41 protein-coding genes, 2 pseudogenes and 2 riboswitches are annotated in these 57,424 nt (G+C 39.8%); of the genes and pseudogenes, 18 read left to right on the top strand and 25 right to left on the bottom strand.

Translation table 11 applies throughout. The annotated features are described in order from the left end of the window. Positions 1-165: 165 nt before the first annotated feature. The 6 genes and pseudogenes from QL998_RS09560 to QL998_RS09535 form a co-directional block, all read right to left on the bottom strand. Entirely contained in the window at positions 166-1,479 is a 1,314-nt protein-coding gene (locus QL998_RS09560; RefSeq protein ID WP_182197875.1) for an ATP-binding protein, read from the bottom strand. Beyond that, a pseudogene (locus QL998_RS09555) lies at positions 1,479-2,811 on the bottom strand (sigma-54 dependent transcriptional regulator). The gene QL998_RS09560 and the pseudogene QL998_RS09555 overlap by 1 nt, the downstream one beginning before the upstream one ends. Before the next feature lie 71 nt (positions 2,812-2,882). Further along, the gene (locus tag QL998_RS09550) at positions 2,883-4,091 is read right to left on the bottom strand and encodes an FtsX-like permease family protein (protein WP_182197871.1); all 1,209 of its coding nucleotides are present in this window, start codon (positions 4,089-4,091) and stop codon (positions 2,883-2,885) included. A gap of 11 nt (positions 4,092-4,102) precedes the next feature. Then, on the bottom strand, positions 4,103-5,416 hold the full coding sequence (locus tag QL998_RS09545) for an ABC transporter permease (RefSeq protein WP_182197869.1): 1,314 nt from the start codon (positions 5,414-5,416) through the stop codon (positions 4,103-4,105). Positions 5,417-5,419: 3 nt separating this feature from the next. Then, positions 5,420-6,130, bottom strand: a complete 711-nt coding sequence (locus QL998_RS09540; RefSeq protein ID WP_182197867.1) for an ABC transporter ATP-binding protein — start codon at positions 6,128-6,130, stop codon at positions 5,420-5,422. Between the two features lie 42 nt (positions 6,131-6,172). Further along, entirely contained in the window at positions 6,173-7,426 is a 1,254-nt protein-coding gene (locus QL998_RS09535) for an efflux RND transporter periplasmic adaptor subunit (RefSeq protein ID WP_182197865.1), read from the bottom strand. A 679-nt stretch (positions 7,427-8,105) separates the two neighbouring features. Between QL998_RS09535 and gltB the strand changes: the two genes are divergently transcribed. The 3 genes from gltB (at position 8,106) to QL998_RS09520 (ending at position 15,933) form a co-directional block, all read left to right on the top strand. Continuing rightward, positions 8,106-12,563, top strand: a complete 4,458-nt coding sequence (gene gltB / locus QL998_RS09530) for a glutamate synthase large subunit (RefSeq protein ID WP_182197863.1) — start codon at positions 8,106-8,108, stop codon at positions 12,561-12,563. A 9-nt stretch (positions 12,564-12,572) separates the two neighbouring features. Further along, complete coding sequence (locus tag QL998_RS09525) at positions 12,573-13,988, top strand: FAD-dependent oxidoreductase (protein ID WP_024605343.1); 1,416 nt, start codon at positions 12,573-12,575, stop codon at positions 13,986-13,988. A 922-nt stretch (positions 13,989-14,910) separates the two neighbouring features. Continuing rightward, positions 14,911-15,933, top strand: coding sequence for a GGDEF domain-containing protein (locus QL998_RS09520; RefSeq protein ID WP_259365701.1), 1,023 nt, complete (start codon positions 14,911-14,913; stop codon positions 15,931-15,933). Between the two features lie 13 nt (positions 15,934-15,946). Here the strand turns inward: QL998_RS09520 and QL998_RS09515 are convergent, their stop codons facing one another. The 4 genes from QL998_RS09515 to nadK all read right to left on the bottom strand — a co-directional run bounded on the left by QL998_RS09515 (position 15,947) and on the right by nadK (position 19,571). After that, positions 15,947-16,270 (bottom strand): hypothetical protein, encoded by a 324-nt coding sequence (locus QL998_RS09515; protein ID WP_004335381.1) that lies wholly within the window; start codon positions 16,268-16,270, stop codon positions 15,947-15,949. A 32-nt stretch (positions 16,271-16,302) separates the two neighbouring features. Further along, positions 16,303-17,976: a DNA repair protein RecN gene (gene recN / locus QL998_RS09510; RefSeq protein ID WP_024604213.1), complete on the bottom strand. Its 1,674-nt coding sequence runs from the start codon at positions 17,974-17,976 to the stop codon at positions 16,303-16,305. A gap of 75 nt (positions 17,977-18,051) precedes the next feature. Then, complete coding sequence (locus QL998_RS09505) at positions 18,052-18,609, bottom strand: hypothetical protein (RefSeq protein WP_024604214.1); 558 nt, start codon at positions 18,607-18,609, stop codon at positions 18,052-18,054. Between the two features lie 77 nt (positions 18,610-18,686). Then, positions 18,687-19,571, bottom strand: coding sequence for an NAD(+) kinase (gene nadK, locus QL998_RS09500; RefSeq protein ID WP_004335384.1), 885 nt, complete (start codon positions 19,569-19,571; stop codon positions 18,687-18,689). Between the two features lie 154 nt (positions 19,572-19,725). Between nadK and QL998_RS09495 the strand changes: the two genes are divergently transcribed. Both QL998_RS09495 and grpE read left to right on the top strand, forming a co-directional pair. Continuing rightward, a complete protein-coding gene (locus QL998_RS09495) occupies positions 19,726-20,691 on the top strand; it encodes an HrcA family transcriptional regulator (RefSeq protein WP_024604215.1) in 966 nt (321 codons plus the stop codon). Between the two features lie 58 nt (positions 20,692-20,749). Then, on the top strand, positions 20,750-21,361 hold the full coding sequence (gene grpE, locus QL998_RS09490) for a nucleotide exchange factor GrpE (protein ID WP_024597391.1): 612 nt from the start codon (positions 20,750-20,752) through the stop codon (positions 21,359-21,361). 26 nt (positions 21,362-21,387) lie between these two features. On the opposite strand, the gene QL998_RS09485 is transcribed toward grpE, so the two are convergent. After that, positions 21,388-22,590, bottom strand: a complete 1,203-nt coding sequence (locus tag QL998_RS09485; protein WP_182197406.1) for a Bcr/CflA family efflux MFS transporter — start codon at positions 22,588-22,590, stop codon at positions 21,388-21,390. A 197-nt stretch (positions 22,591-22,787) separates the two neighbouring features. Between QL998_RS09485 and QL998_RS09480 the strand changes: the two genes are divergently transcribed. Then, complete coding sequence (locus tag QL998_RS09480; protein WP_165742784.1) at positions 22,788-23,585, top strand: M48 family metallopeptidase; 798 nt, start codon at positions 22,788-22,790, stop codon at positions 23,583-23,585. 111 nt (positions 23,586-23,696) lie between these two features. On the opposite strand, the gene QL998_RS09475 is transcribed toward QL998_RS09480, so the two are convergent. The 3 genes from QL998_RS09475 to QL998_RS09465 form a co-directional block, all read right to left on the bottom strand. Continuing rightward, positions 23,697-24,713 (bottom strand): alpha/beta hydrolase, encoded by a 1,017-nt coding sequence (locus tag QL998_RS09475; RefSeq protein WP_182681085.1) that lies wholly within the window; start codon positions 24,711-24,713, stop codon positions 23,697-23,699. Positions 24,714-24,911: 198 nt separating this feature from the next. After that, on the bottom strand, positions 24,912-25,700 hold the full coding sequence (locus QL998_RS09470) for a nucleoside-binding outer membrane protein (RefSeq protein WP_024604219.1): 789 nt from the start codon (positions 25,698-25,700) through the stop codon (positions 24,912-24,914). A 132-nt stretch (positions 25,701-25,832) separates the two neighbouring features. Next, positions 25,833-27,146: a Na+/H+ antiporter NhaC family protein gene (locus tag QL998_RS09465; protein ID WP_024604220.1), complete on the bottom strand. Its 1,314-nt coding sequence runs from the start codon at positions 27,144-27,146 to the stop codon at positions 25,833-25,835. 354 nt (positions 27,147-27,500) lie between these two features. Here QL998_RS09465 and dapB point away from each other — a divergent pair, with 354 nt between their 5' ends. The 6 genes from dapB to ribB all read left to right on the top strand — a co-directional run bounded on the left by dapB (position 27,501) and on the right by ribB (position 35,938). Beyond that, positions 27,501-28,304 (top strand): 4-hydroxy-tetrahydrodipicolinate reductase, encoded by an 804-nt coding sequence (dapB, locus tag QL998_RS09460; protein ID WP_290192573.1) that lies wholly within the window; start codon positions 27,501-27,503, stop codon positions 28,302-28,304. A gap of 361 nt (positions 28,305-28,665) precedes the next feature. Next, a complete protein-coding gene (gene carA, locus QL998_RS09455) occupies positions 28,666-29,802 on the top strand; it encodes a glutamine-hydrolyzing carbamoyl-phosphate synthase small subunit (RefSeq protein ID WP_004335400.1) in 1,137 nt (378 codons plus the stop codon). Positions 29,803-29,818: 16 nt separating this feature from the next. After that, positions 29,819-33,037, top strand: coding sequence for a carbamoyl-phosphate synthase large subunit (carB, locus tag QL998_RS09450; protein WP_039487473.1), 3,219 nt, complete (start codon positions 29,819-29,821; stop codon positions 33,035-33,037). Between the two features lie 48 nt (positions 33,038-33,085). Then, the gene (greA, locus tag QL998_RS09445) at positions 33,086-33,562 is read left to right on the top strand and encodes a transcription elongation factor GreA (protein WP_149592013.1); all 477 of its coding nucleotides are present in this window, start codon (positions 33,086-33,088) and stop codon (positions 33,560-33,562) included. 158 nt (positions 33,563-33,720) lie between these two features. Beyond that, positions 33,721-34,779 carry a S66 peptidase family protein gene (locus QL998_RS09440; protein WP_290192572.1) on the top strand — a complete coding sequence of 353 codons (1,059 nt, stop codon included), beginning with the start codon at positions 33,721-33,723 and terminating at the stop codon, positions 34,777-34,779. A gap of 76 nt (positions 34,780-34,855) precedes the next feature. Then, positions 34,856-35,037: riboswitch (FMN riboswitch) on the top strand. A 247-nt stretch (positions 35,038-35,284) separates the two neighbouring features. Continuing rightward, positions 35,285-35,938, top strand: a complete 654-nt coding sequence (ribB, locus tag QL998_RS09435) for a 3,4-dihydroxy-2-butanone-4-phosphate synthase (protein ID WP_290192574.1) — start codon at positions 35,285-35,287, stop codon at positions 35,936-35,938. An 80-nt stretch (positions 35,939-36,018) separates the two neighbouring features. Here ribB and QL998_RS09430 read toward each other — a convergent pair whose 3' ends face one another. Beyond that, positions 36,019-36,675, bottom strand: a complete 657-nt coding sequence (locus QL998_RS09430) for a nitroreductase family protein (RefSeq protein ID WP_290192571.1) — start codon at positions 36,673-36,675, stop codon at positions 36,019-36,021. A 362-nt stretch (positions 36,676-37,037) separates the two neighbouring features. Continuing rightward, positions 37,038-38,063 carry a zinc-binding alcohol dehydrogenase family protein gene (locus tag QL998_RS09425; protein ID WP_290192570.1) on the bottom strand — a complete coding sequence of 342 codons (1,026 nt, stop codon included), beginning with the start codon at positions 38,061-38,063 and terminating at the stop codon, positions 37,038-37,040. A gap of 131 nt (positions 38,064-38,194) precedes the next feature. Between QL998_RS09425 and QL998_RS09420 the strand changes: the two genes are divergently transcribed. Next, on the top strand, positions 38,195-39,130 hold the full coding sequence (locus QL998_RS09420; protein ID WP_290192569.1) for a LysR family transcriptional regulator: 936 nt from the start codon (positions 38,195-38,197) through the stop codon (positions 39,128-39,130). A 54-nt stretch (positions 39,131-39,184) separates the two neighbouring features. Here QL998_RS09420 and QL998_RS09415 read toward each other — a convergent pair whose 3' ends face one another. From QL998_RS09415 to QL998_RS09405, 3 genes are all read right to left on the bottom strand, one after another. Then, positions 39,185-40,075 carry a dienelactone hydrolase family protein gene (locus QL998_RS09415; RefSeq protein WP_165742793.1) on the bottom strand — a complete coding sequence of 297 codons (891 nt, stop codon included), beginning with the start codon at positions 40,073-40,075 and terminating at the stop codon, positions 39,185-39,187. Between the two features lie 230 nt (positions 40,076-40,305). Continuing rightward, on the bottom strand, positions 40,306-43,455 hold the full coding sequence (locus QL998_RS09410) for an efflux RND transporter permease subunit (protein ID WP_290192568.1): 3,150 nt from the start codon (positions 43,453-43,455) through the stop codon (positions 40,306-40,308). Between the two features lie 2 nt (positions 43,456-43,457). After that, positions 43,458-44,636, bottom strand: a complete 1,179-nt coding sequence (locus tag QL998_RS09405; RefSeq protein ID WP_290192567.1) for an efflux RND transporter periplasmic adaptor subunit — start codon at positions 44,634-44,636, stop codon at positions 43,458-43,460. Positions 44,637-44,805: 169 nt separating this feature from the next. Between QL998_RS09405 and QL998_RS09400 the strand changes: the two genes are divergently transcribed. Beyond that, positions 44,806-45,069, top strand: a complete 264-nt coding sequence (locus QL998_RS09400) for a YkgJ family cysteine cluster protein (RefSeq protein ID WP_182738329.1) — start codon at positions 44,806-44,808, stop codon at positions 45,067-45,069. A 204-nt stretch (positions 45,070-45,273) separates the two neighbouring features. Then, positions 45,274-45,744 carry a hypothetical protein gene (locus QL998_RS09395; protein WP_290192566.1) on the top strand — a complete coding sequence of 157 codons (471 nt, stop codon included), beginning with the start codon at positions 45,274-45,276 and terminating at the stop codon, positions 45,742-45,744. Between the two features lie 77 nt (positions 45,745-45,821). Here the strand turns inward: QL998_RS09395 and QL998_RS09390 are convergent, their stop codons facing one another. After that, positions 45,822-47,675, bottom strand: coding sequence for a TonB-dependent receptor (locus QL998_RS09390; protein WP_290192565.1), 1,854 nt, complete (start codon positions 47,673-47,675; stop codon positions 45,822-45,824). Between the two features lie 340 nt (positions 47,676-48,015). Here QL998_RS09390 and QL998_RS09385 point away from each other — a divergent pair, with 340 nt between their 5' ends. Continuing rightward, complete coding sequence (locus QL998_RS09385; protein ID WP_290192564.1) at positions 48,016-48,504, top strand: peptide-methionine (S)-S-oxide reductase; 489 nt, start codon at positions 48,016-48,018, stop codon at positions 48,502-48,504. A 299-nt stretch (positions 48,505-48,803) separates the two neighbouring features. On the opposite strand, the gene QL998_RS09380 is transcribed toward QL998_RS09385, so the two are convergent. From QL998_RS09380 to QL998_RS09365, 4 genes are all read right to left on the bottom strand, one after another. Continuing rightward, entirely contained in the window at positions 48,804-49,355 is a 552-nt protein-coding gene (locus QL998_RS09380; protein ID WP_290192563.1) for a DUF4136 domain-containing protein, read from the bottom strand. A 108-nt stretch (positions 49,356-49,463) separates the two neighbouring features. Continuing rightward, complete coding sequence (locus QL998_RS09375) at positions 49,464-52,241, bottom strand: ATPase (protein ID WP_290192562.1); 2,778 nt, start codon at positions 52,239-52,241, stop codon at positions 49,464-49,466. Further along, the gene (locus QL998_RS09370; protein WP_024605891.1) at positions 52,238-52,786 is read right to left on the bottom strand and encodes a hypothetical protein; all 549 of its coding nucleotides are present in this window, start codon (positions 52,784-52,786) and stop codon (positions 52,238-52,240) included. Before QL998_RS09370 ends, QL998_RS09375 begins: the two co-directional genes overlap by 4 nt. A 3-nt stretch (positions 52,787-52,789) precedes the next feature. After that, positions 52,790-54,061 carry a hypothetical protein gene (locus QL998_RS09365; protein WP_290192561.1) on the bottom strand — a complete coding sequence of 424 codons (1,272 nt, stop codon included), beginning with the start codon at positions 54,059-54,061 and terminating at the stop codon, positions 52,790-52,792. 222 nt (positions 54,062-54,283) lie between these two features. Here QL998_RS09365 and nhaD point away from each other — a divergent pair, with 222 nt between their 5' ends. Beyond that, a complete protein-coding gene (nhaD, locus tag QL998_RS09360) occupies positions 54,284-55,531 on the top strand; it encodes a sodium:proton antiporter NhaD (RefSeq protein WP_024595197.1) in 1,248 nt (415 codons plus the stop codon). A 101-nt stretch (positions 55,532-55,632) separates the two neighbouring features. After that, positions 55,633-55,805, top strand: a riboswitch (Lysine riboswitch). 75 nt (positions 55,806-55,880) lie between these two features. Next, positions 55,881-57,272, top strand: a complete 1,392-nt coding sequence (lysC, locus tag QL998_RS09355; protein WP_290192560.1) for a lysine-sensitive aspartokinase 3 — start codon at positions 55,881-55,883, stop codon at positions 57,270-57,272. A 55-nt stretch (positions 57,273-57,327) separates the two neighbouring features. Here the strand turns inward: lysC and QL998_RS09350 are convergent. Beyond that, positions 57,328-57,424, bottom strand: a pseudogene (locus QL998_RS09350) (IS5/IS1182 family transposase); the annotation flags it as partial.

Below are 57,424 nucleotides of genomic sequence, written 5' to 3'. Positions count from 1 at the left end.
CCAATGAGTATGTTCGTTAATCATAATGTGCCCTCAAACAAGATTTGAAGATCTGATCATGACATTGAGATTTAGTTCAAAAAAATCCCCGCTAATTTCTTAGCAGGGATTTGTGTATAAGAGACAGCTTCTTAAGTGGCTTTGTTGTTTTTAATTTGTGTTAATTTACGAATAGGGAAGGCTCACTTGTACGTTTAAGCCGCCCTCTATTTTGTTATGTAAACTTATATGCCCTTGATGCGCCTCTGCTATTTCTCTGCATAAAGCTAGCCCTAAACCACTCCCCGTACTTTTTGTTGAATAAAAGGGCACTAAAGCATTTGCCATTACTTGCTCGCTCATTACTTTGCCGCAGTCGCTTACATTTATAACACATGCTTGGGGTACAAACTCGACCTGAATATGTATTTCATTGGCATTGGAGCCTGACTCGTGTGAATTTTTTAATAGGTTTATCAGCAGCTGCTCGAGTTGGGCTTGATCAGCTTGTAATTCATTGTGTGAATTTTTTATTTCGTAGCTAAATTGCCAGTGATTTTTTAAATTATTGAGTGTGTTTTGCCAGTTAATCCGTGTTTTTTGTGGCTGAGGTAATTTAGCAAACTTGCCATAGCCTTGTACAAATTCAGTTAAATGACTAATTCGCTCATCAATAGTTGCAAATACACGGGCAAGGCGGGGCTCATCGACTTTATTTGCGAGCAATTGTGCGCTGTGTAACATGGACGACATTGGGCCGAGTGAATTATTTAATTCGTGGCTGATAATGCGTATTACCTTTTTCCACACGGCAACTTCTTGGCGACTAAGCTCACGGGTCAATTGTTTAAATATATATAAATGATGCTTTTGGTTATTGAGTAAAAACTCCCCGGTGGCTAAATGCCAAGTTTGCGAGTCTTGATTCTCTATTTCTATATTAAAGAGGCCATCAACACCGTGCTCTATAGCTGCTATTAATTGCAGAGGGGAATTTTCGAGTAACTTACTTAGTTTCATACCTTCAAGGCGAGTTGCGCTATTAAATAAACTACGGCTAATTAAATTACTAAATACCACCGTATTATTATCATTGACCAGCAGTAGCGCTTGCGGCGAGCTTTGCAATACTTTATCAAGCATTAACTCGCGCTGGTAAATCCATTGTTTTTCTTGGCGAAGCTGTTTAGCGGTTTGATTATAAAGTCGGCATAGTTTTCCAAGTTCATCATTACTTTTATACGCTAGTAAGCTGGATAGCTCACCATCTTTAAAATTAAGCAACCCGGTTTCGAGCGATTGCATGCCAAGCTTTATTGGCTTGGTGAGAGCTCTTGAAAGCAAGGTGCTAAATGCAAGCGTTAGTAATATTAAAAACAGAGTGTAGTACATATCAAAACCACTAAGTGCGGCAATAATAAAAACAGGCAGCGCGCTACAAAGTGAGCAAATTAACACAACCTTTTGGCTTAGGGTAAAGTGGCTAATAATGTTTGGCATTAATAATCAATACCCATTTTTTGTAATCGCCTGTAAAGTGCTTGTCGGCTTAAACCAAATTCACGGGCCACTTTGGCTATAACACCTTGATGAGCGCGCATTGCGTGTTCTATTTCCTGTTTGGTCGGCTCTGCTTTTGCTTCTTGTTGAGCAGTAACCGATGACGAAAGTGCAAAGTCATCGACTGTAAGCGCACCTGTTGGTTTTAGTACCGCTACACGTTTACAAGCATTTTCTAGCTCTCGAACGTTACCCGGCCATTTGTACTGTTGGAGTGCTTGCTCTGTGTTTATAGTCAGCTCTCGGTGAGGTAAAAAAATGGCTAATAAGTGCTAAAACATCATCTTGCCTTTCGCTTAGGGCAGGCACATTGAGCTCAATTACATTAAGGCGATAATATAAGTCTTCCCTAAATCGACCTTGTTGAATTGCTTGTAGTAAGTTTTCGTTAGTGGCCGATATAACCCGCACATTTACCTTTCGTGTTTGTGTTGAGCCTAAACGTTCAAACTCGCCGGTTTGTAGTACGCGTAGTAATTTTATTTGTCCTGAAAGTGGTAAATTACCAATTTCATCTAAAAATAACGTACCGCCATCAGCTGCTTCAAATCGACCAATACGTTGTTTGGTTATCCCCGTGTATGCGCCAGCTTCAGCGCCAAAAAGTTCGGCCTCTATAAGTTCTTGCGGTAGTGCACCGGCGTTTACCTTAATAAAAGGTTGCGATACAAGTGGGGAGTTTCTTTGAATAATATGCGCAATACACTCTTTGCCACTACCATTAGGGCCTGTAATTAATGCAGATATATCAGATTTAGCCACTTGAAGCGCCATAGTAACCAGTCGTTCCATAGCCGTGCTTTTAAATATTAGCCCGGCAAGGTCTGCGCTTTTAAATGTACCTTCACGCTCTTGTTGATGGCGATTATGTGTAGCAACTGTTTTTTTAGCACTGCCTAGCTCTATTAAGTTACTGATACAAACGAGTAGTTTTGCATCATCCCAGGGTTTCGGTAAGTAATCAGCAGCACCGGCTTTTACAAACTCAATGGCGGTGGCAAGTTCGGTCCAAGCTGTAATAAGTATAATAGGTAGGTGTGGGTTTATTTCTCGTAGTTCATAAAACAACGTTTTACCTTCTTCGCCAGAGGTGGTGTCACTGGTAAAGTTCATGTCTTGAATTACAAGCTCAATTCGTTGATAGCGAACTATTTGCAGAGCATCAAACGGGTTTGTGGCTGTGACTACCGAAAAATCGTGGATCTCGAGCAACAATGAAAGTGCGTCGAGTACTGCTTGGTTATCATCAACAATGAGTATTTTATCAGTCATAGGTTATTTTTATAATTTTTTAATGTCTACACTGCCTTACTAAGCAGTGTAGCATAGTGATTTACATATTATTAAATAGTGCGAGTTGCGATACTGGGCGAAATATTGGCAGCGCGTTTAGCCGGCGCTAATACTGCAAGTAAACTCATTAAAAATACGGCAATGGCGGTAACGGCTATATAACTTGGCGGTAGTGCGGCTACAGAAAAATACTGCATTAACATTTTCCCAAGTAGTATTGCTGTTACTACACCTAAGGCTAAACCTAGGCTACAAATTAATGCATTTTCTACTAAAAAGTAGCTAACAATAGCTGACTTTCTTGCGCCAAGTGCTCTGCGTGTACCAATTTGCTTAGTACGTTTGCTAATATTAAATAAGGTTAAGCCAAAAATACCGAGAGCGGTTATAAGCACTAAAATAGTGATTAATACTATGAGCATGCGCATCATAAGGCGATCTTGAGCGGTATACTCATTTTTTAATTCATCAAGCCCTTTAATGTTGTTAATAACGCGTTTGCTGTAATTTTCGAGCATGGCATTTTCTATTTCTTTCATTACAGCTGCTCGCTGACCAGGCTTAGTACGAACGGCAACTTGTGCATAACTTGCTGCTTTAATATAAGGAATAAACGCAAGATTATCGGGTTTACTGTCTTTGAGCCACGGGCCTTTCATGTTTCCGATCACGCCAATAATTTTAAGTGGTAGGTCGCCAAAATAAACTATTTTCCCTAAACCATCTCCATCAGGGTAGAGCTCATCAAGTAAGGCTTTAGTGACTATAGTGACGTTGGTGCGCTTTTGTGTAATTTCGTTTGTAACGAGTACTTCATCTTCGGTAAAGTTTCGCCCTGCAATTAAGTTAACGCCGTAGGTATTAATTGCGTGGTCATCTATAAAAAAATAAGCGGTCCTGACACTTAGGCCTTCTTGTGGAGCAGGTTTTAAATTAAAGCTCGAAGCGCTGCCACTCCCTGATAGTGGAATACTACTGCTTAATGCGGCATCGACCACGCCTGGCATTTTTCTAAGCATGCTTTCATCAAGCTCAAACTGCTGACTTAAGTTAATATCAGTACCAAAGGTCATTACATTAAACTTAAATATATCTTGTTCAGGGTAGCCCGTTTCTTGGTTTAAATAGCTAATTCTGTCTTGAATGATAAATGCAGCATTACTGACTATTGCCGTTGTGATTGCAATTTGAATTAGCAGTAATACAGCGCCCACCTTTGAGCGGCATAAGGCGTTGAATATAGGTTTTATTTCTAACATTGTGACATTCCTTATTGGCTCTTAAGATAAATAGCAGGATTGGTTTTACACACTAGCCAAGCTGGGTACAAACCAGCCAAAATGCAGGTTATAATTGCAATCAATGGGGCGCTCAATAGCATGGTTAAATCCATTGTCGCTAAGTTTTCATAGTAGTCGTAGCTTTGCCCTACGCCCATTAAGCCAAGTTGTGCTAGTACAATTCCTAGCATGCCACCTATAAAGCCAAGCATGGCGACCTCAACTAAGTGCTGTAAAAATATTTGCCTTTTACTAGCACCTAATGCGCGTCTTACACCTACTTCTGGCGCTCTGCGTAAAAACTTAGCTAAAAGTAAACCTAAAATATTGGCTAAGCAGACACCTAAGAACATAAAGCTCAGGCCCACTAAAATTTTATTGTCTTCGGTGACGACGTTGTTGTATTGCATCCATTGGTTTACATCGCGAAGTTTATACTCAAGTTCTTTACGATTAAATCGACCACGTTTTTGTTGTTCTTGCATATAGGCTAATAAGTAATTTTGATAGGCTTGTTTTTGTTCAAGCGTATTTAGCTCTGCCCAAAACTGGATCCATACTTGCTCAGATTGCAGTTTATCTGCAAAGGTTGGTGTGTTTTCGTGTTTCCATCCATTGCTATTGCCCCAACTTACGAGCTCTTTTGCCTTTATTAAGCTAAAGGGCATAAATAACTCTTCTACTTGATTAAATGCACCGTTATTTAAATCATAATATTTAATATTGAGAGGCCAATGGTTAATAACACCAACTACTTGATAGCTTGCATCATCTAAGTAAATCAGCTTGCCGACAGAGTTTTTTCCTGCAAATAGTTTCTCGTTTATCTCTTGGGTAATAACAACCACAGGTGCAGCTGAGTCTTCTTGCTCTTTGCTCCAAGCTCCACCGTACAAAAATGACAAATTAAAAATGCTAAAAAAGTCAGGCGTTGTCATGCGAGCATTACCTATAAAAGGTTTTATTTTGTCGGAGTCTAAATAAGCTGAAAAGCCGGTACGCATCATAGCCACTTTTTTCTCTGACGTGGGTGCGTTTAATAAGTTATCTGCATCTTGATAGGTCAGTTGCAGTGGCATGTTATCTTCTGTCCACCACGTACTACCATCGTCCATTGTTTGTAATTGCACACTGTAAAGTTGGCTGCTTTTTTCTGGGATAGGATCGGCCGACATCATATGATAAACACTAAGGCTGGTCATTGTTATGCCTATACCTATCGCAATGGCAAGTACCATTAAAAAGCTAACCAGTGGGGTGCGCTTGAAGCTGCGCCAACTTAAATCTAAATAATGAATAAACATTAGTTAAACCCCCGATGCTGTTTTTATAGTTTGCGCGCCCTGATAAAGCGTAAAGTCGGCAAGCTGCCCATCAACTACTTGAATATTACGCGGAGCACGGCGGGCTAATTCGCTATCATGCGTTACCATTACAATAGTGGCACCGTCGCGATTGATTTGTTCAAGTAACTCCATAACTTGGCGAGCCATTAAGCTGTCAAGGTTACCTGTTGGCTCATCGGCAAGTAAAAAACGAGGTTCACCAGCAAGCGCACGGGCTATTGCCACACGTTGTTGCTGGCCACCAGAGAGTTGTTGAGGTAAGTGTTTAGCGCGAGATGCTAAACCAACTTGTTCAAGGCATTGCTCAATTCGACGTTTTCGCTCATTTGCTTTAATCCCTCTGTAGCGAAGAGGAACTTCTATGTTTTCATATAAATTTAAATCGCGGATCAAATTAAAACCTTGGAATATAAAGCCAATTTTTTGATTACGTAAATCAGCACGTTGGTTATCGTTTAGGCTGCTAACATTAACGCCATCCAACAGGTATTCACCTTCGTTAAAAGGCTCGAGCATACCTGCAATATTTAAAAAGGTTGTTTTTCCTGAGCCGCTAGGACCGGTAACAGCAATAAATTCGCCTTCGTTTACTTGCAGATTAAAATCTCGAAGCGCATGGGTTTGTACCATTTCTGTTTGGTATACTTTACTTACATTGTTCATTTGTAACATGATTGTTCCTAATTATTTTTAGCGTTGGTTGAGAACGTCTGTTTAATTTAATAAAATCGTGTTGGCTTGCTTAAAGTCGCTGTAGCTTGAAATAATAATTTCATCGTTTTCTTTTAGTCCGCTTAAAAGCTCAACCGCATTAATGCTGGTGGCGCCTATTGTAATAGATATACGCTTTGCGATATTGCCATCGACTTTATAAGCTATAATTCCGCCTTGCTGCATAAATGCACCACGCTTTACTTGCATTACACCTTCTCGGTTGTCGAGTAAAATACGTGCAGTTAAGCGTTGGTTCTGACGAATGTTGTTAGTAACACCTTTAAACCGGACGCGTGCGGTTACTTCACGATTATTAACTTCTGGTGATATGGCGGATAAATTCCCCATCACTGTTTCATTGCCTAACTTAAGCTCTACTTCCATACCGAGTCCTAATTCGTTTGCGTAACTTTCAGGAACTTGGAGTTCGGCTTCAAAATTACTTAAGTCGACGAGAGTCATAAGAGGTTGGCTTTGCGTCACAGCGGCTTTTTGTTGCACTAATAGGTTACCCACGATCCCAGTAACGGTAGCCTTAATAGATAGGTTGCTTACTTTTCGGATTAAGTCATCAACAATAAGTTGTTGGCGGGTCACATCACTTTTAGCAGCTTGTAGTTCAAAAGCGAGCGTGTCTTTGGCAAGCAATACCTCTTGCTGCGCATGCTTATAGGAGAGCTTAGCTCGGGATAATTCATCAACTGCTTTTTCTAGATCAATTTGGCTAATTAAGTGCTTTTGTATTGATAACTGTGCGCGACGATTTTCGCGCTCAGCGGCGTTAAGCTCAACTTGTGCCATATCGAGTGTTTTATTTAAGGTGAGTGTTTGGCGTCTTGCTTGCAAATGTTGCCTTTGCTGTTCGCCTTCAAGTCTTTTAAGTACAGACTCCTGTTGCTTCAATTCATTAGTTAACTCAGGGCTTTGCAGCAGGGCAAGTGTGTCGCCTTGCTTTACTGTATCGCCGGCCTTTACTTTTAAATCTATAAACCCCCGTTCTGGACTGTAGATTTTAGGAGCATTAGCAGCAACAATTTTACCACTGGCGGCAATGTCTCGAATGAGCGCCTTAACATGTACTTTTGCAATCTGTACTTTTGAGCGGCTAATAGAGCTTTTAGCGCTATGGCTCGTTAAAAAAATATAAGCAATTGCAGAGACCACAATGAAAACAATCGCAGTGATTATCGCGTATTTTTTATAGCTTATAGGTGCCTTTACTTGTACGTCTTGTGCGCTGGTATCTTTAATCATTTAATTTCCCCTAAATTGCTTTTATGTATTTTTCGCACAGCAGTAATAAAGCTGCTGTGCAAATAGCGGCAATAGGAGAGAGTAAAAATAAGCTTAGAGTAAACATAGTAATTCCAATTAGCGATTATATGTAAAGCTATACGATTAATATGCCAACTATTATCACATTGATATTAAAGTGCTTTTTATTTTTTGTTCATGAAAATGATGTCCGCATCGGACACCGCTTTAAATAAAAATTCACTATTAATGTACAAAAAATGACATGAACTTTCATAACTATACTAATGAGCAGCAATAATCGGGGATGTTAAGCCATTAAAGTAATGAAATACCATAAAACTATCTAAATGTTAACTGAATAGCCCTTCATTTGTTGAATACTTATTCACTTTTACTCGCCTTTACGTTTACGTAAGCTGCACCTTTGGGTGCTTGTGTTTTTTACAATATGTTAAACTTGACACCAGTGTCATGAAAAAATAGTGGTTAAAATAACGCTAAATGTTAAAAATAATGATAAAAAGAAATCTTGCTATGAAGTGAGAAATATTCAAGAATGTGAATATGTATTCAAAGTGCTATTGACTCTATTTAAGATAGAGGCTAGTTTTGTCCGTCTGTTAGCAAATCGTCGAGCAGTTCATCCACGCTAACAGTGCAGCAAGGGGAGGGGTCTATGTTATACGACTCAAAGTTAGAAAAAGAAAATTGTGGCTTTGGCTTAATAGCCCAAGTTAATGGTCAAGCTAGTCATAGGCTTATTCGTACTGCTATTACGGGGCTTGATCGCATGCAGCACCGTGGCGGTATATCTGCCGATGGTAAAACAGGTGATGGCTGTGGTTTATTATTACAAAAACCAGATAGCTTTTTCCGTGCAATTGCCAGTGAACATAATTGGCACTTAGGCAAAAACTACGCAGTGGGTATGATATTTTTAAATTCAGACCCTGTTTTAGCACAAGCTGCAAAACAAATACTTAGCGAAGAATTAGAAAAAGAAACGCTAAATATTTTAGGTTGGCGTGTTGTACCAACCGACCCATCTATGTTGGGTCCTATTGCTGTACAGCAATTACCAGGTTTTGAACAAATTTTTGTTAGCGCGCCAGAAGGTTGGCGTTCTAAAGACTTAGAGCGTCGCTTATATGTAGCACGCCGCCGCGCTGAAAAGCGCATTGTTGATGATGAAGCTTTCTATATCGCAAGTCTATCTGGTTTGGTAACTATCTATAAAGGCTTAATGATGCCTGCGGATTTACCTAATTTTTACCTAGATTTAGCTGATATTCGTATGACGAGTGCGATTTGTGTTTTCCATCAGCGCTTTTCTACTAATACTCAGCCGCGTTGGCCTTTAGCTCAACCTTTCCGCTATTTAGCACACAATGGTGAAATTAATACTATTGAAGGTAACCGCCAGTGGGCACGCGCACGTTCTTATAAATTTGCGTCACCGCTTATTCCTGATTTACAAAGCGCAGCGCCGTTTGTAAACGAAACCGGTTCTGATTCATCAAGCCTAGATAATATGCTTGAGCTATTTTTAGCTGGCGGCATGGATTTATTCCGCGCTATGCGTATGCTCGTGCCGCCTGCATGGCAGAAAAACCGTGCAATGGACGACGATTTACGTGCATTTTACGACTTTAACTCTATGCATATGGAACCATGGGATGGCCCGGCAGGTATTGTTATGTCGGATGGCCGTTTTGCGGCGTGTAACCTTGACCGTAATGGACTACGCCCAGCACGTTATGTAATTACACAAGATGGTTTTATTACGCTTGCATCAGAAGTGGGTATTTGGGATTACACTGCCGATGAAGTGGTTGAAAAAGGCCGTGTTGGTCCAGGTGAATTATTAGTTATTGATACTAAACTTGGCAAAATCTGGCACTCGGATGAAATCGATCAAGATTTAAAGTCTCGCCATCCTTACAAGTCATGGCTTGAGGAGAACGTTAAACGTTTAGTTCCATTTGAAGAACTTACCGAGCAAGACGCTGGTAATCGCTCATTTGATGACGAAACGCTAGCTAAATATCAAAAAATGTTTGGTTATACCAACGAAGAGCTTGATAGCGTTATTCGTGTAATGGGTGAAAACGGCCAAGAAGCGACAGGCTCAATGGGTGATGACACGCCATTTGCTGTGCTTAGTGAAGGGCATCGTTCACTTTATGATTACTTCCGCCAAAAATTTGCGCAAGTAACAAATCCACCTATCGATCCACTACGTGAAAACCATGTAATGTCGCTTGCAACCTGTATTGGTAGTGAGCAAAACGTATTTAACGAAACAACGGGCCACGCTAAGCGCCTACAGTTTGATACACCAATTTTAATGTACGCAGACATGCAGCAGCTATTAAATGCTGATGAAGCGCACTACAGCTACTGTAAAATTGATATTACCTATACAGTTGAAGAGGGTTTAGAAAACGCGGTTACGCGTATTTGTGACCAAGCACAAGAAAAAGCAGCTGCGGGCTGTATCATGCTTATTTTAACTGACCGTAACTTTGATGAAATAAATTTACCAATTCCAGCAGCTATGGCTGTAGGTGCGGTACAAAAACGCTTAGTTGATAACAACTTGCGCTGTGAATCAAATATTATCATTGAAACTGGCAGCGTGCGAGATGCGCACCAGTTTGCTGTGCTATTAGGTTTTGGTGCTACGGCAATTTATCCATACCTTGCGTATGAATCGTTAGTTGCGATGAGCGACAGCAAAATTATTGATAAGTCGTATTGCGAAGTGACCCTTGCTTATCGTAAAGCCATTAATAAAGGCTTATACAAAATTATGTCTAAAATGGGCATAAGTACGGTTGCATCATATCGCTGCTCAATGTTGTTTGAAGCGGTTGGTTTATCTGACGCTATTGTACAAATGTGCTTTAAAGGTGTGGCAAGTCGCATACAGGGCGCATGCTTTACCGACTTTGATGACGATCAGCAAAGCTTACACAAACTCGCTCTAAGTAAGCGTAAATTATTAAGCCACGGCGGCTTGTTTAAGTACGTACATGGCGGCGAGTATCATGCTTATAATCCTGATGTAATCCAAACCCTGCAAAAAGCAGTTCGTTCTGGTGAATATAGTGATTACAGTGAATATGCAAAACTTGTTAATACGCGTCCTATTGCCACTTTACGTGACATGCTTGCGCTTAAAATTCCAGAGCAAGGCATTAGCATCGATGATGTAGAGCCTGCAGAAAACCTATACAAGCGTTTCGATTCAGCAGCAATGAGTATTGGTGCATTATCGCCAGAAGCGCATGAGGCTCTAGCAATTGCAATGAACCGCTTAGGTGGTTGTTCAAACTCTGGTGAAGGCGGTGAAGATAAGCTGCGTTATGGTACCGAGAAAAACTCGCGTATTAAGCAAGTCGCTTCAGGTCGATTTGGCGTAACGCCGCATTACTTACGCAGTGCTGACGTTATTCAAATTAAAGTAGCGCAAGGTGCAAAACCAGGCGAAGGCGGTCAATTACCGGGTGAAAAAGTAACCCCATATATTGCTAAGCTTCGTTATTCGGTTCCAGGTGTTACGTTAATTTCGCCACCACCACATCACGATATTTACTCAATTGAAGATTTAGCACAGCTAATTTTCGATTTAAAACAAGTAAACCCTAAAGCACTAATTTCTGTGAAACTGGTTTCAGAACCAGGCGTAGGAACCATTGCGACAGGTGTTGCTAAAGCGTATGCCGATTTAATTACTATTTCTGGCTACGATGGCGGTACAGGCGCAAGCCCACTTACTTCAGTTAAATATGCAGGTAGCCCATGGGAGCTAGGACTTGCTGAAACGCAGCAAGCCCTTGTTGAAAATGGACTGCGTCATCGCATTCGCTTGCAAACAGATGGTGGCTTAAAAACAGGTTTAGATATAATTAAAGCGGCAATTTTAGGTGCAGAAAGCTTTGGCTTTGGTACTGGTCCAATGGTTGCGCTTGGTTGCAAATACTTACGAATTTGCCATTTAAACAACTGTGCGACAGGTGTTGCAACACAAGACGAAACACTTCGTCAAAAGCATTACCACGGCTTACCAGAAATGGCGATGAACTACTTTAAATTTATAGCGCAAGAAGCACGTGAAATCATGGCAAGCTTAGGTGTTGTAAACTTAACTGATTTAATCGGTCGTTTAGATTTGCTTGAAGCAATTGAAGGCAAAACAGCAAAACAGAAGAAAATTGATTTATCTTCCGTAATTGCTCAGCCTAATAACCCAACAGGTGAAACACTTTATTGTAGTGCGCCTAATAGCTCACATTATTTAGGAAAACTTAATGAGAGCCTACTTGCTAAGGCGCAAGAAGCAATTGATGCTTCAAGCGGTATTTCACTAGTAAGTCGTATTTGTAATACGGACAGATCGGTAGGTGCAATGCTTTCTGGCTATATTGCCGATAAATATGGCAACCAAGGAATGGCGGCAGATCCTGTAGCAATTGAGCTACACGGTACTGCGGGTCAATCATTTGGTGTGTGGAATGCCGGTGGCCTTGAAATGACACTGGTTGGCGATGCAAACGATTACGTAGGTAAAGGCATGGCGGGTGGCAAGTTAGTTATTCGTCCACCACTTGGCTCGTCGTTCGAAAGTCACAAAGCCACAATTGCAGGCAACACATGTTTATACGGTGCAACAGGCGGCAAACTATTTGCTGCAGGTTGTGCAGGCGAGCGTTTTGCAGTTCGTAACTCAGGTGTGCAAGCGGTTGTTGAAGGTGTAGGTGACAACTGTTGTGAATACATGACCGGTGGCGTTGTATGTGTACTGGGTAATGTAGGCGTTAACTTTGGCGCGGGTATGACAGGTGGTTTTGCTTATATTTTAGATGAGCGAAATGATTTTGAAAAACGCATTAATCCAGAGCTTGTCGAAATAGTAACACTAGACGAATTAACGTCGCATCAAGAACATTTACGCGGCTTAATTGCTGAGCATTTAGAGCTTACGGGTTCGTGCAGAGCAGAAAGTATTTTGGCTAACTTTGAATTGTACTTACCGATGTTCAAATTAGTAAAACCAATATCAAGTGACTTAAAAAGTTTACTCGGGCATCGCGCTCGCAGTAGTGCCGAACTACGTGTTCAGGCGCAATAAGGGGGCAGTATGAGCGAAAATGTATATCAATTTATAGACGTGCAGCGTGTAGACCCACGCAAAAAACCAATCTCGTCACGTAAAAAATCTTTCGTAGAAATTTACGAACCCTTTTCAGAGAATCAGGTTAACTCACAAGCTGACCGTTGTTTAGATTGTGGTAACCCATACTGTGAGTGGAAATGTCCAGTACATAACTACATTCCACAATGGTTAAAGTTAATACGCACGGGCCGTATTATAGAGGCGGCTGAGCTTTCTCATCGTACAAATAGCTTACCAGAGGTTTGTGGGCGTGTTTGCCCACAAGACCGCTTGTGTGAAGGCTCGTGTACGCTCGATGAAGAGTTTGGTGCTGTTACAATTGGTAATATTGAAAAATACATTACTGATGAGGCATTTAAAATGGGCTGGAAGCCTGATATGTCTTATGTAACATGGACTGACAAAAAAGTAGCCATTATTGGTGCGGGCCCTGCAGGTTTAGGGTGTGCTGATATTTTAGTGCGAAATGGAGTTAAACCAGTAGTGTTTGATCGTCACCCAGAAATAGGTGGACTACTCACATTTGGTATTCCTTCTTTTAAACTTGAAAAATCAGTAATGCAAAAGCGCCGTGAAATTTTCACTGAAATGGGCGTAGAATTTAAGTTAAATGTTGAAGTAGGTGTTGATATTGCACTTGATCAAATTTTAGCTGATTACGACGCTGTGTTTTTAGGGGTTGGTACGTATCAGAGTATGCGTGCAGGTCTTGAAAATGAAGATGCATCGGGTGTTCACGATGCATTGCCGTTTTTGATTGGTAACACGAACCGTGTAATGGGCTACGACGAGACAAAACAACCGTGTATTGATATGGCTAATCAAAAAGTAGTTGTACTTGGCGGTGGTGATACAGCGATGGACTGTGTGCGTACGTCTATTCGACAAAATGCTGCAAAAGTAACGTGTGCTTATCGTCGTGATAAAGAAAATATGCCAGGCTCTAAACGTGAAGTTAAAAATGCGAAAGAAGAAGGCGTTATATTTACGTATAACGTTCAGCCTAAAGGCATTGTACTGAACGATAAAGGTAAAGTGACCGGCGTTAAAATGGTTAAAACTAAATTAGGTGAACCTGACGCAAAAGGCAGAAGCCGTGCTGAAGAAGTACCTGGTTCAGAACATGTTATTGAAGCAGATCAAGTTATTATGGCGTTTGGTTTCCAGCCTCACAAAATGGATTGGTTAGAAAAATACGATGTAGAAATAAACAACTGGGGCGGTATTAACGCACCAGAACAAAGTGAGTTTACACATCAAACGACTAACCCTAAAATATTTGCTGGTGGCGATATTGTGCGTGGTTCAGATTTAGTGGTAACCGCTATTTTTGAAGGACGTAATGCTGCAGAAGGTATTATGGATTATTTAAAAGTCTAATTGTTCGTATTAATAAAATGAATAAGAAGCAAGCCAACTGGCTTGCTTTTTTATTTGTTTTATCCAAATGTAATGTCAACGTAATTAGTGACAAATGGTGCTATATTTATACCATCTCTTGTATGGCTTTCTTGAGCAACACCTTTTGTTAGTAACTTCATGTAGTAACCTTATATAGTAACTTTCAAAGAAACTGCTTTGTTATTATGGGTTGTTCTTTATAAGCCAAATGCGATTTCTTTGGGTATCTACTAAGCGGCTTTCAGGGCTCGTTTCATATATATAAACGTTATCGACACTTCTTTCTTCTATGTCGTTTATATACTCTAATACCAATTTGGTTAATTAAGTGATCTATTTTGAGATAACAAAATTATGTCGATAATGGGGCTAAAGTTTTGCTACTTAGGTGTTCTCGGCAATTACCTCTACATTGCTTTGTATTCATGCAGTCGTATCTCGAAAGTTTTAACACAGTTAGTGCCAAGTTCAATCCTTGAAATTGATTGAGTATTATTGCGGATTGGTATAATGCGTGTATTTTCTTGTAGCGGCACTTTTATTGATTAATGTGTTATTTGCTGGGGCCAGGCACAATTCATAGAATAGTTACTACCAACTTTAACTGTGCAGGTTTATATATTCTTTGACTACCAGTCAGTTCGATTATTGCAGGAATAAAAGGGCGTACTTATATAATTTTAGTAAATGGTATTAGTGCCAAGCAATTTAATATCGTAAAAATGTACTTACCTGAGATAAATGCAAGAGGCTAAAAATATGTGCACAATTGTCAGTGTTAATTACTAACCTTAATAGTTGATTTAAATATAAAGTAGGTTCATTATTGCACGCTGTTTACGGTTTGCTTACTTTATATCTATAAGTTTGCTTTTATATACAAATAAAATAAATAGAAATTATGTACGAATACTCAAACAATTTAGAAATTAAGCTCATTGTTCGGTTCTTTTCCTCAATAGGGTTTATAGCAACGTTTTCGATGGCTAGCTTGGCATTTATTAACAACAGCTATTTATTAGCATTTACTTTGGTTGTTTCTTCGTTTGTTTACTTATCGGCGTTTAATATAGGTAGAGGTGTAGAGAAGTCTGCAACTGTAATTTTATATAACCTGTATGCACTAATGTTTTATCTTGTACTTACAGGAGGAGCACAAGGTACAGGGCCTATATGGATATTTATAGTGTCTCCTGTTACTTATTCAATTCGAGGGCTTAAACGAGGGACGTTTGATATTGTTTTATTTTTATCGGCGATTGTTCTCGGTTTTTATTGCGCTGATACATTTAATATATATGACTACAATCCTGAGCAGTTTCCAGTCAGAATCATACTCGCTTTTATAATTGTTGCATCGTTGAGTGGTTATTACGAATTTTCAAGAGAAAAATACAGCAGTAAATTAATTGCTTTAAGCAAAAAAAATGAATTTTTAGCAACTATAGATCCACTCACCAACCTGCCAAACCGTCGCTATACCATGAATAAGCTTGTGGCTTTCAAAAGTGAGCTGAAAGATAATAATACTCCTTTTGTAATTTTATTAGCTGATGTAGATAATTTTAAAAAGATTAATGATCAATTCGGCCATGATTTTGGCGATGAAGCACTTATTCAGTTAGCTAAAACCTTTGATAAAAGTATTCCAAAAAATGCGATTGCATCACGTTGGGGCGGAGAGGAGTTTTTAATTGTTATTCCAGATGCAACAGTTGAGCAGGGGGAGCAAGTTGCAGAAAAAATCCACAACACCCTTAAAGCTTCAGCTGTGAGCTTATTTTCAGATAGTACCAATATTACGCTAAGTATTGGTGTTATCTCTGCAAGTGCCGAACGCTCAATTGATCTTGATATCAAGCGTGCTGATGAACTACTTTATAAAGCAAAAGCGCAAGGTAAAAACAGAACGTGTTCTTCTTAAAAGTTTATCTACTTTAATCCATTGAAAACGAATCAAGTGATGGCTTTATTTTAGCCTTTCTGCGCTTTACGCTCATGTAACACATTGCATTACAGGCAATCTGCATTGTAATTAATAGCCAATAACTGATGCCTAAGTCACTTAGGTTATTTATTTTTTCGCTAGTAAAGTAATAGGCTACGGCGATTATCTGAAGAACTAAAAAGCTATTTAAAAACCTCAGTAAGCGCTGTTTAAAGTAAGTATGCTTATATTTACTAAAAATTATTAAACAGCTGCTTAGCGCTAATAAAAACCAACTTAAAATGATACAAAAATTAACTAAAGTACTGTGCATTATTTAATCCTTCAAAGCTCTATTAACCAATATTAGGCATGGGCCATTATTAGTTCTTTAGCATTCGCTTTAGCTGTTTTACTGATATTATCACCACCAAGTAAGCGAGCTATTTCATTAATACGACCATCTTTATTCAAAGGCAGCATATGAGTGAACGTTTCGCCTTGTGCTATTTCTTTAGCTACAAAAAATTGTTGGTGTGCGCTACTAGCAACTTGCGGTAAATGGGTAACACAAATCACTTGAGTAGACTTACCTAACTGGCGCAATAGTTTGCCTACGGCTGATGCCGTAGGGCCAGAAATACCTACATCAACTTCATCAAAAATAAGCGTTGGGGTTGTTACTTTTTGGGCAATAATTACCTGTATAGCAAGGCTAATTCGCGAAAGCTCACCACCTGAGGCTACTTTAGCTAACGGCTGAAGTGGCTGCCCAGGATTAGTTGATACTAAAAACGACACATTATCGTACCCTAAGCTATTTGGTGCGCGGCTACTCTCTTGAGTTAAAGCTATTTCAAATACACCGTTTTCCATCGATAAATTAGCCATGCTTTCACTTATTAGTGTGTTAAGTGTATTAGCATACTCATAGCGACTTTTACTTAGTTCATCGGCAGCTTGCTTATAACTAAGTAACGCGCTTTCTATTTCTGACTCTAGTTGCTCTAGACGATTACTATTATTACTTATTGACTCAAGCTCTTGAGCAATCGATTGATGAAACTCAACTAGCTGCTGTGGTTTTATGTGATGCTTACGCGCTAAATCCATCGCACCGCTTAGTCTATTTTCTACTTCACCTAAACGAGCAGGGTCTAAATCTGCTTGCTCAGTATAATTTCGAACTTCACGGCTTGCTTCTTCAACTTGTACTGCGGCTTCACTAAGGAGCGCTGCTACGCCCGCTAAGCTTTCGTCGTATTGAGCCAGCTCAGCGAATTGTTGGGCACTGTGCTGCAGCATTGAACAAGCATTTTGTTCATCACTTTCATATAAATATTGTAATTCACGTTGGCACGATTCTAATATTGTTTGGCTATTACTAAGTTTGTAATGCTCGGCCTCAATTAAATCAAACTCACTTTCTTGTAAGGCAAACTCATCGAGCTCTGCAACTTGGTATTCTAACAATTGTTTTTGCGCTGCTTGTTGCTGCTGTTGTTGCTCTAAATGTTTAAATTCTTTTTGTAAGTTAGCAAACTGTTTATAGTTGTTATTTACATCATTTACTAAGTGGTGATGCCCTGCATAGGCATCTAAAAGCTGTAACTGATGCTCAGCTTTTAATAAGTGTTGGTGGGCATGTTGTCCATGAATAGATATTAAATATTGACCAAGTTCTTTTAATTGTGATGCGGTAACGGCACTGCCATTAATATAGCTTTTACTGCGTCCATTTTTGCAAACAACACGACGCAATAAACATTCATTATCGTCATTGTTTAGCATATGTTGCTCTAAAAACGATTGAGCTAGCGGTAAATCTGTTAGGTCAAATTGAGCGCATACTTCTGCTTTATCAGAGCTTGGGCGCACTGCTGATGCTTCAGCTCGTTCACCTAAACATAATGATAGCGCATCAATAGCAATAGATTTACCAGCACCTGTCTCGCCTGTGATCGCGGTCATACCGCTGCGCCATTCTGTGCTTAAATTACTAACAATTGCAAAATTTTTAACTTCTAAACCAATTAACATACTGTTTATCCATCCAGTCAATTAACTGTTAATTTATACAGTGTTTTGGTTTTTTGCAAATTAATTTTTTATTATTTATGCAACGCTTACATCTTGAGTAAATTGTGTATCAGAAGTTTTTGGGGAGGTATCAATTTGATCATCAACAATATCAGTAGTTTGTATAACGTCTTCGGTTTTAAGTAGCCCGATAAGTGGAGGTAAAGTATTTAGGTAAAAACTCTTATTGTATAAAATTCCTTGCTGAGGTAACTCAGATACAAAGTACTGTATATTATCAATCAATGGTTGGATTATATTCGTTTGATTAGTTTTAATTAACTCGTTGGACAACGTATTAATTAGTAGGTCAGCGGTATCTTCAAGTTGCTGTAAATTCTCTTCTGTATGCGATTGAACAACAAAAAAATTATTTACAATAGCTTGAATACGAGGAACGTATTTTGGGCGAATTATTTTAGCATCAAGAAGATCATTAAGTTTTACTCTAAGGCGTGAATTTACATGCGAAACACGTTCATTAAATAGCTTTTTTCTAGCTTCGATTGCTTTTTTGCGATTACTCTCAATTTTGAGGTAACTGTATAAAAGTGTAATTAATAGCAGTAAAGCAAAGAATACTACATAAGTCATTGCCGTTTGTTCCTGAAATGTTTAATTTTTAGTTGTTACTAATATTTTGCTCTATCGTTTAACTTTTGGCAATAAAATTAGTACAAACGACTACCCCAATTTAGTTTTGTACGTAAAACGTTGTAGTACGAGTAATTTTTTGGATGAATTAAGCGCAATTGTTTATCCGCTTTTTTAATTACTACCTCATCGCCGGGTAATACGGCAAGCACAACATGGCTGTCGCAACTTACTTGCAAGCTATCTGTATTTTCTAGGCTTAGCTTTAAGCGTACTTCGTTATCGGCATCGACCACTAAAGGTCTGCTAGATAAGGTATGAGGAAACATAGGCACTAACGATATTGCATTTAGCTCTGGCGTTAAAATTGGCCCGCCACCTGAAAGTGAATATGCCGTAGAGCCAGTAGGGGTTGATACTATTAAACCGTCAGAGCGCTGAGAGAACACAAAGTCATTATTTATAAAAGCTTCAAACTCAATCATATGCGCTACTTTATCGGCATGAAGTACCGCTTCGTTAACGGCAGAATTTGCACTCTTTAATTCGTTGTGGCGATATACTTCTACTTCTAATAAAAAGCGTTTTTCTTCAAGGTACTCACCACTGAGGACTTGCTCTAAGCTCGCTTCAAACCCTTCAGGGTTTAAATCAGTTAAAAAGCCAAGGTTACCTCTATTTACTCCAATTACAGCAATGTTAAAGCGCGCAAGCACGCGTGCAGCACCAAGCATGTTACCGTCACCGCCTACAACAATAGCTAAATCGGCTTGTTCTCCTAGGTCGACTAACTTAACAAGTTTGTCATGCGGGATATCGTCTAATTGACTCCCTGTGCGTTTTTCTACTATTACCTCAAAACCAAGCGCAAGTAGAAATGTATGTAAGCGCTGAAGGGTAGCAGCGGCTCCCGGGTGATTAGGTTTGCCAATTAGTCCAATGGTATTAAAAGGAGAGTCCATAATGTACGCACAAAAAGATTTAATAATTGTAGAGTAACTCAAAACAGAAGTGTTTGAAAATACAGATTATAGCAATATTATAAACCTTCAATTTTATTCGCAGTCAGTTAACTGCACGACTTGAAAAACAACTAGACGCCCCGATATCTCTTTCATGCAACAAGATGTAGATACCATGAAACTAAACTCACGAGATCAGCAAATTTTTTCAGCTGTTATGAACATGTACTGTAATGGTGAAGGCTTGCCTGTTCCATCAACAAAAATTGCCAAGCTCAAAGGCATGGCAGTATGCTCGGCTACGGTTCGTAATGCTATGGCTCGCTTAGAAAAAGTGGGGCTATTGTATTCACCTCATACATCTGCAGGACGAGTGCCCACAAATGAAGGGTTTGATTATTGGTTTGACGAGTTTTTTCCACTCGCTGACATTGCTAATTATTGGCAACCAGAGCAATCACAACTCGTTGAACTAGCACATGGTTTGAGCCAAAAATACCAAATATGTTGTTGTGTTGGTTTACCACAAGTCAGCTCGCAGCAAGTGTTTAGAGTAGAAGTGCTTGATTTTGATTCTACCGACTGGCTTATTCTATTAATAGACAGGGCTGGGCAGAGCCACAACATTTGTATTGATAAACCTCATGATTCGTCAGATTCTGTTCGTTATCAGTTTGCAACATGGTTGAACACCGTATTTAGCCAACAAACTCTTATGGAGGGTTTGTATCGTATGCAGGCGATGGCAAATACAGCGCCTCGAAATTGTCATGATTCGCTTAATCAATGGACGCGACAACTAAGTCAAAAATTAGGCTCAGATAATAGTATTGTAGTTGGCGAAAATTACCTCTATAAACAAATCGATTGTGAGCAAAGTTTAAATATTGGTGTTTCGTTTTTAAATTATGTAGAAGATAAACTCGCTTTTAAAAACGGTGTATCGGTACTTAATAGCGAAAAATTGCCTTTTACTGAGTGTGATGAATTGATCGTAATAAGCGTGCCGTACTTTCAAAATCAAGAATACCAAAGCCGCTTTTGTATAATTTGCCCTAAATCAGCGCAAATCGAAGAAATAATTCGAGAATTTAAATTAATTGAGGCATCTAACTCTTGAATCTTTTTATTCAATCCCCATAATTACCGCAGTTGTAAAGAATTGGAGCACGTATTTTATGTCTGAGCAGACACAAAACCCTGAGCAAGAAGTAGAATTAAACGAAGAAATTTCTAAAATGCAGGCTGATGTAGAAGCAGCAGTAGAAGCCGCTGATCAACATGCAGAAGAAGAGCAAAGCCCTGAAGCAGAAATAGCTATGCTATATGCAGAGCTTGAAGCTGCTAAACAAACTATTGCTGATCAAAAAGATGGTGTTGTTCGTGCTGCAGCAGACGTAGACAACATTCGTCGTCGTGCAGCACAAGATGTAGAAAAAGCGCATAAGTTTGCACTAGAAAAATTTGCTAACGAATTACTACCTGTAATTGATAATCTTGAGCGTGCTATTGAGTTTTCTGATAAAGAAAATGAGACTTTAAAGCCGTTGCTTGAAGGTATCGATATGACAGTTAAAAGCTTTAACGATGCTGTTGCAAAGTTTGGTGTTGAAATTGTAAACCCACAAGGTGAGCAGTTTAATCCAGATTTTCATCAAGCAATGTCAATTCAACCAAGTAACGATGTAACACCTAATACAGTACTTGCTGTTATGCAAAAAGGTTATACATTAAATGGTCGTTTATTACGCCCTGCAATGGTTATGGTTTCTAAAGCTGCTGATGCTTAATTGAATTATTAGTTTTAAAAAATGCCTCATATTGAGGCATTTTTTTTGTCTTTTTTATAGTGAATTAACTGTACGAGCATAGTAAGCAACACAGCGCTAAACATTAGACTTGAAAATGGCACTGCGCTTTTTGCATGCATAATAGCGAGTAGTGGGCCAACTAACGCGCCACTGCCAAAACGAAGTGTGCCAATTACGGCCGTTGCCGTGCCTGTGTTTTTTTCAAACTTCATTAATATTAGCGAGTCAGCATTACTTGCAGTGACGCCTAAGCTCATCATTAATGGCGCAATAGCAGCCACAATATAATAAAGTGATAAATGCAATAAGCTAAATGTTAGCAAAGCCAGCCCCGATACAAATCCAAATGTAAGCCCAATATAGAGCATTTTCCGAGAGCCCAGCCTTGGTACAATTCGCGTATTTAAAAAGTTACCAAACATCAGCGCCATTACATTAAACGCAAATAACACACCAAATAACTGTTCTGACACTTCATATAAATCTAAATAAATAAATGGTACTGAGGTCAAAAAGCAAAAAAATCCAAACGATACAAACATAGAACTGAGTATGTCGGCACGTGCATCTTTATTACTGAGTACTGTTTTATAGCTGTCGAAAAACAGAGCGAGACCCTTTTTTTCATTTTTGTGAATAGGAATATCAATTAGATACACTTGCACAAACGCCAATATTAAAAAGCTATAACCAGCAAGAACCAAGAATATTGTTGACCAAACAGAAAATCCTAAAATAAACGAACCAACAGAGGGGGCAACTAACGGTGCTACCATCATAATCATCGACACATACGACATTCCCTTAGCTGTATTTTGCTGATAAATATGGCGAATAATACCCGGTACTACAACCGTTGCTGCCGCTCCCGTAAATGCTTGCACTGCTCTAAGAGTCCAAAAAGCATGGATTTCGGTTGTAAATGCGAGTGCAAGTGAGCTTGCGCCAAATAAGGTTAAGCCGATACGTGCAAGCTTACGGCGGCCAATTTGATCGGCAATGGGGCCAAAAAATAGCATCCCTAATGAATAACCCGCTAAGTAAATACTCAAGGATATTTGTACATTGGGCATATTAGTGTGTAAATCGTTTGCAATTACCAGCATGGCAGGTAAGTACATATCTATCGCCAATGGCGTAATCGCCACTATACTGGCCAATAAAGGCAATAAAATACGGGTATTAAAAGACGAGGCTGAGGCGTCCATATGTAAACTCAACAATCACTAAAAACAAGGGTTATAGTGTAACAGGGCATTGTATTTGAATAAACTTAGTTTGCCCGCTAAGTTTATCGTCATATTGTTTTTTTTTAATATAACGGTACATAAAGCAAATATTTTAAATTGGTACTGTGTTTGCTATTCTACAAGCAATAAAAAATTCATTACTTAAGAGAATTATCATGAAAAAACTAGTACTTGCAGTATTAGCGACAGCCGTTTTAGCCGGTTGTAAAACGTCACCAACAGGACGTACTCAAATAGCGCTTTACTCAGATCAACAAATGAGTGAAATGGGCACAGCTAGCTTTGCAGATATGAAAAAAAGCCAACCAATTAATAAAGATCCAAAAACAAATGCATATGTAAATTGCATTGCCGAAAAAGTAGTCGCTGTATTACCAAAAGAATACGCGTCGCAAAATTGGGAAGTAGTGGTATTTGAAGATGAATCTGCTAACGCTTTTGCACTACCTGGGGGTTACATTGGGGTTCATACGGGCTTATTAAAAATAGCCACCAATCAAGACCAACTAGCAACAGTACTAGGTCACGAAGTAGGGCACGTAATAGCTGAGCATTCTAATGAGCGTGTTTCACAAAGCTCTATTTTAGATACCGGTATGCAGCTGGGCAGCGCGGCACTTGAAATGGGTAATATTCAATACCGTAACGAAATTATGCAAGGCTTAGGTTTGGGCGCACAATATGGAGTTGTTTTACCATTTAGCCGCTCTCACGAATCAGAAGCCGATACTATAGGTCTGGATTTAATGGCACAGGCGGGTTTTAATCCACAAGAGTCGGTTACACTTTGGGAAAATATGAGTGCAGCGGGCAGCGGTACAACCCCTGAGTTTTTATCTACTCACCCAGCGCCAAGTAACCGTATTAAAAATTTACAAGCGCAAATGAGTAAAGCACTTAGCGAGCAAGGCACTGCTAAAGCACAGGGTAAAAACCCACAATGCACACTGTAGTTAAGCGCTTTACTATTTGAAGTAGTGTACGTTTAGTATTAATGCGTAATTAAAATAAAACCCCTGTAAGTATTTTACCTACAGGGGTTTTATTTTAGTTTTTAAGCGTGGTTATTCAGCAGCAAGTGCTTGTTTAAATACATTTTTAAAGCGTTCGAAATCTTCAATGTGCGGCAGGTGCCCTAAATTATCCAGTTCAAATAATTGTGCGTCAGGGATAAGTGTTGCAGCGTGTTTGCCTAATTTATCATATCGACCAAGCTCGTAATCAACACCGTCTTTTTTCCAGTTACGGCCAGGGCCGGTTCTATCGCGTGTACCAATAATTAATTTAACCGGTACAGTTAAATCTTTAAATTCGGTTATTACAGGTTGAGTGAAAATCATATCGTATGTTTTTGCATTTACCCATGCCATTTGTTCTTTATCCGGGCCTTGTATTTGCCCTGTTATAAAGTCGGTTAAGGCTGAATATGTGGCATTCCACTTACCATCGTAGTAATTTTTTTGTTGGTATTTTCTTACGCCTTCTGGCGTTTTTGAAAATTCGTTTTTATAGAAAAAATTTGTATCTTTGTAATCAACATACTGCAGGTAGTTTTCAAGCCCAATAGGGTTAAGTAAAATTAATTTACTTGTTGTGTTTGGGTACATTAATGCAAAACGACTCGCTAGCATCCCACCCATAGAGTGCCCTAATACAATTGACTCTTTTATATTAAGTGAGTCCATTAACGCATGAGTATGATGAGCAAGAGCCGCAAATGAATACTGGTAATTAGTTGGTTTAGATGATTTTCCAAAACCAATTTGATCAGGAATTAATACGCCGTAGCCTAAAGATTGCAGGTATTGCGCAGTGGTAGTCCAGTAATCTGCATTAAAATTTTTGCCGTGCATAAGCGTCACTGTAGGCATGTCGGATTTGGTAGGCTTTAAGTAAATATAGGCCATTTTAAGAGACTGTTTTTGTGACTCAATGTTAAAGTAATTTACTTTAAAGTCGTACTGGTAACTGCTTAAAAGCGCATCATAAGAAAGTGAAGAGGTATCTTGCGTTGTGCTCGCTAATGCATTGTTTGTTAATAACAATAAAGTAGAAAAGCAAATAACTTTAATCGACGACATTTGGTTACTCCAATTAAGGACAAATAATATGAGCTCTAATATATAAAACTCAGAATAATTCATTATAGTAACCAAACATTAAGTACTATTCAATTGAGGCTTTGTCATGCTCAACGTTGTTTAATTTGAAGATGAAAAAAGCGAAGCTAAAAGAGAGCTTCGCTTATTAATGTAGGGTAAAACGAGTATCGTTAAAGCTTAAAACGTCCACTCAATATGGATTTGTGGCACTGACTCAGTGACTTCAGTACCTAGTTTATTGTGCCAGTATTGTAATTCCATACCCAACAGTAGTGTGTTTTCTTTCATTTGAAGAGCGTGGCCCATATCCCATACTAAAATAGGCTGTGCGAGTATCCACGCCTCTACATCGTTACCAAATTCATCTTCACGTTCTGCAATGTATTCAGCGTGGCCTTTAAAGCTAAATTTTTGTGAGCCAATAGTGAAAGGGTATTCAAAGGCAACATCAAGCATCCAGCTATTTGTTTCAATAGGAGCCCCGCCTTTTGCTACACCTTCACTATCGTCAATGTAAGCTGTGAATAGCGTTTGAAAAAAGTTAAACCCAGGTACATCCCAGCTTAATTTAACACCAGGCAAGTATTTCATTACTTTAGCGTCGCCAGCAACGTTAATACCACCGGTAAGGCCCACATCTAATAATGCGCCTGCGCCAATTTTTTCGCCGCTAATGGCCGATAAGCTTACCGTTGAATACCACTCACCATAAAAATCAGCATCTTGGTAACCATCATCGGTATCGTCTTTACTGTAATCGATAAAAAAGAAGTTATCGCCGTAATCGTAACCCGATGCATGTTGAACCGAGTAAACAGTGGTGTTTGACTCTTGCTCAGTGAATGGGTTTTTTTGGTTGCCATTATTAATATGTAGCGCTGTGCTGCTCCAATTAGCCGCAAAAGCAGAAGACGATAAAGCAATTGATGTAAAAGTAACGAGAGGAAGTAATTTTTTAAATTTCATATCTGTATTTAACTATAATTTTAGTGACACGCGAAGGCGCGCATTATAGCAAAAGTGATTGATATGTAGAGTATTATTTTAACATATGTTGCAGCTTACTTATTAAGCTGCAACATAGTATCGGTGTTTAAATTATGCTTTATTACGACGTAAGCAAATAACTGCAATGGCTGTAAATGCTAAAATAAAACAGTAGTATGACGAGGTAGATACTTCCCACGGGCTAATTTTAAACGTAGCACCTAATAACAATGCTTGGGCACCGTATGGCAATGAACCCTGTGTAACACAGGCAAATATATCAAGTAAACTGGCAGAGCGTTTACCGCTTATTTCACCGTCATCTGCTAGCTTTTTAGCAATAGGACCGGCCACAATAATAGACACTGTATTATTAGCAATACATACATTACTTGTTAAAACTAACGCAGCGATACCTAATTGATCTGCCACTTTACGGTGCCATTTTGCAATGATTTTAGTAATTGCTTGAATTTTTTGAGCAATGTAATCAAGACCACCGTTGATACGAATAAATTCAGATAAGCCACCAATAAACATAGAAAGTAAAAATATTTCCTGCATATCAGTAAAGCCTTTGTAAATGTCTTTTACAAAGCTTGCGCCTTCGTAACTTCCTGTAAAGCCCATTAATGCGGCAAAAATAATACCGCTAAACAACACTACAAATACGTTCAAGCCAGCAACTGCTAACACTAAAATAAAGGCATAAGGAAGTACTAACCAAATGTCATAGTCTTTAGTTTCAACTACTTGTGCAGCAGGTGTTAAATAAAACAACAGGGCGATTGTTAGAATGGCTGCAGGGACTGCAATTTTAAGATTTTCTTTAAACTTGTCTTTCATTTCACAACCTTGCGTGCGCGTAGCTGCAATAGTGGTGTCTGAAATAATAGATAAGTTATCGCCAAACATAGCGCCAGATACAATCGTACCGGCCATTAATGCTGGATCTATACCCGTTTTAATTGATACCGCATAAGCGATAGGGCCAATGGCGCCAATTGTTCCCATTGACGTTCCCATTGCAGTAGAAACAACGGCCGCAATTAAAAACAAACCAGGGAGCAATAACGAAGGTGGAATAAGCGATAAGCCTGCATTTACTACCGCATCTACACCACCGGTTGCACTTGCCACAGCCGAAAAAGCACCTGCAAGTAAGTAGATTAAACACATGGTAATAATATTGTTGTGTCCGGCACCTTTAATAAAGGTCTCTACACATTGGTTTACCGTGCCTTTATTTAAAATAAACGCAAGCATAATAGCGGGCAATATAGCAACAGGTGCAGGTAGTTGGTAAAAAGCATAATCAACCCCTTGCGATTGCAAATACAAACCTGAGCCTAAAAATATCGCTACAAAGGTAAGTAGGGGAAGTAAAGAAAGTATTGCTTTGTTTTTATTAAATGATGGCTGCATCATAATCCTCATAACCAGTAAAATTTATCACAGCCAAAACTCCTCTTTTAGCTGAATTTAGCAGTACAACTTTTTATTTTAAAAAGTTGTTAGCCGCAGCGTCCGCAAGCCAAAGACCAAATCGACGCGAAAGAGAAGTTTAAATGTATAGATGGCTAAAGTAAACTGGTATTGTTATTATTATTAAATTAAAAGGTCACCTGACTATTGCATGACTTTTAGATAATATCTATAAAGCAACGCGATTTTCAGCGATTAATATTTATCCAACTGCATAAAAATACCCACCTGCGTATTTTGTAATGCCCGGATATATGGCTAATAAACGGATTCAAATTAAATTAGGTAAAAACCATGACTACAAATCGAATAGGTGTTTTTGGTGCTAACGGCAGAATGGGCTTAGCCCTATTAGAAGCCGTGACAATTAAAGAGCAAACACAACTTACAGGCGCATATGTTCGTAGTGGTTCATCGCTATTAGGCATTAATGTAAATCAAGTAAATAGCGCAGCCGATAACAGTGTTAGCTTTAGCGACGAAAGTACAATAGATAATGTAGATGTTTTAATCGACTTTACGCTGCCAGCGGGTATGAAAAACCATTTAAAAACAGCTGTTGCACAAAAAATTCCTATGGTAATTGGCACAACAGGTTTAACAAATGATGATATGGCGCTATTACACAATGCCGCTAAACATATCCCTATTGTATTTGCGCGAAATTACAGCGTAGGTGTCAATGTATTACTTAACCTTGTGCAAACTGCAGCGACTAAGTTTGGTGACGATTTAGATATCGAAATATTTGAAGCGCATCACCGTCATAAAATAGATGCACCATCGGGTACTGCACTGGCAATAGGTGAGTCAATCGCAGAGGCAAAAGGCTGGGATCACGACGAGGTTGCGGTATATGACCGAAGCCAAGTAGAAACAGCGAAATCTCAAAATGAGATTGGTTATTCTGTCCTAAGAGGTGGCGATATAGTAGGTGAACATACCGCATACTTCGCTACAATGGGCGAAAGGCTTGAATTAACACATAAAGCAAGTTCGAGAATGACGTTCGCTCTAGGTGCTATAAGGGCTGCAAGCTGGTTGAAAAACAAACCTGCTGGACTTTATGATATGCAAGATGTGCTAGATCTTAAGTAGTTTAGTTACTATTTTAACTGTTTGGGTCTAATTTTACCTACAGTGACTTATTTGTAACAATTAACCAAATAATGTTAGACCTAAATAGCAACTTCATGTAATATGCAGCCAATTTGCCAAAAATTACTAAATGCGTGTTTCCAATTATACCCAAGTGGCTAGTAAATCCAGGGTTTCAGTGGGAATGAAAATAGTTTTAGGCAAGAAAAATGATTGAAGGTTGAATGCTTTACATCTGCATCATTTAAGACTGCGTAAAACAATTTAAGCCCACAAAAATCTGGTTTTGACGATCCCTCTGGGTATTGGCGGGGTGTTAAGCAATTGCTTACTCCCGTTTTTTACTGTTAGGAGGTTTAACTTGACTAAATCCGCTCTGTTAGTCCTAGAAGACGGCACAGTGTTTCGCGGTACTGCAATCGGCGCTGACGGCATGTCAGTCGGTGAAGTGGTATTCAATACGTCTATGACTGGTTATCAAGAAATTTTGACTGATCCATCATACGCGGAACAAATCGTAACTTTGACGTACCCACATATCGGTAATACGGGTACCAACAGCGAAGACGAAGAAGCGAATCAAATTTGGGCTAAAGGCCTAGTGATCCGTGATTTGCCACTGCTAGCAAGTAACTTTCGTAACGAGCAATCGTTAGATGATTACTTAAAAGAACGTAATATTTTAGGTATTGCGGACATCGACACCAGAAAGCTAACTCGAATTTTGCGTGATAAAGGCGCACAAAACGGGTGTATTGTTGCCGGTGACGAGCTAGACGAAAATAAAGCGTTACAAGCCGCGCAAGCCTTCCCAGGCTTAAAAGGTATGGATTTAGCAAAAGTTGTCTCAACCAAGGAAAATTTTGAGTGGCGCGAATCAAGCTGGACATTAGGTGAAGGATTTAAAACCCTTGACGCTGCTGATGAAAAGTTTCATGTTGTTGCCTACGACTTCGGTGTAAAACGTAATATTTTACGTATGCTTGTAGACCGTGGTTGTAAACTTACAGTAGTACCAGCGCAAACTTCTGCCGCTGACGTACTTGCTTTAAACCCTGATGGTATCTTCCTATCTAATGGCCCTGGTGATCCTGAGCCATGTACTTACGCTATTGAAGCCATTCAAGCCTTTTTAGAAACCGACACACCTATTTTTGGTATCTGTTTAGGTCATCAGTTATTAGCCCTTGCCTCAGGTGCTAAAACAGAAAAAATGAAATTTGGTCACCACGGTGGTAACCACCCAGTTAAAGACCTAGACCGTAATGTAGTTATGATCACAGCTCAAAACCATGGTTTTGCAGCTCAAGAATCAAGCCTACCAAGTACGCTTCGTGCCACGCATAAATCGTTATTTGATGGAACGCTTCAAGGTATTCATCGTACTGATAAGCCTGCGTTTAGCTTCCAGGGTCACCCTGAAGCAAGTCCAGGTCCACACGATGCAGCACCATTATTTGACCACTTCATCGATTTGATGCAAGCGCGTAAACACTAATTTAACTGGAGTAATAATGCCAAAACGTACCGACATAAAAAGCATTCTTATCTTAGGCGCAGGCCCAATTGTAATTGGTCAAGCTTGTGAATTTGACTACTCTGGTGCTCAAGCGTGTAAAGCACTTAGAGAAGAAGGCTATAGAGTTATATTAGTTAACTCAAACCCTGCAACTATCATGACCGATCCTGAAATGGCCGATGCTACCTACATCGAACCAATTCACTGGGAAGTGGTAGAAAAAATTATTGAAAAAGAAAAGCCAGATGCAGTACTGCCTACAATGGGTGGTCAAACAGCATTAAACTGTGCACTTGATTTAGACAAGCACGGTGTATTGGCTAAGCACGGCGTTGAGCTAATTGGCGCAACGGCGGATGCAATCGACAAAGCAGAAAACCGTGAACGCTTTGACGTAGCAATGAAAAACATTGGCCTTGAATGTCCTCGTGCTGAAATTGCTCACTCAATGGAAGAAGCTAAAGATACAATGAGCCGAATTGGCTTACCATGTATCATTCGTCCTTCTTTCACCATGGGTGGCACCGGTGGCGGTGTTGCTTACAACATGGAAGAGTTTGAAGAAATTTGTGAGCGCGGTTTAGACTTATCGCCAACAAACGAATTATTGATTGATGAATCACTGATTGGTTGGAAAGAGTACGAAACAGAAGTTGTACGTGATAAAAACGATAACTGTATTATTGTTTGTACCATTGAAAACTTTGACCCTATGGGTGTTCACACTGGCGATTCAATCACCGTTGCACCAGCGCAAACGCTAACCGACAAAGAATACCAAATTATGCGTAACGCCTCTATGGCGGTATTACGTGAAATTGGTGTAGAAACTGGCGGTTCTAACGTGCAGTTTGGCATTAATCCTGAAGATGGCCGTATGGTTATCATTGAGATGAACCCACGCGTATCACGTTCATCTGCACTTGCATCAAAAGCAACGGGTTTCCCAATTGCTAAAATTGCTGCAAAGCTAGCAGTAGGTTACACGCTTGACGAGCTTCAAAACGATATTACTGGCGGTAAAACTCCAGCGTCTTTTGAGCCTTCAATCGATTACGTTGTAACAAAAATTCCTCGCTTTAACTTTGAAAAATTTGCCGGTGCTAACGACCGCTTAACTACGCAAATGAAATCGGTTGGCGAAGTAATGGCGATTGGTCGTAACCAACAAGAATCATTACACAAAGCATTACGTGGTCTTGAAGTGGGCGCAACAGGTTTTAACCCAATAGTTGCACTTGATGACCCTAAAGCGAAAGAAAAAATCATCCGCGAATTACGCGAGCCAGGTGCTGAGCGTATCTGGTACATTGCCGATGCAATGCGCCATGGTATGAGCGTTGATGATGTTTACGAGCTGACTAAAGTTAATCGCTGGTTCTTAGTACAAATAGAAGATATTTTAAAAGACGAAGCAAAAATTGGTGAAGTAGGTATGGCTGGTTTAAATGCCGACTTCCTACGTAAACTTAAACGCAAAGGTTTCGCAGATCCACGTATAGCTGAAATTGCTGGTGTATCTGAAGCTGAAATTCGTAAAAAACGTCACCTATTAAACATCGTGCCAGTATACAAGCGTGTTGATACGTGCGCCGCAGAATTTAGCTCAGACACAGCTTACATGTACTCATCTTACGATGAAGAGTGTGAAGCAAACCCAACAGATAAAGACAAAATCATGGTTATTGGTGGCGGTCCTAACCGTATCGGCCAAGGTATTGAATTTGATTACTGTTGTGTACATGCCTCGCTTGCGCTTCGCGAAGACGGCTATGAAACCATTATGGTTAACTGTAACCCTGAGACGGTTTCTACCGATTACGATACATCTGATAGACTATACTTTGAGCCAATTACACTTGAAGACGTACTTGAAATCGTACGTGTTGAAAAGCCAAAAGGCGTTATCGTGCAGTACGGTGGTCAAACACCACTTAAATTAGCACGTGAGCTTGAAGCGAATGGCGTGCCAGTAATAGGTACCTCACCTGATGCGATTGACCGTGCAGAAGATCGCGAACGTTTCCAACAACTTGTTGAGCGCCTGAACTTACTTCAGCCAGAAAATGCAACAGTAACTTCAACTGAAGAAGCACTACTTAAATCAGTTGAAATTGGTTTCCCACTCGTTGTACGTCCGTCGTATGTACTAGGTGGTCGTGCAATGGAAATTGTATATGATGAAGACGATTTACGTCGCTACATGACCGAAGCTGTATCTGCATCAAACGAAGCACCTGTATTACTTGACCGTTTCTTAGATAACGCAATTGAAGTTGACGTTGACGCAATTTGCGACGGCGAGCAAGTAATTATTGGCGGTATCATGGAGCACATTGAGCAAGCCGGTGTTCACTCTGGTGACTCAGCATGTTCATTACCAGCACATTCTTTATCGCAAGAAGTGCAAGATGTAATGCGCAAGCAAGTAACCGATATGGCGCTTGAGCTTGGTGTTGTTGGCTTAATGAATACACAGTTTGCTGTAAAAGATGGCAAAGTGTACTTAATTGAAGTTAACCCGCGTGCCGCACGTACTGTACCGTTTGTATCAAAAGCAACCGGTGTAGCGCTTGCAAAAGTGGCGGCTCGTTGTATGGCGGGTCAGTCTTTGGCAAGCCAAGGTATTACTAAAGAAGTGATCCCTCCTTATTACAGCGTTAAAGAAGTTGTTTTACCATTTGCTAAGTTTCAGGGTGTGGATCCAATTCGTGGCCCTGAGATGCGCTCAACGGGTGAAGTGATGGGTGTTGGTGATACTTTCGCCGAAGCATTCGCAAAAGCACAATTAGGTGCAAGCAACACTTTACCACGCGGTGGTCGCGCGTTATTATCTGTTCGTAATAGCGATAAGCCACGCATTGTTGAATTAGCCAAGATTATGACCGACTTAGGTTTTGAACTTGACGCAACAGGTGGCACGGCACAAGCTCTTGAAGAAGCTGGCATTGAAGTACGACGTGTAAACAAAGTATATGAAGGCCGACCGCATATTCTTGATTATATCAAGAATAAAGAGTACAGCTATATTGTTAATACCACCGAAGGTCGCCAAGCGATCGAAGATTCGAAGGTGTTACGTCGTGGTGCATTGCAAAATAAAACCAACTATACGACAACCTTGAACGCAGCTTTTGCTAACTGTACTGCTAACAAAGCAGATGACCGTAGTAAAGTAACGTCAGTTCAAGAGCTACACCTGCGATTGAACTAAGGAAATGTGCCAAGGCCAACTAGGGCCTTGGTGTTAAGTGAGAAAAGTATGCAATCAATTCCGATGACAGTTCGTGGCGCAGATTTACTGCGCAAAGAGCTTAACGAATTAAAAACAGTTACCCGTCCTAAAATCGTAAGTGATATTGCGGTTGCACGTGAACATGGTGACTTAAAAGAAAACGCTGAGTACCACGCTGCGCGTGAGCAACAGGGTTTTTGTGAAGGTCGTATTCAAGAAATTGAAGCAAAGCTTTCAAATGTTCAAATTATCGATGTAACTAAAATGCCAAATACGGGCAAAGTTATTTTTGGCACAACAGTAACTATAGTAAATGTAGATACTGATGCAGAAGTAAAATACCGTATCGTAGGCGATGATGAAGCAGATATTAAAAACAACTTAATTTCTGTTAATTCACCGATTGCACGTGGCTTAATTGGTAAACAAATGGACGACGCAGTGTCTATTCAAACGCCAAAAGGTATCGTTGAGTACGAAATCATTGAAGTTGAGTATCTTTAACGCATAACTCACTTTAACGTTTTAAATAAAAACCGATGTATTTACATCGGTTTTTTTATGCCTTAAATAAATTACCATACTGATAAGGGCGTTCATATTGCATAAAGAGTAGGCATGATGATATAGGTACATAATCACTTCATTAAAAGGAACACTCAATGGCTAATATACTTTACCCTGCGCCTTTAAAAGTAGGATCAAAAATAGCAATTTGCTCACTTTCAGCAGGTCTTAAAGAAAAGTTCCATGCACGATTAGACATTGTTATAAATGGATTAAAAAATCGAGGGTATGATGTTGTTGAAGGCGAGTTTTTACGTCAAAACAAACCGCGTGAACAGCTTAATGCTAAAGCACATGCTCAGCAATTAATGGGCTTTTTATTAGATGAAGAAATTGATGCAATTATGCCGCCAATGGGTGGTGAGCTGGCAATGGAAATACTGCCACTGCTTGATTTTAATGCCATTAAACAAGCAAAGCCTAAATGGTTAGTTGGCTTTTCTGATGTGAGTACTATTGCCTGTGCATTAACGGCTAAGTGCCAATGGGCGACCCTGCACAGTGCTAACCTTATGCAGCTGCATCCTAATGAAAAAAATCCGTATAGCCTACAAATATTTGAAACTCTGACCTACGAAGCCGGTAGTAAATTTGAGCAAGGTCCTTCTTCTTTATACCAAAAAAATAAGCCTAATTACGCGCAAAACCCGAACGAATTACTCAGCCCGAGTGAGCCTACAAACTGGCAATGTTTAAACTACACAGATAAACGTACCATAGAAATGTCTGGTCGCTTATTTGGTGGGTGTTTAGATACCGTAGGTTTATTGCTCGACTCGCCATTTTTAGCGCTGCATGAGTTTAAAAAGGACAGTGCGACCGAAGGGCTCATTTTATACCTCGAAAACTCAGAGCTTACACCCACAACCGTTGCACGATTTTTACTATCATTAAAATTAGCCGGTATATTTGATGACATCAATGGCTTGGTTTTAGGGCGAAGTGAAATAACACAAAGTCATTACGATGCCTTTGACTATCGCCATGCGTTAGATGTAGCGTTAGGTGGGTGTTTATTTCCTGTGATTTTTGATGCAGATGTAGGGCACGTTCAACCTAACTTAAATTTGGTCAATGGTGCTACCTGTACGCTGGTTGCAGATATAAACGAAGGTATTGTGGAGTGCGCATCGTTAAATATTCAACTTTCGTAGTTTTTATTGTGTTTAGTTTTGAAAAACAAATAAATACAAGCGTATAATAGGCTTGCAGTAAGTGCTAACGCTTACTGTAAATTCTCAGGGCGGGGTGAAATTCCCCACCGGCGGTATGTTTAATGTTATTTGTAACTTAAATGAGCCCGCGAGCGCTTTATTTAACTTATTTTTACAGTAATTAGGTTAAGTAAAGGTCAAGCAGATCTGGTGAGATGCCAGAGCCGACGGTTACAGTCCGGATGAAAGAGAATATGGCTTATTATACTAAAACCAATTTTGTTAAAAACATGATCGTTGTATCGCATTAAGTGAACTATTTTCTTAGCGCTATAATTAGTTACTAATTTAATGTTATTGGTATAACAGTGTGCGCTGCATTTTGCTGCGTGCTTTTTGTTATTTTATCTAAGCTATTTTGGTGGTGTTCGCTTTAAATTTTAGGCGATAAATTACTGATCCTTTCACAGTCCTGAATCTATTATTTTTTATTTGGAATATAATGATGATTCAGTCTTTACTTACTCAATTCGGCGAAAGCCATACCCGCGTACAAAGCGCAATTATTGCACTACAGCAAGGGCAAGGCGTACTTGTTGTTGATGATGAAAACCGTGAAAATGAAGGCGACTTTGTATTTTCAGCTGAGCACTTAACGACTTCTCAAATGGCCGAAATGATCCGCGAAGGCAGCGGCATTGTTTGTTTATGCATGGGAGAGGAGCGTATTAACCAGCTCGACTTACCGCAAATGGTAACCCACAACACCAGTCAAAATAATACCGCTTATACAGTCACTATTGAAGCTAAGCATGGCGTTACAACGGGCGTGTCAGCTGCTGATAGAGTAACTACTATAAAAGCAGCGACAGCCGATAATGCAAAACCAAGCGATTTATCGCGCCCTGGCCATGTATTTGGTTTAAAAGCACAAACGGGTGGCGTATTAGTGCGTCGCGGTCATACCGAAGCATCCGTTGACTTAATGCAACTTGCCGGCTTAAAACCATTTGGCGTAATTTGCGAACTAACAAATCCTGATGGTTCAATGGCGCGCTTACCTGAGGTGAGTGATTATGCTAATAAACATAATATGACCGTGGTTTCTATTGAAGATTTAGTGCAATACATTCAGGCTGCACAGCGCAAAGTAAGTTAAACTGCTTTAAAGCAAAAAAACCACTTATTTAAATAAGTGGTTTTTTAATATTGTTATCATTTAAGTTTATAACGTATTACTTATAAAACCTGAATAACTTGCTCTTTTGCTAAGCGAGATTTAGGTAATTTAGCATTATAATCTTCAGCGCTATCATGATAGCCAAGTACTAATGCGACGTCGCATACGTAACCATCAAGTTCTTTTTCAAAGACTTCGCCAATCAGCTCGGCATCTACGCCTTCCATTGGGGTTGAATCAATGCCTAAACGTGCAGCGGCATGCATAGTGTTACCCAGTGCAATGTAAGTTTGTGCTTTAGTCCACTCTTCATTAACGCCTTGCTCATCAGTATTCATATCAACAAACGCATAAGCACCAAAAGCTTGTTCGCGATTTTCTGCTTTAGTACGGCCATTTTTAATATCTGCATCAATAACTTGTGCGTAGTCATCGCGGGTATATTTAGGATTGTGAGCGAACAATATTATATGCGAAGCTGTTTTAATATGTGGCAGGTTAAACGCAAATTTATTAGCAAATGTACTATGCATACGCTCTTTAGCCTCATCTGATTCAATTACGATGAATTTCCAAGGCTGCGAGTTAATAGATGATGGAGATAGGCGCATAGCTTCGTAAATAACGGCTAAATCGTCTTGAGATACACGTTTGGTTGCATCGTAACGTTTTGCTGTGTAACGCTTTTCTAAGTCATTAATAATAGGGTGAGTCATTAGTTTCTCCATTGAGTAGGTGTTTTACCAGTATTTACTATGTTGAGTCAGTTTTAGTAAAAACAAACCCTTTTGAAAATTTATTACAAAAATAATATCGTGTTTTTAAATCACTCTACTTATTTGATTCAATTGATATCTACGTAAAATAAGGCCTATCAATATAGCTAGGTACGGATAGTAGTGGGTTATTACAATATGATAAACAGGTATATGGTTGAATCATTATCAAATATTATTAGGTAATAGTTTCTTTAATAAATATAAATACACTAATAGCCACCCCGAAATATTGGCTGAAGACACCAATTGCATTGGTGCCTTCAATTAATTCAGGCAGCGCGTGTTTAGTATTTATGGAATTAAAAACCTTCCAATACTATTTTGCCAATAGAGCGACCTTCTTCAAGTTCTGCGTGTGCAATACGCAGGTTAGCCGCATTTATAATGCCTAAATTTTTACCAATCGTTGTTTGAATGTAGCCTTGGTCAATCAAATCGGCAACATGATTTAATAACTTACTTTGCTCAATTAAATCTTTGGCGTTAAACATTGAGCGGGCAAACATAAATTCCCAATGTAGAGATAAACTCTTCATTTTTAATTTACTTACATCGAGTGACTCAGGATCGTCAATCATTGCAATTTTACCAAATGGTGCAAGTACGTCTGTATATGCTTCTAAGTAAGTATCAGTACTGTGCAGGCTTGCTACATGTGTTACCGAGCCAATGTTTAATGCGTCAATTTGAGCGGGTAATGGTTTTGTATGATCAACAACATAATCAGCACCTAGTTTTTTAACCCATGCTTGTGAGCTTTCGCGCGATGCAGTGGCAATCACCGTTGCGCCAGTAATCGCTTTAGCAATTTGAATAAAAATAGAGCCAACGCCGCCTGCGGCACCTGTTACTAAAATAACTTCGTCTGATTTTGTTGTTGCATCAGCAGCTTGTTTTACAATGTTTAAATGCTCAAATAATAATTCGTACGCTGTTATTGCGGTAAGGGGTAATGCAGCAGCTTCAGCATCGTTTAAGCTCTGCGGTTTAAATCCTACAATGCGCTCATCCACTAATTGAAATTCTGCATTACTACCTGGGCGAGTAATATCACCAGCGTAATAAACCGCATCACCGAGTTTAAATGCCGTTACAGCATCGCCGATTGCAACAACTTCACCAACGGCATCCCAACCAATAACTTTTACTTCACCCTCAGCAGGGGGCATAGATGCACGCACTTTGTAATCTACTGGGTTAACTGCAATAGCTTTAACTTTTATAAGTAAATCGCGACCTGTTGCAACTGGCTGTGGTAATTCAACATCAATTAACGATTCAGGGTTAGTAATAGGAAGAGATTTTTTATAACCAATGGCTTTCATAATAAATGTCCTAGTTTGTTTACATATAAGGTGCAAGCCATGCTTTGGCGAGCTGATAGATATAATAGACCTTGCTTTAACATAGATAAACCGCATAATTGTTGAATCATTATCAAATATAAATAGATAACATGAACATAGAAGATTTAAAACTTATTTTAAAAGTCGCTGAGTTTAGAAGTATTACGCTCGCAGCTGCTAAGTTAGATATGCGTACAGCCACAGCAAGCGCTGCTATTAAACGTGTTGAGTCAGCCCTTGGTAGTGAACTGTTTGTTCGTACAACACGTCATTTGAGGCTATCGGCTGCTGGGGAGCGCTACATACCACAATGTGAGCAGGCTTTGGCAGTACTTGAGCTTGCAAAGCAAAACCTTAAAGGTGAGCACGACGAAATAGAAGGCGAATTGCGTGTTGCCCTTTCATCTGACTTAGGGCGTAACTTAGTGATCCCATGGATTGATGAACTTATGGACACTTATCCAAAGCTAAGTTTAAGAACGCATATAAGTGATAGTAATATCGACTTTTACCGTGACTCAGTTGATATAGCGCTTCGTTATGGCTCGCCTAATGATGCTAGCGTTTATGGTTTCAAAATTTGTAACGTACCGCGCTTGTTATGTGCAACTGACGAATACCTCTTACGAAATGGGGCTCCCGTGCATCCTGATGATTTAGCATCGCATCAAGGTTTGTTTTATCAGTTGCAGGATATTATAAATAATACGTGGGAATTCACCGATGGTGAGTCAAAATATAAAGTTAAAATGGACGGTAGGCGCGCCTCAAACGATGGCGATTTAGTAAGGCGCTGGTGCGTTGCGGGTAAAGGCTTGGCTGTAAAATCAGCCCTTGATATAGCTGATGATTTACTCAATGGCAGGGTGATTACTGTAATGCAAGATTATCAACATGTTAATGGTGAACTTTGGCTTATTTGCCCAAGTAGGCAGTCAATAACCCCGGCGGTGCGTTTACTACGTGATGCATGCAGAGCAAAATCCCAAGCTATTTTGCAGCAGTTGGTAAATAAAGGAATTATTGATAAAAGCACTCTGAGCTAATTAGTCTACTTAATAATGCCACTGGCTTAGAGCTGGTGGCATTTATCGTATTCGTTAACTTAGCTTTTTATTAAAAAACTCAACGGTACGTTGCCATGCAAGCTCGGCATTGTCTTTATCATATCTACCTGTAGAGTCGTTATGAAAACCATGATTTGCCCCTTTATACATATGCATAGTGTATTCAACATTATTAGCTTTTAAATCTTGTTCGTACTGTGGCCACGACGCGTTTACACGTTTATCCAGTTCGCCTAATTGAATCATTAGCGGCGCTTTAATATTTTTACGTAAACTTTCACTGGCAGGAGTGCCGTAAAAAGGTACGCCGGCACTGAGTAAGTTGCTATCTACTGCCGCTAAGTAATTAACAATGTAGCCACCAAAACAAAAACCGACAGCGCCTAACTTACCGCTACTGTTAGCATGCGATTTTAAAAAGTGCGCAGCAGCTACAAAATCGTTTTGAATTTTAGCTCTGTCCATAGTTTTTTGCATAGCGCGTCCTTCATCATCGTTACCAGGGTAGCCACCCAGTGGAAAAAGCGCGTCGGGTGCAAATGCAATAAAGCCCACTTTAGCTAAGCGCCTTGCTACATCTTTTACGTACGGGTTTAATCCACGGTTTTCGTGGACCACAAGCACAACTGGAAGCTTACCTTCTATGTTTTTAGGGGTTGCTAAGTAACCTTTGCCTTTACCGTGCCCGTCTGGCGAATCAAATTCTTCGTATGTTGCTTTAATATCATCGTCATTAAACGATACTTGTTCAGCAAGTGCATAGTTAGGTAATAATGCTGATGTAAGTACAGCCATCGAAAAGCCAAGAGCAGCAAGGCCACCGAGTTTTTTCATAAAAGTACGTCGGTCCATTAAACCGTGGGCGTATTCGTCATACCAATCAAAGGCTTCTTGAGGAATGTGATCAGAGGGAGATGTATTCATGGCTGTTCCTTAATTTTATTATGTCTATTTATTATTTAAATACCATAACGTATTAGGGATAAAAAACGAGCAATATTTCTCTCAATTATTAGGACTGTTAATTAATCCTGCGTGTTAAAAAATAAGTAATAGAAGTATTGTTAGCAAATAGGTGAATATTATTTTTAAGCTAAAAATAAAAAGCTCGGCATATAATATGCCGAGCTTTTTTGGTTGGGATGTTACTTAATTTAGCTATTTGTAGGCGCTGGTTGGGCATCTACTAGGGGCGGCTTGCCACGCATTTTACGTACTAATCGTTTAGCATCTTCTAGTGCAACATACTGGCACGGTATAAGTATCAGTGTAATTACTGTGGCAAATAACACACCAAAAGCAAGTGATACAGCCATTGGGATAACAATTTTAGCTTGTAGACTCGTTTCAAAAATAATTGGCATTACACCAATAAAGGTAGTGATTGAGGTGAGTAGTATTGCCCTAAAGCGACGAGCACCGGCTTGTACTACTGCATCTTTAATTGCAACACCTTCGGCGCGGGCTTTGTTTACAAAATCAACCATAACGAGGGAGTCATTTACGACCACACCCGCTACCGCAATAATGCCAAACATAGATAAGCTGCTCATAGTCATACCTAAAATCATATGGCCAAACATCGCGCCCACTACACCAAACGGAATAACCGACATTATAATAAGTGGCTGCGAGTAAGAGCGAAGCGGAATCGCTAACAAGGCAAATATAATCATCATTGATATACCAAAGTCACGAAGCTGCTCTGAAGCGCTATCCATCTCTTCTTGAATGCGCCCTGCTACATCACTTGTAACGCCAGGGTAGCTTTTAAGTAATGTTGGTAAGTATTCATCACGAATTTCTTCTGCAATCGCAAATGGTTCGGCTTTGTCGGTATTTACCGCAGCCCATACGTTTACAGTACGTTTAGAGTTTTCGCGGCGAATACGGTTTACACCGTCAACCAGCTTAACTTCGGCTATTTCGCTAAGTGGTACTTCAGCGCCAGTAGGCGTAATTATACGCACACTAGCTATGTCGCTAATTGAGTTGCGTTCGTCTTCTGGGTAGCGGATCATGACTTTAATTTCTTCGCCTTCACGCAATATTCGCTGCGCTTCTAAGCCGTAGTAACTAAAGCTAACTTGCGACGCTACATCAGCAAGCGTTAAACCCATGCTGTAAGCGAGTGGTTTTAAATCAAGTTGCACTTCGTCGGTAGCGCTTTGCATTGAATCGTTTACGTCGCCAACGCCTTCCATTGTTTGTAATTTGGCTTTTAATTTACCTGCTACTTCTTTTAGCTCGTTAGCATTTTTGCCTTCAAGTTTAAAGCTAACGTCGCCATCATCTCGACCGCCATTCATTATACTGTCTTGAATGGTCATGGTTTTAATGCCGGGTAGAGCGGGCATTTGCTCACGCCATAATGCACTTAGGGCAAAGGTGTCGATAGGGCGTAAATCAGGCTCTACCAAAATGGCCATAATATTTGCTTGCGTTCGTCCGCGCAGACTTACCGATAAATCGCGGATCATCGGTTTACCGTATTGCTCTTGTAGTTGCTGATCGACCTTTAACAACACGCTTTCTATTTTACGTGCGGTTTCAAGTGTTGCTTGCTCAGATGAGGCAAGGTTCATTTCTATATCAATACGTGGAAAGTCGTGCGGTATTTTAGGGTTTGGTACAAACTTAACTAAACCACCTGCAAACATACCTGCGCTTACAATAAGCAAACACATAAAGCCAACAATTACGGTATAGCGGTAGTGAATACAGCGGCTAACAAAAGGAAGGTAGTAGTTATTTACAAAGCTTTTTAAACTGCTATCAATCACCATACGTAAGCGATGTAATAGATTTTTAGGGTTTGGTTTACGCGGGTTCATTGCTGCAATATGCGCAGGTAAAATTAGTTTTGATTCAATGAGTGAAAAAATCAAACATAAAATAATAACGCCACCAATGGCTTTAGAAAAAGCAGCACCAGGGCCGGTTGCGAGTGTTTGTGGTAAAAATGCCGCAATAGTCGTTAGTACACCAAAGGTCGCTGGCATCGCAACACGTTTAACACCGCGTACTACGTTATCAAGTGTGTGGCCGTATTTTTCTATTTCGGCACTGGCTGACTCGCCCACAACTATGGCGTCATCAACAACAATCCCGAGTACAAGTATAAAGGCAAAAAGAGAGGCTAGGTTAATTGTTACATCTAAAAAGCCAATAGGCATAAACAAAAAGGCGCCCAGAAAAGACACCGGTAAGCCCATCATTACCCAAAATGCTAAGCGTAGCGGTAAAAATAGTGCCAGCACTATCATTACTAACAAGCCACCCCAAATCATGTTATCGACCATCATATCGAGTCGACCTTCAAGGTAGTAAGTTAAATCAACAATAGGAGAGAGCTTAACGCCTGCAGGTAAAAGTGGCTCTTTAGTTGCCATGTAGCTTTTAAGTACTTTTGCTACATCGGTAATGTCTTGATCTTTTGATGCGTTTACTTCAAACGAGAGTGAGTTTTTACCATTGTATTTTGAATATTGTAGACCTTCTTCAAAGCCATCATTAATAGTTGCTACATCGCCTAAATAAATTTGTGCGCCATCAGCAAGGGTAATAAGTGGCAGTTTTTCAAACTCAAAACCACGGTAGGCTTGTTTTTCAACACGCATCGAAATATAACCATTTTCAGAGCGTATTTGCCCCGCAGACATATTTGCCGAAAAGTTTTGCACCGCGCCTGCAATATCTCTAAATGTTAAGCCATATTCGCGCAGTTTATCTGGGCTGACTTCTATACCAATTTCGTATTCTAAGCCGCCGTTAAAATTAACAAGGTTAACGTGAGGCAGTGCTTGTAACTCGTCTTTTATATCGTTGCCAAGCTCTTTTAACTGGTAGTTACTCATGTCGCCGTAAAGCGCGAGTATCATTACCTCTTGCTCAAACTTATCGCGGCGCACAACAGGGCGCTCCATTCCCGCAGGAAAGGTGTTTATTGAATCAACTTGTACTTTAATTTCATCAAGTACTTCTTGTGGATTGTATTGCTCTTCTATTTCAATCCACGCTTGTGAAAAACCACGGTTAGAGTACGTAATTAGGCGTTTAATGCCTTCAATACCTTCGAGGTTTTCTTCAACTTTTATGGTTATGCCTTCTTCAACCTCTTGCGGGGCTGCACCTGGGTAAACTGCTTGTACGCTTATCCAGTTGCTTTCAAACTGTGGGAACATTTGTTTGCGAATGGTCATCGCCATTAAAATACCGCCTACTAATATAAATATCATTAGTAGGTTGGCAGCAACGGGATTTCGGGCAAACCATGCTATTAACCCTGTTTCACGAGTGTTCATGATTATTCCTCTTTCAGCGCAAGTTGAGTTACATCAGTTTTATCAGGCGCAATATCTTCAATTTTTACTGCCATACCTTCAGTTGGGTATTCAAGCGCTGAGGTAACAATTTGCTCGCCATTCTTTAACCCTTGGCTGGCTATAATCATGCCGTTTTGTTCGCGTATAATATTGAGGGTTTTAAACGACAATGTTAAATCGTCATTTAAAATTACAATTTTATTATCTTTAACTAAGTGGTGCGCAACAATAATTGCGTTATCAAGCGGGCGACCTTCAATGGTAGCGTTAATGTACGAACCAAAACGAAGTGGGCGTGTTTTGTCACCATAAGGTGTTGCAAGTTGTGCTACCAAGTAGCTCATACGGCTTGTTTGATCAACCACACCTTCGGTGCGAATTACTTTGGCTTGCCACATTGTTTGCTTACCCGCGTATTCTGCGTTAAATGTAACGTTTGAACCTACGCCGCCATTTTTTAAATATTGCAGTTCTTGATCGGCAACCGGTAAACGTACCTCTGCAACTGAGGTTGCGCTTAGTGCGCCAAAACTGTTACCTGGGTTTACTACTGACCCCAAGCTAATTGTGCGCTCATTAATAATGGCATCATAAGGGGCTTTAATATAAGTACGTTCAAGATTGCGGCTAGCACGCTTAACACTTGCTTGAGCAGAGCGGTAACGCGCTAATTTTTCGGCCAACTGTGGTTTTCGTAAATAAAGTTCTGATGCAATAGCGTCGCTTGAGTCTGACTTAATGCGCTCCCACTCAGCTTTTGCTACATGTGCTTGTGCGCGTTCTATTTCAAGTGCTGAGCTTGCTTGTGCTAAACCCGCTTGCGCTTCAATAAAGTCTGCCTCGTAATCATTTGCATCAATTCGTGCTAAAATATCGCCTTGCTTTACAAACGCGCCTTCAACAAATTGATCTGATACCGAAATAACTTGCCCGCTAACTTGTGCTATTAGCTCGGTACGATACTTTGGTTTAACAATGCCGTACGATTTAACATCGAGCGTTATAGAATCTAAAAGTACGCTTTGTGTTGCTACTAAAGGACGTAAATCTTGCTCTGGCTTTTCTTCGGGTGGTTTTTTCATTGCCATAAAGGCGAAAGCTAAAGCAATACCGCCTGCTAAAACAGCGATTGGGAGTATTATTTGTTTTGTAGTAGCCACAAGGCATTCCTTCATAATTGGTGGTGACAGAGCAATAATACGCAATAAAGTGTTTACAAGCTGTTTTAAGATGTAACAAAGCATTACATGTGTGTGTTACAACTCACTATGCGACTAATTAAGTTCCTAAAAAGAAATTAAAGTAAGTGTTTTTTATACCGAGGAAATTATGAAAACCGAATCGATGAATTGCAGGCTAGGCTGCGGCGCATGCTGTATTGCGCCAAGTATTAGTTCGCCTATTCCAGGTATGCCAAATGGTAAAAAAGCCGGAGAGCGTTGTATTCAGCTAGATGAACGTAATTTATGCAAGTTATTTGGTGATTCAAGCCGACCTAAAGTATGCAGTGATTTTAGCGCCACGCTTGATGTGTGCGGGTCAACAAATGCACAAGCTTTAGCACTTATTACAGAGCTTGAAGAGCTAACTTAATCCTCGTTTTTAATACACATCTATTTACAATATATTATTAATAAAAATCTTCACAAGGTTATTAAAAGCAGTCGTTAATTTATTTGATGGCGAAATATTAGACATATTTAATTTTGTTGCTAATATAGGAAATTGTAAGATACTTTTTATAAATCTCATTTATAGGTGATTTCGTTCAATCTTAATTTTTAAAAGGAAAGAAAAATGAAAAATTTACTTACAGTATTTACATTAGGTGTGACTTTATTAGGTTGTTCAAACTTACCCATTAAAACCGATATTAAAGAAGACCACTTTAGACTCGAAAACTTTAAAAGAGAGCAGGGAGTAGATCTAGAATATGTCCACTTGATGTGCTTTAACAAAAAACCTACACAATGGGCTGAACCAAAGCAGTATATCAGTGGTGAGCATGATTTATGGGTAAAGGCGAGTGTTTCAAACCCTGATGTTTTAAATAGTCAAAAAGAAGCTTTTGTTAATTTTAACGTTAATTTAGATTCTAATAAAAGCTACATGCTAAATAGAAAAAGGGAAGGGGATAAAATATCAATCTGGATACAAGAAGTTGAAACCGGTACGGTTGTTTCGCAGGTTCTTACAGATGAGCTTAGTCGCCCTTTACAAATTGATAATGAGCTAAGAAAAAGACAATGTCGTTCTGGTTCAATATAAGCTGAAATATAAGCTGAGTAATCAAAGCTCTTAATATTTAGTATGCCGTTTATTTTTTGCTAAATATTTATTCAATTCTACCAACTATACGTTGCGCTTAACGTATATTGCTCACCTCGCCCTGGTGTACCTGGTATTTCTTCAAACGACTCATCCCATAAGTTATCTGCCGCTAAGGTGATAAATAAATTACTCAACTGTGGCGGGGTTATTTTAAGCGTTAGTTGGGTAAATAACGCGTTGTCACTGCCGTTTCTAAGTGCATTTTTGTGTTGTGTACGCCATTCGTTATCTATTCTAAATTCTAAAATATCAGTTGGGTTGTACACAGCGCCAAGTGTTAAACGGTGATCAGGAAAGTTTAACGCGTAAAAGCTGGCATCAATATCGGCTGCGCCGTAGTTTTCTGATTTATGTAAATACGTGTAGCTTGCTATAAGTTTTGCTGTATCAAAGTGCTTAGTCGCTAAAAATTCAACCCCAGCTGTATCAATATCAACCGGGTTTGCAAAGCGCGCTGATGTTGAATCAAAATTAAAGGTCCAATCGGTTAAGTTATTATCTTTTCGATAAAAAATAGCCGAATTTAACTGCCAGCTTTGTTCTTCAAGCAATAACCCTAGCTCTAAGTTTGAAGTGGTTTCGCGCTCAGGATTGTAGTTACTTCTAAATAACCCGCCTGAATCACTGCCGCCAATGGCTGTGTAGCCTGCAACTTGACTCGCCTCTGCGTACGATAAATAAAACGTGCGCTCAAAACCTTTGCTGTTTTGTGTATTAAGCGTTATATCACCAATAAGTGACGGTTCAGAGTCGTCTCTATTTGTATCGTCAAACGCAGCACCTAAACGAAATGTAAGTTGTTTATTATCCTCAAGCGCCATTTTGTATTCAGGCAATACGCTTAATTTATAATACTTACGAGAGGTAAAGTTGTTTTCAAGTGTGGTTGATTCAATCGAGTCATCAATAAATTGTGCAGAGTAATTTATTGCCAGTGCATCACTTTGTGCATGACGACCCGAAAGTCCAAGCGATTTAACTTCACTTTTATGAAAAGCTTCAAATGCACTAGGATTTTCGCGCGAGTAAATATAGTGATCGTCATGGGTACGATAATAAGCAGATACTTCAAAGTTGCTGTTATCAGCGTAGTTTTGCTTGTGATTAAGCATCCAAAGACGGGTTTCTAAATCTTCAGTTTCGTTAACGCCAAAAGGGGTGTACAAGTTAGGCCAGCCAAAAAACTTATCTTGTGAGCCAAAAAACAAATCTGTTTGGCTATGCTCGCTTGCTAATTGCACGCGAGCTGAGGCGCGCGAGAAGTCATGATCGCCATTATCAATGGTGCCATCACTTTGCGAATGAGAATACTCACCTTCAAAGCCCAGAGTATAGTTAGCTAAGCTATCAAGTTGTGTGTTTTTAGCAGCGTGAATACTTTGCAGATTAAAGTCGTTTGTACCAGTACCAAGGGATACACTACCGCCAGTAATAATCGGTTTCCAATCAAACGAAACTGTACCTACAGAGCTATTCATACCGTAAAGTGCGTTATCGGCACCAGTTAAAACATCTGGGCCGGTTAGCATTTGCGGTGCAATGGGTATTTCAGCAAAATAATGGCCAGATTGCGGGTCAAGTAGAGTAGCGCTTCCTACTCTAAAGCCGGTGTTTTCAAAAATCCCACCACGAATAGTTACATCAGCTTGCGCCTCAGCCATATTACGCGATTGAAGGTCAACACGAGGGTCATATTCTAAATTAGAAATAGGTGAGTCGAATGTACCTACTGGCAACTTATTTGCAGTGGGTGAGGCCTCAACCGTTATTTTCTCGATTGGTGACTCATCAGATAGCGTATTAGCATTAGCAAATGCAGTAACGCTGCATAATATTGCAGGTATTATAAGGTGTGGTGTGCGATTCATGTGTTTCTCGTCATTTTTTATTTGTAGCTGCGGTTACAATTAATTTCAAAGCTTATATTTGAGCATGATAAAATAACTAAACGTAACAGCAGTCATTTTGTGCGCGATTGTACATTAATTTGTTAATAACTGCATTTGATAACCATTTACGTAATACCGGCTTTATTAAAAACATGGTCATTCTATCGTATTAAATAGCGCACTCACTGCGTTAAAAATTATTTATATAGAACAACTATATGTCATAATTTTCGCCTTGTTATTGCGCTATTTTCTTGGCGCTATAATAGAACACTATTTTAATGCAATCGGTATAATTACTTATTAGGTAACATTTATAATGGATACTAAAGAATATAATACTATTTACTTTGCTGGTGGCTGCCTGTGGGGCGTACAAGAGTTTTTAAAGCACTTACCTGGTGTAATAAGTACTGAAGCAGGGCGCGCTAATGGTACAAGCAAAACCACTAACGGCGAATACGATGGTTATGCCGAATGCGTAAAGGTCATTTCTGATCCAAAAGCGGTTAGCTTAAACGAGTTATTTGACTACTTTTTTGAAATTATTGACCCATACAGCATTAATAAACAAGGGGATGACGTAGGCCCTAAATACCGCACTGCTATTTACAGCAAAAACCAAACCCATTTAGATGCAGCAAGCAATTATATAAATAAGCGCAGTGATGCCGATAAAATTGTGGTAGGGGTAGAGCTGCTAACTAACTACGTGCCAAGCGATCCTGAGCATCAAGACCGACTAACTAATCACCCTGATGATTACTGCCATATACCGCTTGAGTTATTGCATAAGTATAAATCGTAAATTTGACGCGGTGTTTTTTGTAGACGTGCAGTTTGCTGACGTGACGAGCGCAGCTCGTAATTTAAGATGGAATATAGCGCTATAAAGTAATTAGAAGCTATCGCTTCTCGCGCAAGCAAGCTTAGCGCCTACAGGTAAAATAAAGCTTAGCGCCTACAGGTAAAGTTTAATCCGGTATTTTGTAGACGTGACGAGCGTAGCTCGTAATTACTTAAGTCTGTAAGCCCCAAAAACAATCACCCACAAAAAAGCTCACGTACTGTGAGCTCTTTTAAAACTTACTTATAGCTAATTTTAACTTATTGCTGCTTTTGCGGCGGGAAGTTACTTAAAATTTCGCTCACTGTTTTATTAATTGATGCTTCACGTTGTTCTGGCGATTGGTTTTTCTTTAATCGACCTTCTTTCGCGCCGCGCCATACTAGTTGGTTTGATTCACGGTCTACAATATCAATAATCAGTGTGCCCACTTCGTATTCACGCGAGGTTGTATCACGTTGAAAACCAGTACCCCAATAACCCCAATGCGGGCGGTAGTTTACATTAAATGTATCTACTTCAAGCTCTTTATCAACCGATGCATGATAGTTAACAAGTACATCAGCATCTGCTGCATCAACTAAGCTCATACCTAGTGTTTGGCTCAGCTCAGCGTTAACGGCAGTGCGAACACGTTTTTCCATTAGGCCATTAATTTGGTAGTTATTTGTGTCTTTAGTTAGGCTGGCGTTTTCTACCCAAGCAAATGTTTTAAAATTACTAAAGTTGGCTGATTTATCGTAATCCCAATCAGGGGTTTGTGTACAGGCTGTAAGAAGTGCTAGCGCTGCAACAATAAGTATATTTTTCATTACGTTTGCTCCAATAAAATGCATTAATTCAAAATAACACACATAGTTTAAATGTGTATTATTTAAACGTCCTAAATATTAGTCTAATAGTCGAGCCTTAACGGCCAATTAATTGTGTTCAACTTCAATCCAATCTTTTTCATCTACCCAGTTTTGTGCACCGTCTTTTACCGAGCGAATAGGCACAATGTAGTCACAACTTATTTGCGGCTTAACTGAGGCAAATATAGGCACAAAGCCAAAGCTTAGTGCGGTTTCTATAATCGCTTTTTGATTTTGTGGGTCAATGTCGGCCGCTTCATCTATATAAATTGGTATACGGTATAGGTTTTGTTCCTGATCGCTTAATAAGTAACGAATAAACAACATGCCACATAATAACTTAATCGTAATACGTGTGCCGTTTGAACCCGCCGAATCTATTTTTTCAAAGTGTTCGGTTTCACCTGCGCGGTTAACTACTTCAAATCGAATATCAAATAAATCGGTAAGTGTTAAGCCCGCTTTATCTGATGCGAGTTTAATTAAGTGATCTTTTGCTTCGTTTACCGCACTTTCGCTGTACGGTTCTTGGCTAAGTAAATCAAGCGTGTCACCTTGCTCAAACTGATGCGACGTGCTGATAATGGTATCTATACTATCAACCAGCATTTTGCGCGGTATTACGTTAATTTTAAACGCTTGCAGGTTTGAAATACGGTGCTGGCTTATGCCTTTATTAAAGCTGTTCATTTCGCGGCGAAGGCGGTCTAAATCTTCTCGCAAGCCTTTAATAGTTGCAGCCACTTCGGTAAGCGCAACGCGTGCTTGGCGTTCAACAGCATCGCGTTCGTTATCAATATTATGAAAGGCGCTTATTAGCTTTTGGTATTTAGTATATTCGTCGTTTTCGTTGTCGAATTTAGTAATACCCGCATTATATACATGCAAATAGGTATTACGTACGTTTATGTCAAAATTACGCAGCTCTTGGCAGTCTTTATTAAAGTGATGAACAAGGTCGCTTAAGTTATCAAAGTCGACTGTAATATCAATCATATACGGGGTTACTTTACCGCTGTATAAATCAAGCGTGTGGTCAATTCGCTCGCTCTTAACTTGGCGTAAGCGCTCAGTTTGGCGATTAATTTGCTCTTGTTTCGATTTAATTAACGAGCGGCGATCGGCAATTGAGCCACTATTTTTTTGAATATCTTGCAGGTAGTCGTCAATTTGTTCGCGCTCAGCTAATAACTGCTCTTTTAGCATGGCTTGCGCTTCAACCGATTGCTGCATTACATCAAACTGCTCTAAGCGTTTTAGGGCGCTTTCTGCGCTCATAAGCTCATCGTATAACGCGTCTTTTTCTTTTTGCTTGTCGGCAACGTTTGCAGCAACATCGCGTTGTTGTTTAAACTCTTTAAGTGAATGCTCAAGTGCACTGAGCTGAGCGGTTAATTGCTCTTTGTTTTCGCCGCTTTGCATTTGCACAGGCGAGAGCTTTTTAAGCTTAATGCTCGCACCTGGTAGCGTTAATACGCCGCCTTTAACGTTTTCACTTAATAGCGATAAAAATTCCCCAAACGCGTCTTCGTCATCAATGGTTATATCGCCATTAGTGGTGGTTGCAAACGAGAGAATATCTGGGTTTAAAATGCGCGATATTTCTTCTACTTCTTTTAACGAGAGGTCTTCGCGCATGCGGGTAAACAAATTAAATTCAAGATTTTTAAGTTGCAGCTTTAAGCTCTTAATTTGTTTTTGTGTTTCGCTGATGCGGTAGTCAAGCGTGTGTAGGCTTTGCCCTTGTGCGCTGGTTATAGAGTGCGAAAGCGACTCGTAATCTTGCTTTAATTGAGTCAGGCTGGTTTTAAGCGTGGCTTTATTTACCAGTTCAAACTCGCTTTTAAGCGCATCGTAATCTAAAAACCACTGCTCAATTTGAGTTTGTCTGCGCTCTATATCACGCGATTGCTGTACGTATAGGCTTTGTTTTTGCTCAAACTCGTGTTTTTCGTGCTCTATATCTTCAAGGGCTATGGCAAGCTCAGAGAGTTGCGACTCTTGATAAGTGTCAAAATCAATCAGTGCTTGGTCAATTTTAGGCGCATACGCCGCTAATTTACCTTTAAGCACGGTTTGGTTTTCAAGCATTGATTCAAGCGCGGCTATTGGCTCTTGCATTGACTCAAGGGCTTTTAATTCGCGTTTTGAGCGGTTTACTTTATCAAATGAGCGACGCCATACTTCATAAAAGTCGACTTTAGAGTTCGACATATGGCGTTCAAACACGCGTAGCATAAAGCGTTTTACGTCGCTTGCGCCTAATTTGTGTAAGTTAAGAATACGTCTAAATATTTCTTTATAAATAGAAGAGTCTTGTACATTATTTAGCGGGATCATTTTTAGGTTAATGTCGCCGTCAAAAGCCGTTGCGCCGCCAGTCAACAGCGCGTTGAGCTCTTGTGCTTTAAGCTCAATAGGGTTGTAGTTAAGCGATTTTAAATGGTTGAACAGCTTGGTAAATTTAATAATAGTTTTACCTTGCGTGTACTGCTCTAAATCAAGCTTTCCTTGATAACAAAAGTACTGATGCGCGTAACCGGCAATTTTACCAAGGCCTGCCACGCCTATTACTACCGAGCCATGAGGCAAGTTAGCTTCTAGTAAAATGTACGACTGATCGGATGAAAAATAAAACTTACGGGTTTCATCTAAATCGTGTCCGTCCCATTCTGTTAAGCGTAAATCGTTAATAAGCGGAAACTGCAGGGCGTTAATAACCGAGCTTTTACCGGTGTTATTAGGCGCGCAAATAGAGCTGCTTTTATCAAGCGGGATCACACATTTTGCATAGCCTGCGGTGTTAAGTAGGGCGAGTTTGCTTAGTCCGTATAGATTTTTCATTCCTCGTCCTCTGTAATGTAGGTTTCTTCGTTTACTTCCATGAGTGCATCTATGTAGCGGTGAATTGGTGCTTGTAGCATAAAGCCGCCTTCTACTTCACGGGCTAAACCTAAGCGCACCATGCGCAGGTAAACATCTTTACGCAAATCCGATCCCGAAAATATCTCAAGCTGATCAAACAAATGTTTGTTAATTTGCACCAGCGTTTGCATAAGCTCTAAATCGTTTACGTCGTCAAACAATGCGCGCATTGGATCTTTACCCGTATTGGCGTAGTGCTCAATTAAAATGTAAATGGTGAGTGCGATAGCGCGAGATATTTTGCCCATATTGGGTGTGCTTTCGTCGCTACCAAAATAATAAAAGCCACGGCTGTCGTGTTTTAAATCGTTACCTAAAGCGGTAAATAGGGCGGTGTAGTCTTCTATGTGTTGGTCAAGCTCTTGCCACATTACGTTGTCTTGCTCGCAAATGTGATAACCCGCTACTAATTTTTTATTAATGGCTTGTAGATGGGTTAGCTCGTCTAAATTTATGTGTGTCATGGTTTATTTACCTGCCTTTGGATCTGGCTGAGGCTCTGAATTAAATGGATATAAAGAAAAGTGCTGACCGGCAATTTTTACGCGGGCTTTTTCATCGCTTTGAATTATTTTAATATCGCTGTCGCTGACTAATTTTTGATACAAAAATAGCATTTCGTCAGCATCGAGATCTGGGTAGCTTTCGTCTAAAAATTGCAGCAAGGGCTGCGGCTTTTTGCGTTTTTTATTAAAGCGCTTAGCAAAGCTGGTTTTAACATCGTTGTAGTCAGGAATATTAGGCGTAACAAATGCAGGCACGTCTTGCTGGTCAGGCAATTGGTATTCTTCGTGTTCAAATTCAACCAAGCTTGCCATGTAAGCCACAATATGGCGTTGCTGACCAAGCGAATATCGCTGCGCGTCGCTTACAAAATGTGGTTGCACAGCACTTAGCATATTGTCTACGCCATTTTTACGTACAAGCCCAAGTACTTTGGCTGCTTGGCGAGTAATTAAGTTATTACGGCGTAGCTCCTCGCGCAGTGGCATAAGCATATCGGCACTTTTACGTAAGCTTTCTCGGCCCATTAAATGCATTTCGAGTATACGGGTACGTAATTGCTCCAGCATACGTTTGTCGTTATACGCTTTACCTGAGCGCTCAATGTGCAGTATTTGCTTACTTATTTGCTCTTCAATGAGGGTAAAACATGCATGAAACTCACCACGAATATCAACCATTTCAAGCATTGGCTCTATGTATTCGTCAAAGGCTTCTATTACCGCTTTATAACGCTTTTGCAGCGATTGCACTGCATTATTTGATTTGGCTTGTTCAACAATATTTAAAATAGCGTTTTCGTTGTGCGTATAGAGCTTCATTATTTTACGCACCCGATCATCCATAATGCGGCTGTAGCGTCGTAAGTCGTCAAAGTCTTCTATTTCGCCAGCGTTATTTAGGCGGTTACCTAAACGAGCAAGGTCATCTACTAATACGCTAATTTCTTGCGCTAAACCTAAATGCTCTTCTTGCAGTAAAAAAGTAGCAAAATCAGCAATAGCACGATTTATTTCAAGCTGAGAGGATTTAGCCAGTGGAATTAAAATATCTTGGTTTAACAAACGATTTGTTTCTTTATAAATGCGTTCGTTTGACCACGTAGGCTGCTTTTGCTTAATCGCGTTTTGTACGTCTTTTAGGCTAAAGTCAGCCATTTTAAAACGTTTAAATAATAGCGCTAATACACCCCAATGTTCGGTTATGGTGTTTAGCAGCTTTTTAGCTGGGATCATAAGGGGTTACAACATCCTAGTATTTTATTATTGAGTTCTTTTAGAAGACTCATTATTACGTATTTTTAATTAATCTTGTTTGTATATAGTATTCGTTTTTAAGACCATTTAATAATAGTTTTTGCATAGAGGCAGTGCTAAAATTCGCGCCGAAAATAGGCACATGAAATGGAATGTTATTTGTGTGTTCTTTAAAACTATATCAAAGGTTGTTTAACTACCATGGTTTCCTCGATTATTCTAACCCTGATAGCGATTGCATTTTTACTGATCGTTATAGAAGATATAATCCATGTCAATAAAGCTAAAACCACGCTGTTTTTTGGTACGCTTTGCTGGATTCTTCTTTTTATATACCCCCTACACGGGCAAAGCCCCGATACGATTCAACATCTTTTAAATGAAAATATTTTAGAAATTGCCTCGCTATGGCTATTTTTAATGGCTGCAATGACCTTTGTCGCGTATTTAAATTCAAAGGGGTTTATAGAAAATATTGTGCACCGTGTTATGCCAAAAAGTATTAGCGAAAAAAAGCTCATGTTTTTGGTGGGTGGTTTTGCGTTTTTGTTTTCGTCGATTTCAGATAACGTAACAGCGACGCTTATATCGCTTGCGGTTGTTATGTCGTTAAAGCTTGAACCTAAAAAACTCATTAAATACGCCACGCTTATTGTGTTTGGAGTTAACTCAGGTGGGGTATCGCTAATAACAGGTGACGTAACCACACTAATGATATTTTTAGATGGCAAAGTAACCATTGCTCATTTATTACTACTTATAGCGCCAGCACTTGCAAGCGTTATGCTGCTTGCTGCGTTACTGTCTATAGGTATGAAAGGGCGTGTTGAGTTTGCTAGTGCAGGTAAAACCCGCATTGAAAAAACCGACATAACCATTGCTGTTATATTTTTATCTACCGTAGTGAGCACACTTACGCTGAGTGTAATTTACAGCGTACCGCCTCTATTAACCTTTTTGTTTGGCTTATCAGTGATGTTTTTAGTGGCGCAATTTTTAATGCGTAAAAAAGACATAAACAAAGACATAATCGATTTTGTTCGCGATATAGAATACGACACATTATTGTTTTTTGTAGGCGTACTTTTACTTGTAGGTGCACTTAAAGAAATTGGTATGTTGAGTAAATTTACCGATCTATACACGGTAATGGCACCAGAATACGCAAACTACTTAATGGGCATATTATCAGCTGGGGTCGATAACGTACCGCTTACCGCTGCATTATTAAAAGCCAATATAGTAATGAGCCAACAACATTGGTTGTCGTTTACGTATGCAACGGGTGTGGGCGGTTCAATGCTTATTATTGGTTCGGCTGCGGGCATTATTGCCATGAGTAAAGTTAAAGCGCTTACCTTTATGAGCTACTTGCGTTTATCGCTGCATTTATTAATTTGTTACACGGTTGGATATGCGGGCTCGTATTACATGGGCAGTTTTATTTAACTCATAAATTATTAAATGCTTGACAGCTAGACGTCTAAACGATAACTTTCAAAGCCCCGCTACTTAGTGGGGTTTTGTTTTATTAGCCACTGGTTAATAAAGCATTCAGAAGAGGTGCGATACTTAGGTACTTAATGTTAGGCGACGAAAGCCGATGATCATTAAGGAGGGAAGTACTCGCCGAGGAAAATAATGGTACGTCGTCATTGTTTTTCGGTTTATGGGGCTGAATCCTCAAAACTGTCACCAATATAGGTGGAGAGCTTCTGGCAGTGGACTTATCTTCAAGCATTCCTTTGCCAAGTTCTTCTTGTTTTATTGCGGTTTGGATACCGCGAAAGGAGACTAAATGACTACCCAATCAGTGCCACAAACAGTATCAGGCGCAAAATCAGATTACATCGTTGCCAAATTTGGTGGAACAAGTGTTGCAAATTTTGAAGCGATGAGTCGCTGTAGCGAAATTATTGTTGCAGATAAAAGCGTACGTATTGTTGCCGTGAGCGCCAGTGCCGGCGTAACTAATCACTTAGTTGCACTGTGTAAATCAAGCATTACTCCTAGTGAGCGCCAAGAACACATAAATGGCGTGCTTGCTATTCAACAAACTATTTTAGATGAATTATCGCTAGATGCCGATTTAGCGGTTGGCTTTAACGAAACCCTAAAAGCATTTCAAACATTGGCTCAAGAGCCACTAACAACCGATCAGCAACACGACGAGCTACTTAGCTTTGGTGAGCGTTTATCGTCGTATTTGTTTGCTCAGGTACTGCGTTTACAAGGTTTAAATGCCGATCGCTTTGATGTGCGCAAGGTGCTTAAAACCGACAGCCAATTTGGTAAAGCAACGCCCAATGTTGCAGCCACAGCGCAAGCTGCTAAAGAACATTTAATTCCGTTATTAGACGCTCAAGTCATTGTGACTCAGGGGTTTATTGGCAGTGACGAATACGGCCAAACCACAACGCTTGGACGTGGTGGTTCTGATTACAGCGCTGCATTACTAGCTGAAGCAATCAATGCTAAAAGCGTGCATATTTGGACCGACGTAGTGGGCATTTTTAGCACCGACCCGCGTTTGTGCGCAAAAGCGACGCCTATTGCACGCTTAAGTTTTGACGAAGCCGCTGAAATGGCAACCTTTGGCGCAAAAGTATTACACCCAGCAACTATTTTACCAGCGAGCCGTAGCCACATTAACGTGTTTGTAGGTTCTAGCCGCGAGCCAGAGCGTGGCGGTACGTGGATTGAGCGCGAAAAATCGCAGCAACCAGGTATACGCGCAGTAACGCAACGTAAAAACCAAATATTGCTTACGCTTAAAAGCCCAGAAATGCTACTAGCAAGCGGCTTTTTAGCACGCGTATTTACACTATTAAGTGAATACAATATATCGGTAGATTTGGTAACTACATCAGAAATCAGTGTGGCTATAACGCTTGATAACGCGCAAAACGCCTCGCGCCCAGAGCTTGATCAAAAATGCCTAGATAAGCTTGCAGAATTTTGCCATGTTTCGGTAGAAAACAACCTAACATTGGTGGCACTTATTGGCTCTGAGATTCAATTACGCCAACACGAAATGAACTTAATGAGTGTACTAAAAGACTTTAATATTCGATTAATTTGTCACGGTGCAAGTAAACACAACTTGTGCTTTTTAGTAGAGCAAACTGAGTCAGATAACGTAGTACAGTCTATCCATAGCCGTTTATTAGAAAACGATTTTGCTGCGTAAATAACCGTTATTCAGGAAGATTAACTAGGGGCTGTTGATCTTTGTAGTACATATATCAATCAGCCCACATTGGTAGCCACATCATAGTAAATGCTAAAGCGAGCATTGAATGATAATTTCGTTCAAGCTTTTCATACCGCGTGGCTATCCCT

Source organism: Pseudoalteromonas sp. APC 3691 (assembly GCF_030408135.1).
Classification (GTDB): Bacteria; Pseudomonadota; Gammaproteobacteria; order Enterobacterales; family Alteromonadaceae; genus Pseudoalteromonas.
The sequence above is the reverse complement of the archived record's forward strand: the minus strand, read 5'-3'. Positions and strand labels throughout refer to the sequence as shown.

What these genes read in the sequence shown, in the direction of transcription:
- QL998_RS09540 (WP_182197867.1), bottom strand. Translation starts at nt 6,130, where the DNA reads ATGTTACAAATGAACAATGTAAGTAAAGTATACCAAACAGAAATGGTA.
- QL998_RS09495 (WP_024604215.1), top strand. Translation starts at nt 19,726, where the DNA reads ATGCAACAAGATGTAGATACCATGAAACTAAACTCACGAGATCAGCAA.
- QL998_RS09550 (WP_182197871.1), bottom strand. Translation starts at nt 4,091, where the DNA reads ATGTTAGAAATAAAACCTATATTCAACGCCTTATGCCGCTCAAAGGTG.
- QL998_RS09525 (WP_024605343.1), top strand. Translation starts at nt 12,573, where the DNA reads ATGAGCGAAAATGTATATCAATTTATAGACGTGCAGCGTGTAGACCCA.
- QL998_RS09390 (WP_290192565.1), bottom strand. Translation starts at nt 47,675, where the DNA reads ATGAATCGCACACCACACCTTATAATACCTGCAATATTATGCAGCGTT.
- QL998_RS09470 (WP_024604219.1), bottom strand. Translation starts at nt 25,700, where the DNA reads ATGAAATTTAAAAAATTACTTCCTCTCGTTACTTTTACATCAATTGCT.
- QL998_RS09475 (WP_182681085.1), bottom strand. Translation starts at nt 24,713, where the DNA reads ATGTCGTCGATTAAAGTTATTTGCTTTTCTACTTTATTGTTATTAACA.
- QL998_RS09560 (WP_182197875.1), bottom strand. Translation starts at nt 1,479, where the DNA reads ATGCCAAACATTATTAGCCACTTTACCCTAAGCCAAAAGGTTGTGTTA.
- QL998_RS09385 (WP_290192564.1), top strand. Translation starts at nt 48,016, where the DNA reads ATGGATACTAAAGAATATAATACTATTTACTTTGCTGGTGGCTGCCTG.
- QL998_RS09415 (WP_165742793.1), bottom strand. Translation starts at nt 40,075, where the DNA reads ATGAATACATCTCCCTCTGATCACATTCCTCAAGAAGCCTTTGATTGG.
- QL998_RS09425 (WP_290192570.1), bottom strand. Translation starts at nt 38,063, where the DNA reads ATGAAAGCCATTGGTTATAAAAAATCTCTTCCTATTACTAACCCTGAA.
- QL998_RS09430 (WP_290192571.1), bottom strand. Translation starts at nt 36,675, where the DNA reads ATGACTCACCCTATTATTAATGACTTAGAAAAGCGTTACACAGCAAAA.
- QL998_RS09375 (WP_290192562.1), bottom strand. Translation starts at nt 52,241, where the DNA reads ATGAAAAATCTATACGGACTAAGCAAACTCGCCCTACTTAACACCGCA.
- lysC (WP_290192560.1), top strand. Translation starts at nt 55,881, where the DNA reads ATGACTACCCAATCAGTGCCACAAACAGTATCAGGCGCAAAATCAGAT.
- QL998_RS09485 (WP_182197406.1), bottom strand. Translation starts at nt 22,590, where the DNA reads ATGGACGCCTCAGCCTCGTCTTTTAATACCCGTATTTTATTGCCTTTA.
- nadK (WP_004335384.1), bottom strand. Translation starts at nt 19,571, where the DNA reads ATGGACTCTCCTTTTAATACCATTGGACTAATTGGCAAACCTAATCAC.
- QL998_RS09380 (WP_290192563.1), bottom strand. Translation starts at nt 49,355, where the DNA reads ATGAAAAATATACTTATTGTTGCAGCGCTAGCACTTCTTACAGCCTGT.
- ribB (WP_290192574.1), top strand. Translation starts at nt 35,285, where the DNA reads ATGATTCAGTCTTTACTTACTCAATTCGGCGAAAGCCATACCCGCGTA.
- nhaD (WP_024595197.1), top strand. Translation starts at nt 54,284, where the DNA reads ATGGTTTCCTCGATTATTCTAACCCTGATAGCGATTGCATTTTTACTG.
- QL998_RS09365 (WP_290192561.1), bottom strand. Translation starts at nt 54,061, where the DNA reads ATGATCCCAGCTAAAAAGCTGCTAAACACCATAACCGAACATTGGGGT.
- QL998_RS09410 (WP_290192568.1), bottom strand. Translation starts at nt 43,455, where the DNA reads ATGAACACTCGTGAAACAGGGTTAATAGCATGGTTTGCCCGAAATCCC.
- QL998_RS09505 (WP_024604214.1), bottom strand. Translation starts at nt 18,609, where the DNA reads ATGACTTATGTAGTATTCTTTGCTTTACTGCTATTAATTACACTTTTA.
- greA (WP_149592013.1), top strand. Translation starts at nt 33,086, where the DNA reads ATGCAATCAATTCCGATGACAGTTCGTGGCGCAGATTTACTGCGCAAA.
- recN (WP_024604213.1), bottom strand. Translation starts at nt 17,976, where the DNA reads ATGTTAATTGGTTTAGAAGTTAAAAATTTTGCAATTGTTAGTAATTTA.
- QL998_RS09480 (WP_165742784.1), top strand. Translation starts at nt 22,788, where the DNA reads ATGAAAAAACTAGTACTTGCAGTATTAGCGACAGCCGTTTTAGCCGGT.
- carB (WP_039487473.1), top strand. Translation starts at nt 29,819, where the DNA reads ATGCCAAAACGTACCGACATAAAAAGCATTCTTATCTTAGGCGCAGGC.
- QL998_RS09520 (WP_259365701.1), top strand. Translation starts at nt 14,911, where the DNA reads ATGTACGAATACTCAAACAATTTAGAAATTAAGCTCATTGTTCGGTTC.
- QL998_RS09440 (WP_290192572.1), top strand. Translation starts at nt 33,721, where the DNA reads ATGGCTAATATACTTTACCCTGCGCCTTTAAAAGTAGGATCAAAAATA.
- QL998_RS09400 (WP_182738329.1), top strand. Translation starts at nt 44,806, where the DNA reads ATGAAAACCGAATCGATGAATTGCAGGCTAGGCTGCGGCGCATGCTGT.
- QL998_RS09395 (WP_290192566.1), top strand. Translation starts at nt 45,274, where the DNA reads ATGAAAAATTTACTTACAGTATTTACATTAGGTGTGACTTTATTAGGT.
- QL998_RS09515 (WP_004335381.1), bottom strand. Translation starts at nt 16,270, where the DNA reads ATGCACAGTACTTTAGTTAATTTTTGTATCATTTTAAGTTGGTTTTTA.
- QL998_RS09535 (WP_182197865.1), bottom strand. Translation starts at nt 7,426, where the DNA reads ATGATTAAAGATACCAGCGCACAAGACGTACAAGTAAAGGCACCTATA.
- grpE (WP_024597391.1), top strand. Translation starts at nt 20,750, where the DNA reads ATGTCTGAGCAGACACAAAACCCTGAGCAAGAAGTAGAATTAAACGAA.
- QL998_RS09420 (WP_290192569.1), top strand. Translation starts at nt 38,195, where the DNA reads ATGAACATAGAAGATTTAAAACTTATTTTAAAAGTCGCTGAGTTTAGA.
- QL998_RS09545 (WP_182197869.1), bottom strand. Translation starts at nt 5,416, where the DNA reads ATGTTTATTCATTATTTAGATTTAAGTTGGCGCAGCTTCAAGCGCACC.
- gltB (WP_182197863.1), top strand. Translation starts at nt 8,106, where the DNA reads ATGTTATACGACTCAAAGTTAGAAAAAGAAAATTGTGGCTTTGGCTTA.
- dapB (WP_290192573.1), top strand. Translation starts at nt 27,501, where the DNA reads ATGACTACAAATCGAATAGGTGTTTTTGGTGCTAACGGCAGAATGGGC.
- QL998_RS09465 (WP_024604220.1), bottom strand. Translation starts at nt 27,146, where the DNA reads ATGCAGCCATCATTTAATAAAAACAAAGCAATACTTTCTTTACTTCCC.
- QL998_RS09370 (WP_024605891.1), bottom strand. Translation starts at nt 52,786, where the DNA reads ATGACACACATAAATTTAGACGAGCTAACCCATCTACAAGCCATTAAT.